The organism is Piscibacillus halophilus, assembly GCF_900110685.1.
GTDB lineage: Bacteria > Bacillota > Bacilli > Bacillales > Alkalibacillaceae > Piscibacillus > Piscibacillus halophilus.
The window spans coordinates 1-42,668 of sequence record NZ_FOES01000022.1 but is presented as its reverse complement, the minus strand read 5'-3'; the positions used below and the strand labels follow the sequence as shown (position 1 = coordinate 42,668).

40 protein-coding genes and 1 riboswitch are annotated in these 42,668 nt (G+C 36.7%); of the genes, 30 read left to right on the top strand and 10 right to left on the bottom strand.

The genetic code is table 11. The annotated features are described in order from the left end of the window. The 4 genes from BMY57_RS10315 to BMY57_RS10300 all read left to right on the top strand — a co-directional run. Nucleotides 1-303, top strand: a 303-nt coding sequence (locus BMY57_RS10315; RefSeq protein WP_256205286.1) for a hypothetical protein, incomplete at its 5' end; no start/stop codon positions are given. Between the two features lie 197 nt (nt 304-500). Continuing rightward, on the top strand, nt 501-1,295 hold the full coding sequence (proC, locus tag BMY57_RS10310) for a pyrroline-5-carboxylate reductase (protein ID WP_091774008.1): 795 nt from the start codon (nt 501-503) through the stop codon (nt 1,293-1,295). A 234-nt stretch (nt 1,296-1,529) separates the two neighbouring features. Beyond that, nucleotides 1,530-2,495: a GNAT family N-acetyltransferase gene (locus BMY57_RS10305; RefSeq protein WP_256205292.1), complete on the top strand. Its 966-nt coding sequence runs from the start codon at nt 1,530-1,532 to the stop codon at nt 2,493-2,495. After that, complete coding sequence (locus tag BMY57_RS10300) at nt 2,488-3,204, top strand: PIG-L deacetylase family protein (RefSeq protein WP_091774004.1); 717 nt, start codon at nt 2,488-2,490, stop codon at nt 3,202-3,204. The genes BMY57_RS10305 and BMY57_RS10300 overlap by 8 nt, the downstream gene beginning before the upstream one ends. A 147-nt stretch (nt 3,205-3,351) precedes the next feature. On the opposite strand, the gene BMY57_RS10295 is transcribed toward BMY57_RS10300, so the two are convergent. Beyond that, entirely contained in the window at nt 3,352-4,914 is a 1,563-nt protein-coding gene (locus BMY57_RS10295; protein WP_091774002.1) for a SpoIID/LytB domain-containing protein, read from the bottom strand. 211 nt (nt 4,915-5,125) lie between these two features. On the opposite strand from BMY57_RS10295, the gene BMY57_RS10290 reads away from it, so the two are divergent. From BMY57_RS10290 to BMY57_RS10210, 17 genes are all read left to right on the top strand, one after another. Beyond that, nucleotides 5,126-6,121: an N-acetylglucosamine kinase gene (locus BMY57_RS10290; protein ID WP_091774000.1), complete on the top strand. Its 996-nt coding sequence runs from the start codon at nt 5,126-5,128 to the stop codon at nt 6,119-6,121. After that, complete coding sequence (locus tag BMY57_RS10285) at nt 6,108-7,064, top strand: GNAT family N-acetyltransferase (protein ID WP_091773998.1); 957 nt, start codon at nt 6,108-6,110, stop codon at nt 7,062-7,064. The genes BMY57_RS10290 and BMY57_RS10285 overlap by 14 nt, the downstream gene beginning before the upstream one ends. Further along, nucleotides 7,061-8,107, top strand: a complete 1,047-nt coding sequence (locus BMY57_RS10280; protein ID WP_091773996.1) for a serine hydrolase domain-containing protein — start codon at nt 7,061-7,063, stop codon at nt 8,105-8,107. The genes BMY57_RS10285 and BMY57_RS10280 overlap by 4 nt, the downstream gene beginning before the upstream one ends. 12 nt (nt 8,108-8,119) lie before the next feature. Then, entirely contained in the window at nt 8,120-9,691 is a 1,572-nt protein-coding gene (gene nagZ, locus BMY57_RS10275; protein WP_091773994.1) for a beta-N-acetylhexosaminidase, read from the top strand. A gap of 104 nt (nt 9,692-9,795) precedes the next feature. Further along, the gene (locus tag BMY57_RS10270; RefSeq protein ID WP_091773993.1) at nt 9,796-10,959 is read left to right on the top strand and encodes an anhydro-N-acetylmuramic acid kinase; all 1,164 of its coding nucleotides are present in this window, start codon (nt 9,796-9,798) and stop codon (nt 10,957-10,959) included. 21 nt (nt 10,960-10,980) lie between these two features. Further along, nucleotides 10,981-12,309 (top strand): extracellular solute-binding protein, encoded by a 1,329-nt coding sequence (locus BMY57_RS10265; protein ID WP_091773991.1) that lies wholly within the window; start codon nt 10,981-10,983, stop codon nt 12,307-12,309. A gap of 54 nt (nt 12,310-12,363) precedes the next feature. Further along, nucleotides 12,364-13,320: a carbohydrate ABC transporter permease gene (locus tag BMY57_RS10260; protein ID WP_256205291.1), complete on the top strand. Its 957-nt coding sequence runs from the start codon at nt 12,364-12,366 to the stop codon at nt 13,318-13,320. A gap of 12 nt (nt 13,321-13,332) precedes the next feature. Next, complete coding sequence (locus BMY57_RS10255; protein ID WP_091773989.1) at nt 13,333-14,307, top strand: carbohydrate ABC transporter permease; 975 nt, start codon at nt 13,333-13,335, stop codon at nt 14,305-14,307. 2 nt (nt 14,308-14,309) lie between these two features. Next, a complete protein-coding gene (locus BMY57_RS10250; RefSeq protein WP_091773987.1) occupies nt 14,310-15,455 on the top strand; it encodes an exo-beta-N-acetylmuramidase NamZ family protein in 1,146 nt (381 codons plus the stop codon). 9 nt (nt 15,456-15,464) lie between these two features. After that, nucleotides 15,465-16,370: an N-acetylmuramic acid 6-phosphate etherase gene (murQ, locus tag BMY57_RS10245; RefSeq protein ID WP_091773985.1), complete on the top strand. Its 906-nt coding sequence runs from the start codon at nt 15,465-15,467 to the stop codon at nt 16,368-16,370. A gap of 79 nt (nt 16,371-16,449) precedes the next feature. Beyond that, on the top strand, nt 16,450-17,322 hold the full coding sequence (locus BMY57_RS10240; RefSeq protein ID WP_091773984.1) for a MurR/RpiR family transcriptional regulator: 873 nt from the start codon (nt 16,450-16,452) through the stop codon (nt 17,320-17,322). Nucleotides 17,323-17,750: 428 nt separating this feature from the next. Further along, nucleotides 17,751-18,653 (top strand): N-acetylmuramic acid 6-phosphate etherase, encoded by a 903-nt coding sequence (gene murQ, locus BMY57_RS10235; RefSeq protein ID WP_091773982.1) that lies wholly within the window; start codon nt 17,751-17,753, stop codon nt 18,651-18,653. A 222-nt stretch (nt 18,654-18,875) separates the two neighbouring features. Beyond that, complete coding sequence (locus BMY57_RS10230; protein WP_091773980.1) at nt 18,876-20,447, top strand: ABC transporter substrate-binding protein; 1,572 nt, start codon at nt 18,876-18,878, stop codon at nt 20,445-20,447. 53 nt (nt 20,448-20,500) lie between these two features. Beyond that, nucleotides 20,501-21,445 carry an ABC transporter permease gene (locus tag BMY57_RS10225; protein ID WP_091773978.1) on the top strand — a complete coding sequence of 315 codons (945 nt, stop codon included), beginning with the start codon at nt 20,501-20,503 and terminating at the stop codon, nt 21,443-21,445. A gap of 35 nt (nt 21,446-21,480) precedes the next feature. Then, nucleotides 21,481-22,311 carry an ABC transporter permease gene (locus BMY57_RS10220; RefSeq protein WP_091773976.1) on the top strand — a complete coding sequence of 277 codons (831 nt, stop codon included), beginning with the start codon at nt 21,481-21,483 and terminating at the stop codon, nt 22,309-22,311. A 44-nt stretch (nt 22,312-22,355) separates the two neighbouring features. Further along, a complete protein-coding gene (locus tag BMY57_RS10215) occupies nt 22,356-23,375 on the top strand; it encodes an ABC transporter ATP-binding protein (RefSeq protein WP_091773974.1) in 1,020 nt (339 codons plus the stop codon). Then, nucleotides 23,344-24,321 (top strand): ABC transporter ATP-binding protein, encoded by a 978-nt coding sequence (locus BMY57_RS10210; RefSeq protein WP_091773972.1) that lies wholly within the window; start codon nt 23,344-23,346, stop codon nt 24,319-24,321. Before BMY57_RS10215 ends, BMY57_RS10210 begins: the two co-directional genes overlap by 32 nt. Nucleotides 24,322-24,496: 175 nt before the next feature. Here BMY57_RS10210 and BMY57_RS10205 read toward each other — a convergent pair whose 3' ends face one another. After that, nucleotides 24,497-25,795: a (Fe-S)-binding protein gene (locus BMY57_RS10205; RefSeq protein ID WP_091773970.1), complete on the bottom strand. Its 1,299-nt coding sequence runs from the start codon at nt 25,793-25,795 to the stop codon at nt 24,497-24,499. Nucleotides 25,796-25,807: 12 nt separating this feature from the next. Continuing rightward, entirely contained in the window at nt 25,808-27,214 is a 1,407-nt protein-coding gene (gene glcD / locus BMY57_RS10200) for a glycolate oxidase subunit GlcD (protein WP_091773968.1), read from the bottom strand. Nucleotides 27,215-27,329: 115 nt separating this feature from the next. Between glcD and nagA the strand changes: the two genes are divergently transcribed. Then, complete coding sequence (nagA, locus tag BMY57_RS10195; RefSeq protein ID WP_091773966.1) at nt 27,330-28,466, top strand: N-acetylglucosamine-6-phosphate deacetylase; 1,137 nt, start codon at nt 27,330-27,332, stop codon at nt 28,464-28,466. A 10-nt stretch (nt 28,467-28,476) separates the two neighbouring features. After that, nucleotides 28,477-29,181: a glucosamine-6-phosphate deaminase gene (gene nagB, locus BMY57_RS10190; protein ID WP_091774010.1), complete on the top strand. Its 705-nt coding sequence runs from the start codon at nt 28,477-28,479 to the stop codon at nt 29,179-29,181. 214 nt (nt 29,182-29,395) lie between these two features. On the opposite strand, the gene BMY57_RS10185 is transcribed toward nagB, so the two are convergent. Beyond that, nucleotides 29,396-30,529, bottom strand: a complete 1,134-nt coding sequence (locus BMY57_RS10185) for an ABC transporter ATP-binding protein (RefSeq protein WP_091773964.1) — start codon at nt 30,527-30,529, stop codon at nt 29,396-29,398. A gap of 100 nt (nt 30,530-30,629) precedes the next feature. Then, nucleotides 30,630-31,490, bottom strand: a complete 861-nt coding sequence (locus tag BMY57_RS10180) for a PucR family transcriptional regulator (RefSeq protein ID WP_091773962.1) — start codon at nt 31,488-31,490, stop codon at nt 30,630-30,632. A gap of 149 nt (nt 31,491-31,639) precedes the next feature. Here BMY57_RS10180 and BMY57_RS10175 point away from each other — a divergent pair, with 149 nt between their 5' ends. The 4 genes from BMY57_RS10175 to BMY57_RS10160 all read left to right on the top strand — a co-directional run bounded on the left by BMY57_RS10175 (nt 31,640) and on the right by BMY57_RS10160 (nt 34,136). Next, nucleotides 31,640-32,029, top strand: a complete 390-nt coding sequence (locus tag BMY57_RS10175) for a GntR family transcriptional regulator (protein ID WP_091773960.1) — start codon at nt 31,640-31,642, stop codon at nt 32,027-32,029. Further along, nucleotides 32,026-32,904, top strand: coding sequence for an ABC transporter ATP-binding protein (locus tag BMY57_RS10170; RefSeq protein ID WP_091773958.1), 879 nt, complete (start codon nt 32,026-32,028; stop codon nt 32,902-32,904). The genes BMY57_RS10175 and BMY57_RS10170 overlap by 4 nt, the downstream gene beginning before the upstream one ends. Then, nucleotides 32,894-33,871: an ABC transporter permease gene (locus BMY57_RS10165; protein ID WP_091773955.1), complete on the top strand. Its 978-nt coding sequence runs from the start codon at nt 32,894-32,896 to the stop codon at nt 33,869-33,871. Before BMY57_RS10170 ends, BMY57_RS10165 begins: the two co-directional genes overlap by 11 nt. Before the next feature lie 109 nt (nt 33,872-33,980). Beyond that, nucleotides 33,981-34,136, top strand: a complete 156-nt coding sequence (locus tag BMY57_RS10160; RefSeq protein WP_091773953.1) for a YegP family protein — start codon at nt 33,981-33,983, stop codon at nt 34,134-34,136. Between the two features lie 107 nt (nt 34,137-34,243). Here the strand turns inward: BMY57_RS10160 and BMY57_RS10155 are convergent, their stop codons facing one another. The 5 genes from BMY57_RS10155 to BMY57_RS10135 form a co-directional block, all read right to left on the bottom strand. Continuing rightward, entirely contained in the window at nt 34,244-35,329 is a 1,086-nt protein-coding gene (locus BMY57_RS10155) for an AI-2E family transporter (RefSeq protein WP_175614600.1), read from the bottom strand. A gap of 160 nt (nt 35,330-35,489) precedes the next feature. Next, nucleotides 35,490-35,636 (bottom strand): anti-repressor SinI family protein, encoded by a 147-nt coding sequence (locus BMY57_RS10150; RefSeq protein WP_091773949.1) that lies wholly within the window; start codon nt 35,634-35,636, stop codon nt 35,490-35,492. An 18-nt stretch (nt 35,637-35,654) separates the two neighbouring features. Then, a riboswitch (cyclic di-GMP riboswitch) is annotated at nt 35,655-35,739 on the bottom strand. Nucleotides 35,740-35,872: 133 nt separating this feature from the next. Beyond that, a complete protein-coding gene (locus tag BMY57_RS10145) occupies nt 35,873-36,430 on the bottom strand; it encodes a hypothetical protein (protein WP_091773947.1) in 558 nt (185 codons plus the stop codon). Between the two features lie 628 nt (nt 36,431-37,058). Continuing rightward, the gene (locus tag BMY57_RS10140) at nt 37,059-38,519 is read right to left on the bottom strand and encodes a S8 family peptidase (protein ID WP_091773946.1); all 1,461 of its coding nucleotides are present in this window, start codon (nt 38,517-38,519) and stop codon (nt 37,059-37,061) included. Between the two features lie 366 nt (nt 38,520-38,885). After that, nucleotides 38,886-39,524 carry a YigZ family protein gene (locus BMY57_RS10135; protein ID WP_091773944.1) on the bottom strand — a complete coding sequence of 213 codons (639 nt, stop codon included), beginning with the start codon at nt 39,522-39,524 and terminating at the stop codon, nt 38,886-38,888. A 153-nt stretch (nt 39,525-39,677) separates the two neighbouring features. Here BMY57_RS10135 and BMY57_RS10130 point away from each other — a divergent pair, with 153 nt between their 5' ends. From BMY57_RS10130 to BMY57_RS10120, 3 genes are all read left to right on the top strand, one after another. Beyond that, complete coding sequence (locus tag BMY57_RS10130) at nt 39,678-40,826, top strand: sensor histidine kinase (protein ID WP_091773942.1); 1,149 nt, start codon at nt 39,678-39,680, stop codon at nt 40,824-40,826. Between the two features lie 57 nt (nt 40,827-40,883). Beyond that, complete coding sequence (locus tag BMY57_RS10125) at nt 40,884-41,582, top strand: response regulator transcription factor (RefSeq protein WP_091773940.1); 699 nt, start codon at nt 40,884-40,886, stop codon at nt 41,580-41,582. Between the two features lie 139 nt (nt 41,583-41,721). Then, nucleotides 41,722-42,567, top strand: a complete 846-nt coding sequence (locus tag BMY57_RS10120; protein WP_091773939.1) for a DegV family protein — start codon at nt 41,722-41,724, stop codon at nt 42,565-42,567. Nucleotides 42,568-42,668: the final 101 nt, after the last annotated feature.

Sequence of the window (42,668 nt, the reverse complement as noted above, 5' to 3'; positions counted from 1 at the left end):
ATCATTACATGGAAGATGTTGAATCAGTTAATAAATGGAGGAGGTATGAGTTTGTCCCAGAAAAAAGATCAGGATAATTTGTTCGGAGACATCGATGAATGGTTAGAAGATGATCCTTTCGGATTGGATGAAGAAATCAAAATAGTTATATTTAAATGTCTTGACTGTAATGGAACTGATGAAGTACCTGATTATATCATCGGAGAGTTTAGTGTGGATAAAAATAATGATGAAGAGGTTGAGCTTCATTGCCCTCACTGTAATGGCACTATGATTAGAGCGAAGAATGTCCCAAGTGATTAGCACTCACTTGGGACGTAGTAAGTCGCGTTAGCGATTTTGTTCTTTATTTTAAAGTTTAGAGTTCGTAAAAATGCTTGGAAAATCCCTTAAATAGCGTTATGATATCAATCAACAACGATTACACAAGGTATAACTCATGCGAACTTAGGCATGATAAAAACCTAGAAAAGATGATTAAAAAGAAAGGGGTGTGTGGCATGGCAATCCGGACTATAGGTTTTATCGGTTGTGGCAAAATGGCCCAATCTATTATTAATGGCATGATTACTTACGGTGGTTATTCACCCGATCAAATTCAAGCAACAGCTGTTACGGATAAGACCATTAATTATGTGACAGATAAGTTTGGAATTCAAATGGGGCACGACAATAAAAAAGTAGCAGCGGAGAGTGATGTCCTGTATTTAGCAGTAAAACCTTATGTCTACCCTGACGTGATTGAAGAAGTACGTTCACACGTCCGTGAAGACACCATTATTATTACGATTGCTGTCGGGGTTACATTAAAAGAAATGGCGAGTTTATTCTCTCCAAATACGAAAGTGGTGCGAACCATGCCCAACACCCCCTCCTTCGTTGGGGAAGGTATGACAGCGTATAGCCCAAATGAAAATTTAACAGATGAAGAATTGGAAGACTTACAACACCTATTTTCTAGCTATGGTAAAGCTGAAATGGTCAAAGAAGAATTAATGAACGCCGTCACGGCTGTAAGTGGTTCCTCACCGGCGTATGTATATATTTTCATTGAAGCGATGGCAGATGGTGCCGTTAAGCAAGGGATTCCTCGTGAATTAGCCTATCAATTAGCCACCCAAGCAGTCTATGGGGCAGCGAAAATGGTGATGGATACTGGAATACACCCAGGTGAGTTAAAGGATCACGTTACCACTCCAAACGGAACGACGATTAGAGCATTAGCATCACTTGAAGAAGACGGTTTTCGTGGATCTGTGATTAAAGCAATTGATTCATGCTTTAAGGATAAATGATTCCTACTATTTTAAATGTAAGTCTCGCCAAATTGAGCGAATCTTTCGCTAGAATATTAAAACCCTAAGGTGTAAGCCTTAGGGTTTTAATTTGTTGAGTATAACACTCAACGAACGGTGTTTTAATAAAGGGTGAATTTGTGCAAGTATAAGATTACAAAAAACTGAATTGTAACAATATTTCAATAAATGTATAATGGAATTAAAATAAAAATTCGATTATGGGGTGAGAAAGTGAACATTACTTATCGTAAATACCAATCGGGTGATGAATCTCAGATAGTAAAACTATGGAACAAGACACTTTTAGCAGATCCAATATCTCAGGAACGTTTTCGACATTTAGTATTATTAGATGCAAATTTTAATCCAAATGGAATGATTTTAGCATTTGATCGGGAAAAACTAGTCGGAGTCACATATGGGGTCATTCGTCAATTACCACTTTATCAAGACGATTTAGAACCAAACAATGGTTGGATCTCTTTTTTCTTTGTCGATTCGGATTATGAATCTCAAGGGATTGGGCAACAACTTTTGAATCGTCTAGAAGATTTCTTCATAAAACATCAACGTCAACAAATATTCTTCTCAGCATATGCTCCGAATTACATACTGCCAGGAATTGATACAGAACAATACCCTAAAGGACATAAGCTTCTAATAAATCAAGGATTTGAAAAACAATATACAGCAGCTGCAATGGATTATTCATTATTAGATTACAATGTTGATTCATCAATTGATGCACTCATCCAACAAAGACAACAAGAAGGTTATGTTATTCGAAGGGCACAAGACGGTGATTTGTTTGAGTTAATCCAGTTTGCTAATGAAGAATTTAATCCGGATTGGGGACGTGCTATTCGAGAAGGTTTGATTCATGGTATGCCAATGAATCAAATCTTTATTACTCGTAATCCAGATGGGGATATGGTTGGTTTTGGTTTATATGGAGCTTATGAAGGAATGAAGGAACGATTTGGCCCCTTTGGAGTCGACCCTAATGAGAGGGGGAAGGGGTTAGGGAAAATCATTCTTAACCTATGTCTTAACCAAATGAAGTCAGAGGGATGCCATAATGCTTGGTTTTTATGGACAGGTGAAAAAACAGCAGCAGGTTATTTATATTTAAAAACTGGATTTGAAGTGACTCGTCGGTTTGATGTCATGAAAAAGGAGTTGCAAAAGAATGACTGATTCTTATCATATACTTGCCGTTGGTGCACATTGTGGTGATTTAGAACTTCAAGTGGGAGCCATTGCTCACAAATATGCTAAAGCTGGACATCGAGTGACATTTCTACATATGACAGCAGGTGAAAAAGGAACTCCACCCGATATGGGGGTGGAAACTTATCGCCAGCAAAAGATTAAAGAATCAAAAGAGGCGGCGAAAATATTAGGAGTTGAGACGATCACATTAGATTATAAGGATGCTGAATTAAAGGCTAATGATGAAACCATTACCCATGTAGCTAAAATTATTAGGGAATTAAAGCCTGATTTTGCATTAACACATTGGGTGCATTCTATGCATCCAGATCATGAAGCTTGTCCTCAAATCGTTGAAGCAGCATGGCTGAAAGCTGCGTTACCAGGGTTTGAAATAAATGGACTAGAACCTCATGGTATGAAGGCGATGTATCATAGTGAAAATTGGGAAGATATGCACGGATATGAACCAGATCTATACATTGATGTTTCTGAGGAATTCGATATTTATTTAGAAGCATTATCTAAGTATTGGTTTATCATGAATTCATCTTCGTTTAGATACTATGATTATTACCGAGCTTTAGGGACGACGCGTGGTTGTTTGGCAAGGGTTAAATATGCACAAACGTTAAAATATCCGACAGGTATGAATGTTATAAAAGGACCAGAATTACCAAAGTTTCCAATTTAAAGACTCAAACCAAAAAAATCCATTAAAAGAAACCCGAATTACAAATGACCTAATGTTCATTTATAATTCGGGTTTGCTTATAGGGTCACGAGATTCCTGCTACTCCCACGACGTTCTAGACTGCTAGTGTCGGCGTTGGGCCACTACCTAGTAAAGTGTTTCTAGATCAATACCTTGGTAATAGTGTTTTAGAATTTCTTCATAATTCTTTCCTTTCTCAGCCATTCCAACTGCACCCGTTTGTGCTAAACCTACCCCGTGGCCCCAGCCACCGCCGTAGGCTTTAAATCCAACTGAACCATCATCGTATTCTACAGGTTCGATAAAGAATAAAGTGCTTAATAAAACACTTTCGTTACCGTCCGCATTTATATATGGTAATGACCAACGAATTCGGTCTTTATATTCATAAAAAGTACCGTTCTCAGTTACATATTCTATTTCGTATACTCTACCAGAGCTAGAGCGTTCTAGAACATTAATTTCATAGACTTCACCTACGTCAGTGTCATAATATCCGCTTAATACTTGAGAGATTTCTTCTGGTGACCACTCGAAATTCCAGCGATGGTATCTTGACCAATCAGATTCAAAGTCACCGTTTTTAGATGCTCTTAATGAAGTCGGGTTTGCGGAATTCTTAAAAACTTCTAAAGTAGGAACATGCTCAAACGCTTTTCCTCTTTGAGAATCCGGTACACCTCTTAGGTAGGGGACGGGATCAGAATTCCAAACATCTTCGTTATTAGCTGTATGACCACCACTAGTAGAGTGATAGACTGCCGTAATTAATTCACCATCATGAGTAGCGACGACACCCTTTGTCTCGTCAACAGCCTGAGAAGATATCGGATGCTCAGCATCGTAACCACCGTATACTTGATCTGAAGTAGTCGGAAGTAAATCATAGCCGTCCGAACTACGTTTTCCTAGGTTTGCGAAACTATAGGTGCGAGCTGCTACAGCTTGTGATTTTTGAGCTTCCATTTCCCCATATGGAACAGGAGGGAGTTCATGAGGGACAACACCTTTTAAATACTCTTCAATCGGTAACTCATTAATCCCCGCGAGAGTATTACTAGAGTTAAAACCAATTTCAGCAACTCCACGGTAACGTTCGCCATCAATAGAAACGATTCCTTGATCTGATTCTAAAACAACATGGTCTTCAGTAGTTACAGTTTCTCCATTGTAGTCGAGTTGGATGGCAGATGCTCCTTCATTAATGGTTACAATCTTCCAAAAGGAATCACTTCCTGCTAATCCTTTCTCAATGACTTCGGTACGAAAGGCATCTCGTTCACCCCAAGGGGCATCAACAGAAAATTCGCCGATGTAAAGTCTCCAACCGCCATTATATTCTTCGGTATAAGTAGCATATCCTTCGCTTTCAGCAAGTTCTACCCACTCATTTTTGGCTGTTTCTGAAGTAGTCCAAGCGGTTTGTAGTCTATAATTTGTTTGGACTTCTCCGGTGGATACTAATGTTGCTTCGACAGATGAATTAGTTCCTGTGAACAACACTTCACCTGTTTCTTTGTTATAAACGGTGAAATCTCCTTCACTTCCAACATTAATAGATTCTGAAGTAGGGACTACACCAATTCGGATGTTTGTTTCTTGTTGATCAGCTGATACGGTCAACAAACTAATTGTTAATAAAGCGCTTACAATTGATAGGAAAATCATACTTTTAAGTAAGGCTTTCATCAATCTACATCCTTTCGAAAAGATTTTATTCTTTGACAATATTCGAGAATAATTTGAAAATTCCTTTTAAATAATATAGATTAATAATAAAATAATATTTTAGAATGATATATTTGCAAAGTTTTCCAAATAGGTAGAACTAAAATAAGATAGTCTTTCATAAGAAGAACTTTATAATGAAAACTAATATCTTTTACATGGAGTGATTAACATGAGTCTGGTGATTGGAATAGATGGTGGTGGAACTAAAACGAAGGCTGTTATGGCTGATCAAAAAGGACATATTTACGCGGTAGCTACAAGTGGAGCAACTAACCCTAATTCAGTTTCTCACAGTCAATTGAAGAAAAATATTCAAAGTTTATTTAATTGTCTACAAGACGTACATCCTGATGAGTTTGAACAGGTTGATTTTTGTTTTGCAGGAATGGCTGGGGTTGGAGAAGCGTCATCAAAAAATCAGCTACATGACATTTTTACAGAAATTGTTCAAGCTTATAAATTTGAATATAAGCTATATAATGATGGCATTAATGCCTTATTTGCAGGAACATTGGGGGAACCTGGTATTGTTCAAATTGCAGGGACTGGGACTATAACCTATGGGTTAAACAGTCTAGGTGAATTTCATCGTGTCGGAGGTTGGGGTTATTTATTCGATGATCAAGCAAGTGGGTATGACTTAGGAAAACAAGCTCTAAGTTATGTATTTCAAGCTTATGATGGTCGAGGTTCACAAACTATTTTGGAACATATTTTACTCAATCATTTTCAAGTACGAGCCGTTCCCGATTTAATACCGACTATTTATGCTCATGAAAAACCTAGGGAACTAATTGCCTCTATCAGCCAATTAGTATTTGAAGCTTATGATTCAGGAGATTTTGTAGCTGGAAAAATCATTTTGGAGGCTTCTGAACAATACATCAAAAACATTAATACACTTCTTAAACGTGCTTTTCAAGATGAATTACCTTCCTTAATTTCTTTAGCCGGTGGATTATTCAACCGAAGTGATGTTTTTATTCCGTTAATTCAAAAAAAGATCAATCGTTCCATACCTATTCAGAAAGTCCGTCTAGAACCTGTTGCTGGTGCAGTCATTGCGGCCTTAAAAGAAATTGGACAATTAATAGATTCTGAATTTGAACAGAACTTTAAAGAAGGGTTGTGTTTATTTGAAGGTTCAACGAATGAGTCGTCATGATCTTCAAGGTGTTGTGTCCTGTTGGAATGAGAACATTGGTGAAAGATTCCCAATGCCAGATGAACTATTCTATCAAAATAGTTTGGCGGATCAAAATGTAGCTTGTAATGCCTCACTAGTTGTTAAAGATAAAGAAAAAGTAATCGGATTTATTGTTGGTAAATATTATCAAGAAGATATTAACGTGGGATTTAATGAAGATACGGCCAATATTCAAGTACTTTTAGTTGATAAAAGTTATCGAGAGCAAGGGCTTGGTACTAAGTTACTCAACCAATGCATTAAAGCATTAGATGAAGAAGGGAAAAACTTAATACGTTTAGGACGTGATCCATGGCATTACTTTCCGGGGATACCATTAGAGGATACATATACGCAACAATGGTTTAAAAAAAGAGGGTTTCAACAAGGACCTTATGTTGATACCGACATGATTAGAAGTTTCAGAGATGATGAACCATTCGAATCCCTTAAAAATGCAAATGCTCAATTTGAGTTATTAAATGCAAGTGAAAAAGAAAATCTTATATCTTTTATTCATCAAAACTTTCCTGGCCGATGGGAATATGAAGCATATAAGTACTTTGAATTAGGTGGAACAGGAAGGGATTTTATTATTTTAAAAGTGAATGATGAAATACAAGGTTTCTGCAGAATGAACGATCAAGATACACCTATGATTGGTTGCAATGTCAATTGGTCGGAATTATACGATGAAAGAGTTGGAGGCATTGGTCCATTAGGAGTCTCCTCGAATGTTAGAGGTACTGGTTTAGGTTTAGATATTGTAAAAGTTGCGATCAATACATTACGTGCACGTGAAGCGAAACATATTATCATAGATTGGACTGGTTTAATAGAGTTTTATCAAAAAGTAGGTTTTGAAGAATTTAAGAAGTATCGAACGTACTTCAAAAAATTAAATAAAGGAGAAGATGAATGAGAAAACAAGTGCTCAAATTTTTAGAGAATGAAATTGAACAACAACATATTCCAGGTGCTGTGATTCATGTTTCAAGAAAAGATGAGACATTAGTCGATGAAGTGATTGGTTATCGAACAATCTATCCTGAGCGGACACCTATGATGTATGACCAAGTATTTGATGTAGCTTCTTTAACAAAAGTTATCGCAACACTTCCGTCGTTCCTAATTTTACTAGAAAGAGGTATTCTTCGCTTACACGACCGGGTTTCTTATTTTATCCCGGAGTTTGGTGCTAGAGGAAAAGAAGATATTACTCTATTTCATTTGCTCACGCACACGTCGGGTTTGCCAGCTCATCGTCCTTATTTTTTAGAAAAACTTAATCGCGAGCAAGTTTTATTCCGTATTTGTGATGAACACTTAATTCACCCCGTTGGCGAAAAGGTCGTTTATTGTGATTTGGGGTATATTTTGTTGTTTGAAATTATGGAACGTGTGACAGGTGAGAAATTTGAAGAGTTTACGAAAAGAGAAGTTTTTACCCCATTAGACATGACCGAGACAACCTTCTTACCAAAATTCCCAAAAGAACGATATGCCCCTACCGAATACAATCAGGCACTTGGAGAGTATAAACATGAGGTCGTTCATGATGATAACACTGAATTTATGGGTGGGGTTAGTGGGCATGCAGGTCTATATTCCACCATGTCAGACATTATTAACTTCACAGATATGTTGCTGAATGATGGAATCTATCAAGGCCGACCATTTCTGTCAAAAGCATCATTAGACTTAACTCGAATGAACCATACACCTTTTGATTCGTTAGGACGGGGTTTAGGCTGGCAGTTAAATACAGATTTAGCTTCTCCTTGTGGAAGTTTATTTTCAAAAGAGACATATGGTCACACAGGGTATACTGGAACAAGTTTTTATATTGATCCAGGACATCAGTTGAGGGTTATCTTATTAACCAATCGAGTTCATTTTGGTCGAAAGGACCCAATTATAAGACTTCGTCCGAGATTGCATAACGTGATTAAAGCGAATATCTAAGGGGGATATGTGATGAATTTACACAAAAAGGTCGGGCAAATGATGATTTTTGGCTTCAAAGGTATTCAGCCTTCTGAAGAAATAAAATTTATGATACGAGAATATCACATTGGTGGTGTGATTTTATTTGGCCGAAATATCGGAACACCACAAGAAATCCTTCATTTAACTAGTGAGTTACAAGAAGAAGCTCGTCGTTCAGGATATGAACGTCCATTATTAATATGTATTGATCAAGAGAATGGAGCTGTTCGGCGATTGGGTGAAGGTGCGACGATTATGCCTGGTTCTATGTTGTTAGGAGCGACTCAGCAACCCGAACTTGCTTATGAAACGGGGAAAATCACCGGAAAAGAATTAAGAGCTCTAGGTATTAATTGGAATCTAGCACCTGTGGTTGACGTTAATAATAATCCGTTGAATCCGGTTATTGGTGTACGATCTTTTGGAGAAGACCCTAAAAAAGTAGCGGAATTTTCAAAGGAAGCTGTTCGAGGAATGCAAGATGCAGGTGTTATGACGACGATTAAACATTTTCCTGGCCATGGAGACACTCAGGTTGATTCTCATTTAGATTTACCTGTTATTGATCATGATATGGATCGGTTACAACAAGTAGAACTCGTTCCTTTTAAAGAATGCATTAACCATGGTGCTGATACAGTTATGTCTGCACATGTTTATTTTCCAACAATCGAACCTGAACTCAACCGTCCTGCCACTTTATCTAAACGAGTGATTACCGGTTTGTTGAGAGAGGAGCTTGGTTTTGAAGGCGTGGTTACCACCGACTGTATGGAAATGGATGCTATCTCTAAAGGGATCGGTACCCCCAAAGGTGGAGTGGAAGCGGTTAAAGCAGGTATAGATTTAGTGATGGTGTCCCATCTTCATGATCGCCAAGAAGAAACGATTAAACAGATTGTTAAGGCTGTCAAAGAAGATGACATTTCAATGGAACATATAGAGGATTCGATTAGGAGAATTAATAAATTAAAAGATCGCTATTTAAGTTGGGCTGAAATTGCATCTAACAAAGAAGTCCCATCTTTTGTTGGTAGTGATGAACATCAAAAAGTATCTATGGATATCTATCAACAAGGTGTGACCCTTGCCCAAGGTCAATTACCATTACCATTAAATAAGGATGATCGTGTATTAGTCGTTTATCCAAAGAATGAATATGCTGCTTTAGTTGAAGATAAACGTTACTCCACGATGACGTTAGGTAAACATTTTAAGTCAATACATGAAAAAACCGATGTACTAGAGTTACAAAATCCTATTGGGGACAACCAAATCAAAGGACTAATTGAGAAAACAAAAGAATATGATTATATTATCCTAGGAACTTTAAATGCATCATTGGATCACCCACAACAAGGTTTATTGAAAGAACTTGCGAAGATGGATGTTCCAGTAGTGGCTATAGCTATACGAAGTCCGTATGATGTTAGATTACTAGATTTTGCGCAAGCGACTATTTGTACTTATGAATTCTCACAACCGGCCTTACAATTAGCAGTCGAGGCAATCGTTGGAAGTAAAGTCATTCGTGGAAATTTGCCGGTCACTATTAATTAAGATGAAAAAATATTTTAATTTTCAAAATAAAATATTGATATATTATTTCGCTTTCATTAAAATATAGTTAAGCGCTTTCAAAAGCGCTCAAAAGGATGTTTGAAATGAAAAAAGAAATGACAGTTGTAGGACTTATGTCAGGCACATCACTAGATGGGGTTGATGTAGCTATTACAAAGTTTCAAATGGTAGATCAAAAAATAGATTTTGAGAGTCTCTTTTTTGAAACTTATCCATTTGAACTTGAGCTTAAGAATCGATTACAACGTTTAGTACTGCCCACTGCTCAATCACCAGACATATCATCTATGAACTTTTTATTAGGTGAAGTTTTTGGTGAGGCAGTCAACAAAGCCATTATTGATTCAGGCTTACGATTTGAAGATATAGATTTAGTAAGCAGTCATGGCCAAACCATTTTTCATAATGTAACGGAACAAAATGATGATCCATATCATCGTCTAAACACACTACAAATTGGTGATATAAGTGTCATTGCTGAGAGAACAGGAATAACAACAATAGGTGATTTTCGTACACGTGATGTAGCGGTCGGGGGTCAAGGTGCACCTTTAGTTCCATTTGCTGATTACACCTTATTTCGAAGTGAAAACTTTGGTAGGGTATTGGTAAATGTTGGAGGAATCACTAATTTAACGGTTTTACCTAAAGGTTGTAAAAGTGATGATGTCATTGCTTATGATTCTGGACCAGGTAATATGCTTATAGATGCTTTTGTCTACTTTTATACAAATGGTGAAAAGAGTTTTGATGAGAATGGAAAATTAGCCAGCGAAGGAGAAATTGATTACGACTGGTTAAATCAATTATTAAAAAATCCTTATTACTACAAGAGTCCACCCAAAAGTACTGGGCGTGAAGAATTTGGATATGATTATGCCAAAACGCTATGGACAGAAGCTGAGGCTTTAAATGTCAAACCAATTAATCGAATTACGACCATTACGGCATTAACTTCACATACGTTAGCTAAAGCCATCGTGGACCATTTAGAGCAAGGTCAGATACAAGAAATTTATTTAAGTGGTGGAGGATGGCACAATCCTACTTTAGTTCAATTTGTTGAAGATTTATTACCTAGTGGTTTAACTATTAAATCTACTGAAGAATTAGGGATCCATAGTGATGCTAAAGAAGCGATTGTGTTTGCTTTATTAGGTTTTCTTGGGTTCAATAAACATTTTAATAATTTGCCAGCTGCCACTGGCGCCACCAAGAATGTCATCATGGGAAAAATATCTTGGTAACTAAAAAGGGGGATTTTTTAGATGAAATGGGTAAAAAGATCATTTCTTTCTATCTTAAGTGTCGTCTTACTTGCAGGTTTGTTAGTAGCTTGTACTGATGACGAAGGTAGTAGTGATGATGATGGTAACTGGACTGGAACGATTACCATTTGGGATGGTCCACGTTGGCCGGATGAAGACGACAACAAGTATCACTGGCTAGAAGCGAAAGCAGCAGAATATGAGGAAGAAAATGAAGGCATCGAAATTGAGATTGTTCAAGTTCCTTGGGCAGAAATGGGAGATAAGTTAGGTGTTTCGATTGCTGGACAGTCTTGGCCTGATATCGCACCTGTCGATATTTCGGGTAGTGCCGTAAGTATCGATCATATTGAGCAGGGGGTTATTGAATCAGTTGATGATTTATTTACGGATGAAGAATTAGATGACTTTTATGAGAACTCATTAGAAGCTTATACATTTAATGATCAACTTTACGGAATTCCAAACTCGATTACCGTTCACTCTATGTTATTAAATTTAGACCTTTTTGAAGAGCAAGGTGTTGAACCTCCAGCAGACGGAAAATGGACTTGGGATGAATTCTTAAATACTGCTCAAGAGTTGACATTTGACCGTGATGGTGATGGGGAAACAGATGTTTATGGATTTTCTACTTATATTTTAGAAGGGTATTATGAAGCTTGGCCTTTCTTCTATAAAGATGGAGGTCAGCCGTTAAGTGATGATTTATCTGAGTTTACATTTAATTCACCTGAAGCTGTAAAAGCTATACAAGATTTAGCTGATCTGAAGCATGAACATGATGCAGCACCAGAAACATTAGGTGGAAATGATGTTGGTGGTACATTCCAGGCATGGGCAAATGAAGAGCAACGCACTGTCGCGATGCAGCCTTGGGCTACGTGGGCCATTCAATCTGCACAGTCGGAATATCCTACTAACTTTATGGTTGCAGAGTACCCAATTGGTGAAAGAAGCGAACATGTCACAATTGGTGGTGTAGGTGGCTGGATTATGTTCAGTCAAGATAGTGATGGCAAGAGAGAAGCTGTTGGTGACTTTATGAAGTATTTATCAACAACTGAAGAGCAATATACTATGGCAACTGAATATGGTATTTTCCCTGCACGTAAGAGTTCGGCAGATATGGATCCATATGCAGAAAATGAACAAATGGCACGTGCGCAAGAAATGACTTCAGATGTTGTGATGTTACCTCGCCACCCTGAGTGGAAGAAAATAGATGAGATTATTCAAGGTAAATTACAGACAGTATTTAATGGTGAGAAAACAGCACAAGAAGCAATGGATGAGGCACAAGAACTCGTTAATGATTTATTAGAGTAATTCATTAGCAGGCTTCTTTTAGGAGCCTGCTTCGATTTTAAGGAGGTGGAATGATTGGAAGGTAATAAAACATTAGCCTCAACAACTGTAAGTAATCGTGATTTAAAACCACCTAATAAACCTATATATCAAATGAAAAGAAACATATGGAAGGAAATGAAGAAGAATTACTCGTCTTATCTGTTTTTACTTCCGAAATTAGTGTTATTTTCATTATTTATTGCATTTCCTGTTGTTTGGGCTTTAGTGTTATCATTCCAAGAATATCGAGTAAATGGAAGTATATTCATTGGATTGGATAATTACATAAGTGTGTTTAAAAGTGAAGCTTTCATGATTGCTTTAAAGAATACGGCGTTATTCACTGCCGTAACCGTTCCTTTTAATATTATCAGTGCATTAGTTGTGGCGTCACTCATTTTTCCATTAGGAAAGATATCACAAAACTTCTTCCGATCAGCCTTTTATCTACCAACTGTTACGTCCATGGTTATTATCGCAATGGTATGGCGTTGGATGTATAACTATGATTTTGGTCTTTTTAATCATATATTAGGATGGTTTGGTATTGAATCTATTAACTGGTTAGGGCAGTCTAGTACAGCATTATGGGCCTTAATTATCATGCAATGTTTAATCCCATTTGGTGTTGGAATCATTATGTACTTAGCTTCTATGGGAGCTATTTCAAATACGTTATACGAAGCTGCAACGATAGATGGTGCTGGTGCTATTAAAAAATGGTTTTATATTACGATTCCATTATTAAAACCAACCACATTATATTTAGTTTTATTAAGTACGATTGGTTCTTTTCAGGTTTTTACACAAATTATTATGATGACAGGTGGAGGACCTGATAATGCTACTGAGACACTGGTTCACTTAATTTATAAAACTGGTTTCCGTGATTTTGAATTTGGATTAGCTGCTGCGCAATCAGTTGTTTTATTTTTGATTATCCTAGTGTTCTCTGTGATTCAATTTAGAATGCTACGCCATGATGAATAGGAGGGGGATTTTATGAATCAGCAAAAACGTTTCGATAAGTTAAATAAAGCGTTAATTTATGTTATTTTATTCTTTTTTTCTATTGTCTCCCTTCTACCATTATATTGGGTCTTTTCAACATCCATGCAACTGAGCAGTTATGAAAGTCCAGAAATGGAACGACCCATATCTTACGTTGATTCCAATCCACCGAAAATGTATCCAATGGGATTTAAGTTATACTTTGAGCATTGGGGAGAAGCGAGAGAAGCTGAGAAAGCTGGTAACACAGAGGAAGCTCAATATCATCGTGACCAAATGAGTCACATTATGAATAACACATTCTCAAGCTTTGTGACTTTATTTAAGAAACACGATATAGGTAAGTGGTTTATTAATAGTTTTTACATAGCCGTGGTTGTGACATTGGGGATCTTACTTCTGGACTCGATGGCTGGTTATGTACTGGCCAAGAAGCGGTTCCCCGGGAGGAATGTGATATTCTGGGTTATTATTTCGACTATGATGATTCCTGGTCAAGTCACTTTAGTTCCAATGTTTATTATGATTCGAGATTTAGGAATCATGGATACACACTGGGCACTCATTTTACCTGATTTATCAATGGTGTTTGGGGTATTCTTAATGAGACAATACATGTATTCGATTCCAGATGAATTACTTGAGGCATCAAAAATCGATGGTGCTAGTGAATGGAAAACTTTCTGGACAGTTGTATTACCTTTAGCAAAACCAGGATTAGCTGCGTTAGGAATATTTACGTTTATGAATGTGTGGAATTCATTCTTATGGCCGATTATCGTTTTAAATAATGCTGATTTATATACACTACCAGTAGGCTTAAAAACTTTACAAGATGCTAACTTAGCAAGCTTTAAACTATTGATGAGTGGGGCAGCCATTGCTGCGATTCCAATGATTATTGTATTCTTAATCTTCCAGCGTTACTTTGTTAAAGGGTTAACGTTAGGAGGAGTTAAGGAATAAATATGAAGCTAGGTCTAGAAGTTTTTTTAGAAAAATACTTGGATGACTATAAGGAAAAGCGAGTCGGGCTTGTGACAAATCCGACAGGTGTGAATCAGAGATTAGAATCGAATATTGATTTGTTTTTTAAACATTTAAACTTAACTGCTTTATTTTCACCTGAACATGGTATACGGGCTGATGCGAAAGAGGGCGAGAAAGTGAGTAGCAGCGTGGATGAGGTGACGGGTTTACCTGTATATAGCCTGTATGGTAAAACGAGTCGCCCTAGTGCTGACATGTTAGAGAATGTTGATGTCATGATTTTTGATATTCAGGACATTGGCTCTCGATACTATACTTTTATATATACATTGGCTTATGTGATGGCAGCATGTAAAGAACATCAAAAAGAAGTCATCGTTCTTGATCGTCCGAATCCAATTGGTGGGGTCAAGGTTGAAGGGAATTTAGTTCATCAGGATTTTACTTCCTTTGTTGGACTGTATCCCATTCCTAATAGACATGGTATGACAATAGGTGAATTAGCTCATTTATTTAATGAAGAGTATAGCATATTTTGTTCATTAAAAGTTATCCCTATGGAGGGGTGGGAACGATCAAAGTTATATGATGAATTAGGTTTACCTTGGGTTCCTCCTTCTCCAAATGTGACAGGGTTATCCATGCAATTACTTTATCCTGGAACTTGTTTGATTGAAGGGACTAATTTGTCAGAAGCGAGAGGAACTGTACGTCCATTTGAAATGGTGGGTGCACCTTTTATCAATGCTCGTGAATTATCAAATCACTTCAATACTTTGGAATTAGAAGGTGTTATAGCACGACCTGTTACCTTTACCCCGACCTATCAAAAATATCAGGGCGAGAAGTGTTATGGTGTTCAACTTCATGTCATGAATCGTCATAATATACGTCCTGTTCAAGTAGGAGTACATTTATTACACCTTATTTATCAAATGTATTCAGATGAAATGGAATTTATTAGGAATGAACAGTTGGAGCATCCATTCTTTGATTTATTAGCTGGGTCGAGTGAACTAAGAGAAGCTATTATTCATTCACAAATTGACCGATGCTTAAAAAATATGAGAAATGGGCTTGAAAGTTTTTTACCGATTCGTGAAAAGTATTTAATCTATAATTAGGATGATCGTATGGATAAACTAACGAAATTAATAACAGAGTCTTATAATGAAAAATCAACGAACTTAGATCAGATGTCAATACGAGAAGTGTTAGAGTTGATGAATGAAGAGGATCGTTTAGTACCAGAAGCTGTGCAACAGGTACTTCCGACAGTCGAAAAAGTAGTGGTGGTGGTAAAAAAAGCGCTACAAAATGGTGGGCGTTTATTTTATGTTGGAGCAGGGACCAGTGGACGTATTGGTTTACTAGATTCTGTTGAGTGCCCACCGACTTTTAGTTCAGATCCAGAACAAGTGCAAGCCGTATTAGCTGGAGGAGAAAAAGCATTAATGGTGGCTGTTGAAGGTGCTGAGGATGATATGGATTTGGGTGAAAGAGACCTTGTCCAACGTCGAGTCAATCAGCGAGATGTTGTCATCGGGATCGCAGCGAGTGGAAGGACGCCTTATGTAAAAGGTGCTTTAAAATATGCTAAAAAAATAGGTGCTGTAACCGTTAGTTTAACTAGTAATAGAAATTCAGATATTAGTCAATATGCTACTTACCCAATTGAGGTTATAACAGGTCCAGAAATTTTAACAGGGTCGACTCGATTAAAAGCTGCAACAGCCCATAAGTTGATTTTAAATATGATTTCAACGGCTTCCATGGTTCAAGTGGGTAAGGTTTATCAGAATTTGATGATAGATGTGAATGCGACTAATTACAAACTAAAAGAACGAGCTAAAAATATTGTTTGTGAAGCCACAGGTGTGAGCTATGAAAAAGCCACTCAGGTTTTAGACGAAACGGGATATGTAGTGAAACCTGCTATTGTGATGTTGTTAGGGCAAGTGAGTTATGAGAAAGCTAACAAGTTATTAGAAGAATCTAATGGGTTAGTGCGTGAAGCGATCAAACAGTCAGAAAGGTAAGCATTATTCGCTTACCTTTTTTCTAATTAATTGCTGTAGCGGCTGTGATTTGGGTAAAATGTAGTAGGGAGGTATTGAGATGGGACGGACCAATGCAGGCATTTTTATGTTAAATGAAATGAAAAATAAACTTCCACCTTCTGAGAGGAAGATCGCACAATATATTTTGGAGTATCCTGAAAAAGCTATTAATATGACAGCGACTGAGCTTGGACGTGAGAGTGAAACGAGTAGTGCCGCTGTTATTCGGTTGTGTAAATCGTTAAATTTGAAAGGTTTTCAAGAGTTAAAGCTTCGAGTGGCTGGAGATCTTCAACGGAATGAAGTATTGGAATTCCGTGATATTGAGCCAAATGAACCCATTACATCAACCATTGAAAAGGTGACATTAAATAGCGTTCAAACGATTCAAGAGACAGCGAATTTATTAGATACCGATAATTTAAATGAAGCCTTAGAAGCACTCTTAAAGGGGAGACGTATTTACTTTTTTGGAGTGGGGGCATCAAGCATTCCTGCTATTGATGCTTATCAAAAGTTTTTAAGAATTAACCGTGCAACATCTGCATTGACTGATTTACATATGGCAGCAACAGCAGTAGCTAATGCATCTGATGAAGATGTCGTATTTGGAATTTCTTTTTCAGGTGAAACACATGAAGTGGCAAAGATTTTAGAAATTGCGAATGCTAGAGGGGCTAAAACGATTAGTTTAACGAAATATGGAAGGTCGACGGTTTCGGATCAGGCAGATATTAATTTGTATACTTCTGCTACAAAAGAAGCCACATTTAGAAGTGGCGCCACTTCATCCCGAATCGCCCAGCTACATGTTATTGATATTCTATTTATGTGTTTAGCTTCAAGGTCTTATGAACAAACGGTTGATTATTTAGACTCAACTCGAGTTGCGATTAACAATTTGAATGAAAAAGTGAAAAAGAAGAAATAATACAGCAATAGTTTATGACACTCGATATTGGGGGGCAAGTACCATTTCGGGTGTTTTTTCATTTCGTTCAGAAAAGGGGTATAGGGGCATTTATGTTAGTATGAAAATAGGGAGTAAAGAAATACCAGTCCTTAAAAAGTGCTGTCTCAAAGTCAAAATGTGACGATATGAGACAGCATTTTTTATAATGGTACATATTAAAAAAATATTTTATAAAATTAGTCAAAATATTGATATATTATTTTAATTAGATTATCATTATAGTTATAGCGCTTTCATAAATTTTAATATATCCATTACCTATTTAGCATGTTAGTTATACAAGTTACGGAGTAAAGTGCAAACTCACAATCTACTATCAGTAAGTGATTCATAAAAGATGGAGAACACCTGTTGGTAGCAATATTATTAACTAGGAAGGTTTAATGATGGAGAGACTAACAAAACTAATGACAGAGACTTATAATCCAAAATCAAAAGAATTAGACCAATTGACAACGGACAGAATATTACAACTTATGAATGAAGAGGACATGTTAATTCCAAAAGCCATTAGCAAAGTTTTACCAGAAATTGAGGAAACAGTTGAGGTAGTCTACCAATCTTTTATAAATAACGGTAGGTTGTTCTACGTAGGAGCAGGAACTAGTGGTCGAATCGGATTATTGGATGCAGTAGAATGTCCTCCGACTTTTAGTACTTCATCTGAAATGATTCAGGCTGTTATAGCTGGAGGTTCGGATGCAATGATGGTCGCGGTAGAAGGGGCAGAGGATAATGAAGATCTAGCCGTAAGGGACCTGAAAGAACGTCAATTAAGTGAAGATGATGTCGTGATCGGTATTGCTGCTAGTGGACGAACGCCATATGTCAAAGGAGCTTTAAAATATGCCCAAATGGTTGGGGCTAAAGCTGTTAGTTTATCTAGTAATGAAGAGTCAGAGATCAGTCATTATGCAGATATTGCAATTGAGGTCATCACGGGTCCTGAAGTATTGACAGGATCAACTAGACTCAAAGCCGCGACTGCTCACAAAATGATTTTAAATATGATATCAACAGCTTCCATGGTTAAGTGTGGCAAAGTTTATCAAAATTTGATGGTAGATGTGAATGCCACTAACTATAAGTTAAAAGAACGTTGTAAAAAGATTGTACGTGAAGCTACTCAAGTTAGTTATGATGAGGCTGAAAAAGTGTTACAAGAAACAGATTATAAAGTAAAGCCAGCTATTGTGATGATTCTAGCGAATGTAGATTATGAACAAGCCAACCTTTTATTAGAACAATCTAAAGGATTTGTTAGAGAAGCCATCAGAAAGTCTGATTGATGAATGAAATTAATTTTTTAAGTTGAGTTTTCAGAATAATGATAATAATTAAATAGGTTTTCACTTAAAACTTTCTATTGTAAGAAGGGAGGAATAAATCGTTAGCAGGATTTCAATCGAGTACTTGAAGAAAATACTAGGGGATTGGGGTAACACTCGGTTTAACGTCAAGGAATTAAACGTATAATGAACGAATTTTTTATAATTATAGGGGGATGAAACATGTTTAAGCGAAAAGGCTTTCTAGTTAGTTTACTGATTCTATTAGGTATTTTATTAGCTGCTTGTACGAGTGAGGGGGAAAATGATAATTCTGATTCTCAAAATGAGGGAGCAGATGATCAAGAAGCGGCAGAGGATGTAGAACAGGTTTTAAAAATAGCAAATGACCAAGAACCTGCAGGACTGGACCCGCATAAGACACCTGCACACTCTTCGGTAAGAATTTATTCTCAAGTGTATAGTGGACTGGTAACTTTTGATGAAAATATGGAAGTCGTCCCTGACCTTGCTGAAGAGTGGAATCAACCAGATGATTCTACTTATGTTTTTACTTTGCGTGAAGGTGTACAGTTCCATAATGGAAATGAAGTAACAGCAGAAGATGTGAAATATAGTTTTGAAAGGATTTTAGATGAAGAAACGGCTTCTCATATTGCTTCTTACTTTTCAAATGTAGAAAGTATTGAAGTTGTAGGAGATTATGAAGTTCAGTTTAATCTTAGTAATCCAGACGCAACCTTTTTATCAAACCTAACGAATGCAAGTGCTGCTATTGTTGACCAAGAGGTTGTTGAAGAAAACGGTGACTTACAACAGGTAGCAGTCGGAACTGGACCATTTAAATTTGAAGAATGGGTTGCGGACAACAGAGTTAATCTTGTTAAAAATGAAGATTATTTTATTGAAGGACAACCTAAGTTAGATGAAGTCATTTATTACACAATGAAAGAAGAATCAGCTAGATTATCTGCTATCCGTACTGGTGAGGTCGATTTAACAACATTAACTGCTCAATCTGCAGATTTAATAAGTAATGAAGAAGAAATTGATGTAAAAGACTATCAATCTTTGGAATATAGCTATGTTGGTTTCAATGTGAATTCAGAACCACTTGATGATCCAAAAGTTAGACAGGCACTAAGCTTAGCAACAGATCGACAAGCTATCACAGATATTGTATGGAATGGTGATGCCGTCGTCTCTGGACCAGTAGCACCTTCGATGGGTGATTGGTCGATAGATGTAGAAAGTCATGAGCTTTATCAAAATGATATTGAACAAGCGAAAGCATTATTAGAAGAAGCGGGTTATGCAGATGGGTTCGATATTACCATTACGACAGCTTCAACCTATGATGACATGGTAGATACAGCTCAGTTATTACAGCAACAATGGGAAGAAATTGGTGTAAGTGCTGAGATTAAGCAAATTGAGTGGGGAGAGTATATCGATACTTGGTCAAACACTTCTGCTGATGTTCTGATTGGACGTAACGGTTCAGGCACAGACCCAGACCGAGCATTAAATTATTTCTTTCACACGGATGGCTCGGCAAACGTGTGGGGATTCACTAACTCGGAATATGACTCTTTAGTTGAGGAAGGTAAGGTTACAGTTGATCAAGGTGAGCGTCAAGAAATTTATAATGAAGCTCAAAATCTATTATTAGATCTATCACCTAATTTATTCTTGGTATCACCAATGAAATATGTAGCTGTTAGAGACTCAGTCGTTGACTTTGTTCCTTATCCTCATGATGGAGAAGATATTGTAGAAGTATCAAAACAATAATTAAGAATGAGGCTGCTTATACTAAGCAGCCTCTCATATTAAGGGTGAGTACGATGTATGCATATATTATAAGACGTTTATTGATGTTAGTACCTGTACTTTTTGGTGTTTCTGTCGTGATTTTCTTTACGTTGCGAATTATACCAGGGGATGTAGCCCAAACCATATTGGGTACAGATGCAACAAAAGAATCATTAGCTCAATTAAGAAAAGATTTTGGCTTAGATCGTCCAGTAATTGAACAATACATAACATGGATGAGTGGGGTATTAATGGGTGATTTCGGTGAATCCATGACCACTGGAAGAGAAGTTTTACCAGATATTTTGAATCGTTTTAAGATTACTTTTGAATTAACGATTTTATCAGCTATTCTATCATGGATTATAGCGATTCCTTTAGGGGTTATAGCTGGGATTAAAAGAAATACCAAAACAGATTTCACAGTAAGAATTGTGTCGTTATTAGGTGTATCGATTCCTAACTTTGCTTTAGCTACCGTTCTTATACTCATTCTAGCTTTAACTTTTTCATATAGTCCACCCGTAGGTTATGTTGGTTTCTTCGAAGATCCTATTCGAAACCTGCAAATCATGTTATTACCTTCAATCGTATTAGGTACGGCTATGGCAGGGGCAGTTATGAGGATGACGCGTTCATCTATTCTGGAAATATTAAGACAAGATTTTATTAGAACGATCCGAGCTAAAGGAGCAAAAGAACGTTTAGTCATTTTTAATCATGCACTTAGAAATGCCATGATACCCATACTCACAATCATAGGTATGCAAATTGGTGTTTTATTAGGTGGCACTGTTATTATTGAACAGATTTTTTCATTGCCAGGTTTAGGTCAGCTAGTATTGACAAGCATTAATCAAAGAGATTTTACAGTTATTCAAGGTGCAATTTTATTTATCGCGTTCGTGTTCGTTTTGGTTAATTTACTAGTTGATATACTTTATTCCTATTTAGATCCAAGAATTACTTACAAATAAACGTATTATTTTTTGAAGGAAGTGTGTGATGCTCCATGAAAGTATTTGTACAAAGGTTAATAGATGACAAAGTAGGACTATTCGGGTTAATAGGTATATTACTTGTTGTACTTTTAGCTCTGTTAGCACCGCTAATCGCTCCTTATAAGCCAGATACAATGTTCACAGAACATGTACTGGAAGGGCCAAGTAGTCAATTTTTATTCGGGACAGATGAGTTTGGTAGAGATATATTTTCTAGAATCATTTACGGTGCTCAAGTCTCGTTACAAGTTGGATTAATAGCAGTTGGTATAGGGGCGATTGGAGGTTTAATACTTGGGTTAATCAGTGGTTATTTCCAAGGTAAAGTTGATCAGGTGATCATGAGGGTTATGGATGTATTCTTTGCTTTTCCAGATATTTTGCTCGCATTAACCATTATAGCTGTATTGGGTCCAAATCTAACAAACACAATGATCGCCATAGGTATTGTGTTTATGCCTGTTTTTACTAGGCTAGTTCGCTCAGCGGTCATGACGGTAAAAGAAAATGAATATATTACGAATGCTCAAGCTATCGGAGTAAGGCCATCCCTAATCATTGTTAGGCATATTACACCGAATATTATGGCACCTTTTATCGTTCAAATTACATTAGCATTATCTGGTGCAATTTTAACTGAAGCAGCATTAAGTTTTCTTGGTTTAGGTGTTCAGCCTCCAAATCCATCTTGGGGAGTTATGTTGAATGATGCACGAACTTATATGGAATTTGCGCCATGGACCATATTATTTCCTGCTGTAGCCATTGTGATGACGATTTTCTGTTTTAATTTGCTAGGAGATAGTTTAAGAGATTTATTAGATCCGAAATTAAAACAGTGATTTGGTTCGCTGACTTAATGATCAATAAGCCTAGGAGGTTAATCATGAAGCCTTTATTAAATATTGAAAACTTATCTATTAACTATATGACGAATAAAAAAGATTTTAATATTGTTAAAGATGTAAATATAAAAATAGATGAGAGAATGAAATATGGGATTGTTGGGGAATCGGGAAGTGGGAAAAGTTTAACGTCGTTAGCCATCATGAATTTATTGCCTGAAGTACTAAAAATTCAAGAAGGCAGTATTGAGTTAAATACCGATTCTACAAAAGATCTAGCCAATATATCAAAAAAAGAAATGAGAAAAGTTCGTGGCAGAGAAATTTCAATGATTTTCCAAGAGCCAATGACGGCATTAGATCCTTTATACACTATAGAATATCAACTATTAGAAGTATTAAAGATACATAAAACTTATAGTAAAAAAGAGATGTATAAAATAGGTGTAGACATGTTGAAAAAAGTAGGAATCGCACGTCCTGATCAAGTCATGAAGGATTACCCTCATCAGCTATCTGGCGGGATGAGACAGCGTGTGATGATTGCGATGGCTTTAATTTGTCAACCTAAGCTATTAATAGCAGATGAACCGACAACCGCTCTAGATGTAACTATACAAGCTCAGATTTTAGATTTGATGAACGAACTTTCGGATTTGCATAACACAGCAATCTTAATGATTACGCATGATCTAGGTGTCATTTTAGAAACGTGCGAAAGGGTCGCTGTGATGTATGCGGGGCAAATTGTTGAGGAATCAACGGTAGAAAAAATATTTGAAGAGCCAGCACACCCTTATACTAAAGGGTTACTATCATCTATACGTTCTTTAGGTAATAAATCTGAAGAATTATATTCTATTCCAGGAAATGTACCAACACCAGACCAGTATCAAGAATTAGGATGTCGATTTGCAACTCGATGCCCTTATGCTATGGATCAATGTTTTAATCAAGAACCTCTAATGTATCAAGTTCAAGATGATCATTTGAGTAAATGTTGGTTACATGTAGAGGAGGGGAGAGCTAATGAGAGAAGTTCAGAACGTACTAGAAGTTAAAAATTTAAAGAAACATTTTCCGATTAAGGGTGGAGTTTTAAAGCGAACTCAAGGTTACGTGAAGGCCGTGGATGATATTAGTTTTGCTGTAAAAGAAAATGAGACATTCTCCTTGGTAGGAGAGAGTGGTTGTGGGAAATCCACTACAGGACGTGCAATCTTACGCTTACACGAACCAACTGAGGGAGAAGTTTTATTTAAAGGTGACAATTTGCTGGATGTAGGAAAGCGTTCTTTTCGTCTCATGCGTAAGGATATGCAGTTAATCTTCCAGGATCCTTTTAGTTCCTTAAATCCGAGAATGACAGTGAAAAAATTATTAATGGAACCTTTATTAACGCATAAACTTGCTACTAAAAAAGAGGCTGAGCAAAAAGCAGCTAACATGATTGAGAAAGTAGGTTTATCTAAAGAACAACTAGATTGTTATCCTCATGAATTTAGTGGTGGTCAAAGACAACGAATCAGTATCGCGCGAGCGTTAATTGTTAATCCTAAACTGGTGATCTTAGATGAAGCTGTTTCTGCATTAGATGTTTCTATTCAATCTCAAATCCTTAACCTTTTAATTAAGTTACAACAAGAGTTTCACCTTACTTATATTTTTATTTCACATGATTTAAATGTCGTCAAACATTTAAGTGACCGTGTAGGAGTAATGTATTTAGGACAAATGATGGAGCTTGCTACAACAGATAAACTTTATGAAAACCCATTACATCCTTATACACAAGCTTTATTATCTGCTATACCCAGTATTGATCCAAAAGAAAAGAAAGAACGTGTAATCTTGCAAGGGGATGTTCCAGATCCAAGTGACCCTCCCACGGGTTGTCCATTTCAATTAAGATGTCCAATGGCTCATGAACGTTGTGCGGAAGAGAAGCCTAGATTTATTGAGAAGGAAGAAGACCATTGGGTAGCGTGTCATTTATATGAGGAATAATAAAAACTGAAGACAAAAAAAGTTACTTCAGAAGAAAAGGCTGAGACCAATCAACTTATATAATAGAAGCCGAACTTAAGGTTATATTTAACACCTAAGAGTTCGGCTTCTTTCTTCTACGTATATAAATAACTGTCATTCTACTTTTTAGTGTTTAGCTAGCCTTCTTAATAATTTAATTCACTAATGCTTCTAATAAATAGTCAGCCAAATGAACAGCTCTCATAGAGTCTGACTTACCTTCTCGTTCAATTCCCAGTCTCATTTGAATCAAGCAACCTGGATTTGAAGTAATAATAGTTTGAGCATAAGTCTTTTCGACATGCTTCATTTTGTGATCTAAAATTTGCATCGACATATCAGGCTGGGTAATGTTATAAATCCCAGCTGACCCGCAACAAGAGTCGGCCTTTTCCATTTCAACCAAACTTCCCCCTTGAACAGCTTGAATCAAAGCGCGAGGCTCCTTGTAGACTCCCATAACATTTCGAAGGTGGCAAGAGTCTTGATAGGTCACATATTGTGGTGAGACTTGAAGGTTATGTTGATCTATAAACCCGAGCTTGATTAATATGGATGAAAAATCAACAATCTTATCCACGAATTCTTTGGCGCGTTCTGACCAAATGGAATCATGGCGAAGTAGGTAATGATAATCATGTAAAAAGGCTCCGCAGCCTCCTGCATTCGTAATAATGTAATCACATTCCACATCTTCAAATGCTTGAATATTTTTCTTCGCTAGATCTAAAGCTCCTTCTTTTTCTCCACTATGTCCGTGCAAGGCGCCACAGCAATTTTGCGTATTAGGTACGACGACATCACACCCAGCCTTATTCAGTAATTTAATGGTTGACTGATTCGTTTCATGGAACATCGTATCCATTAAACAGCCTCTAAACATAGCAACAGTTGCTTTCGTATCTCCTTCAGCTTTAAAGACAGTATCAGCTGAACGTTCTGCTTTACTCACTTGTGGGAGTGCTTTTTCCATTTGCTGCATATGTTTTGGAAAGAGTTTTAAAATCCCTAGTTTACGGCTTGTTTTTTGTAACCCAGATTTTTGATAAAAACTAAGTAAGCTCGTGGCTTGCTCCATACGCTTTTGATTAGGGAAAAGTTGTTTGAAAACCGTTTTCCGAACTGTTTTTTCCTTTATAGAAGGTTTGTTATGTTCTTGAAAAATGGCACGTGCTTCTTCTAACATGTGTCCGTAATTAACCCCTGCTGGGCACGCGGGCTCACAGGCACGACACCCTAAGCAAACATTCAGAGATTCCTCTACTTGTTCATAGGAATCAATGTCACCGTCACGTACTGCTTTCATCAGTGCGATTCGACCACGAGGGGAATGGATTTCGCTTTTCGTTTCAATATAAGTGGGACATGCAGGTAAGCAAAAACCACATCGCATACAATTTAGGAGTTCGTTCTCTTCAATTCGCTCCTCAAAGTCTTTTTGAATCGTGCTCATGGATTCACCACCTTAAAGTGCAATTCTTTTTCGAGTTTCTTTGGCGAACATCTTTCTAGGATTCATAATGTTGTGAGGGTCAAACGCAGCTTTAATATTTTTCATTATTTCTAATCCTGCATCGCCGACTTTCCAAGCTAAATAAGGTGACTTCATTTCACCAACCCCGTGCTCACCTGTAATGGTACCTCCGAACTCAATTGCATAAGCAAAAATTTCTTCGAATGCTTTTTCTACACGTTCCATTTCCTCTTGATTTCGAGCATCTGTCATGCAAGTAGGATGGAGGTTGCCGTCTCCAGCATGGCCAAACGTTGCAATTCTAACATTATACTTTTCTGCAATTCGATTGATTTGCCGAACCATAGGGGCGATTTCTGACCTTGGGACGGTTGCATCTTCTAAGATCGTCGTTGGACTCAATCTAGCAATCGCAGATAATGCAGCTCGCCGCCCTTCACGTAAACGATTCGCTTCTTCTTCGGTGTTAGCAATTTTTACATCAATCGCTCCTTCTTTTCTGCAAAGTAAAGCGATTTGTTCAATATCCTCGGATACAACTGAGTGAGGCCCATCTTGCTCAATTAATAGAACGGCTTCTGCTTGTGTCGGTAATCCGAGATGTGAGTATTCCTCAACCGCATGGATGGTAGGTTGATCCATAAACTCTAGCGTGGCGGGTGTCATTTTATTGGCTATAATACTAGAAACCGTCTGAGATGCTTGGTCGATGGATTCATAGATGGCTAATAGTGTTTGTTTTGTTTCTGGTTTCGGAATTAACTTTAACGTTGCCTCTGTAACAATCCCTAATGTTCCTTCAGATCCCACCAATAGTTTTGTTAAATCATAACCTGCTACATCTTTAGCGAGTTTACCGCCCGTTCGAATGACTTCACCATTCGGTAAGACGACTTCAAGAGCTAGTATATAATCTTTCGTAACACCGTATTTCAGACCACGTAGGCCGCCTGAGTTCTCGTTAATATTCCCGCCAATAGTAGATATTTTCATAGAACTTGGATCAGGTGGGTAAAATAACCCTTTAGCTTCAACCGTATCACAAATGGTTTTCGTGATAACACCTGGTTGAACGGTAATCGTCAAATTTTCTTCATCTATTTCTATAATTTGATCCAATCTATTAAATAAGATGACGACGCCTCCTTGGGTCGGTGTCGTTCCAGCTGCAAGATTAGTTCCCGAACCACGAGGGACGATTGGTACTTGATGTTTTTCACAAAGTTTAACGATCTGAGAAATCTCTTCAGTGTTAGCAGGACTTACGACGACGTCTGGTTTGCTTTGAAAGTTAGGTGTCGCATCAAAGGAGTAGGCCATAAGCCCTGCTTCACTACATTCCACATGTGATTCTCCGACAATTTCTATTAAACTTTTAATAAAAGAATCACGAACCATGCACAACTCTCCCTTTAATATTCTTATGTTTTATTATAATATGAATGTGAAGGTATTGAAATAATATTACGAAATTATTTAATTTTATATAAAATATTAATTCAAAGGTGATGACATGAAAACCTTATTTAAAAATGTGAATGTGTATACTGAGTACCATGTATTAAGAAACAGTTCGCTACTAATCGAAAAAGGAATCATAAAAAGGATTGGTCATCAACATACTAGTGATGGTGAAGTGGTCGATGGTGAAGGGCTTAACTTAATTCCAGGCTTTATCGATGGTCATATTCATGGAGCAGGTGGAGCAGATGTCATGGATGGAACACCTGAAGCGATTAAGCAAATCGCCCAAACTGTTCTAGAAGAGGGAGTCACTTCTTTTGTACCGACTACGATCACCAGTGAACATCAAGAGATTGAACGGGTATTAGATATAGTGGGTGAGCTAAACTTAAAACAAGGTGCTGAAGTTTTAGGGTTGCATATTGAAGGGCCTTTTGTAGAAATTAAAAAGGCCGGTGCACAACCAAAAGAGTATATCGTTAAACCAAATGTAAACATGATGAAACGCTGGGTTGGAAAATCAAAGGGCATGATTAAAACAGTCACGATGGCTCCTGAGTTAGACATGGATGGAGAGCTCATCCAGTACTTAGTTGATAAAGGGATCATCGCCTCAGCTGGTCATACCGATGCGGGTTCAAGGGAGATCAAACTTGCTGTTGAACGTGGGGTCAGACAAATGACACATTTATGTAATGCGATGAATGGAATACATCACCGAGATGTCGGGGCAGTAGGAGCAGCGATGCTATTACCAGACTTAAAAAGTGAAATCATTGCTGATCGGATTCATGTTACAGATGATATGTTACGTTTGATTTACCAAACAATCGGTCCAGATCGAATTTTATTAATCACCGATGCGATGCGAGCAAAAGGACAGCCAGATGGAACATATAAGCTAGGTGGTCAAGATGTGACTGTTAAACAAGGCAAGGCCACCCTTAGTGATGGTACTTTAGCTGGTAGTTTATTAACGATGGATCAAGCGGCGAGAAATATGGTCAAAGTAACGGGAGCAAGTTTTAGAGATATCATTCAAATGGCTTCGGTGAATCCAGCTAAGCAATTAGGTGTGTTTAATCGAAAAGGAAGTATTGAAGTTGGAAAAGATGCTGATTTATTGTTAGTTGATTCCAATTTTCATATACAGAAAACCATTTGTCGAGGTGTTGTTTATGATTGAGGTGAAAGGGATGAAAACTTATAAAGTTCAAAGCTATGAGGACTTGAGTAAAATGGCTGCTGGGGTCGTTGTAGAAGAGATTAAGGAGAACCCTCAGGCAGTATTAGGGTTAGCAACAGGCAGTACACCTATCGGACTTTATGAGCAGTTAATTCGTGATTATCAACAAGGGAAGGTTAGCTTTAAGAATGTAAAAACGTTTAATTTAGATGAGTACGTCGGGATCCATCGTTCTCACCCCCAAAGTTACTATCAGTTCATGAGAAAGCATTTATTTCAGTCAGTGGATTTAAGTAAGAACCATATTCATATTCCGAATGGTCAGGCAGAAGATCCTAAAAAAGAATGTGAAAGATATGAGCAGTTATTACAGTCTCAAGGTCCCGTTGATTTACAGGTCCTAGGTTTAGGTGTCAATGGTCATATAGGTTTTAACGAACCAGGAACGAGCTTTCATTCACGCACACATGTCGTTCAGTTAGCGGATTCAACACGAGAAGCAAATGCTCGATTCTTTAATTCGAAAGAAGAAGTGCCTAAACAAGCGATTACAGTGGGGATTGAAAACATCATGGAAAGCCGTCAAATAGTTCTATTAGCATATGGAGAAAATAAACAAGAGGCAATCAATCGTTTGTTGGAAGGGGAAGTGAGTGAAAGCTTTCCGGCAAGTATTTTAACTCAACATCCTAATGTAACCGTCATATATGGATAAATTTAGCTGTGTCATTAGCGGAACATCCTTAAATCTTTGAACAGAAGTGAGTTTGGGGGAGTTGAAGCCGTGCCTGCGGAAAGCGAAGCATTTTGACGTAACTACCATAAAGAAGGCGAACCTTGGATGTTTAATACAGTCTAAGGTTCGCCTTCTTTTATTTAATCATTATTTTTGTCTCAGCCATCTTTAAATATTTTTATAGGTTAAAAAATTATACTTCTTGAGTTTCTTCTTTTACTTGTGCTTGATAATCAATTCTTTCTTCAGTATCGACGTCGAAAAAGTGTGCTTTATTCATATCAACTGCAAGCGTGATATCTTGACCAGCTTCGACGTTTGAACGAGCATCAACACGTGCTGTAAAGTCTTGTTCTCCAATTTTGGAATACAAGTAAGATTCCGATCCCATAAGTTCTGCTACATCAATCATTGCAGTAAATGAAGAACCTTCCGCGCTTTGAAGAAAGGCAGGCTCATCGTGAAGGTCTTCTGGACGAATGCCTAATACGATTTCTTTTCCGACATAGTCTAATTCGCGAAGAGTTTTCATTCGGCCTTCTGGAATAGCAATGTCGTGACCTTCAATTGTAATGGAGTTATCATTGAGTGTCCCTTTTAAGAAGTTCATAGCAGGTGAGCCGATAAAGCCACCGACGAACATATTATTCGGCTGATCATAAACTTCTTTCGGTGAACCAACTTGTTGAATGACTCCATCTTTCATAACCACAAGACGTGTTGCCATAGTCATCGCTTCCGTTTGGTCGTGAGTTACATAGATGGTGGTCGTTTGTAGACGTTGGTGTAGCTTTTGAATTTCTGCACGCATTTGTACACGAAGCTTTGCATCTAAGTTCGATAGTGGCTCATCCATCAAGAATACTTTGGCATCACGTACAATTGCGCGTCCTAATGCGACACGCTGACGCTGACCTCCAGAAAGAGCTTTTGGCTTACGGTCTAGAAGCTCTTCTAACCCTAAGATTTCCGCAGCTTTTTGAACGCGTTCTTTAATTTCCTTTTTATTGACTTTACGCAATTTTAAGCTAAAAGCCATATTGTCATAAACATTCATATGAGGGTATAGAGCATAGTTTTGGAATACCATCGCAATATCACGATTCTTAGGTGCAACATCATTCATAAGTTGATCATCAATATAAAACTCACCCGCAGTAATTTCTTCTAGTCCAGCAATCATTCTTAGTGTAGTAGATTTACCACAGCCAGACGGACCAACAAAGACGATAAATTCTTTATCTTTAATATGTAAGTTGAAATCTTGTACAGCATGAACATCTTTGTCATAGATTTTATTAATGTTTTCGAGACGTAACTCAGCCATTAGAACCCCTCCAAATTTTTTTGTTAATTCTAGTTTAATAAAAGATAAAACGGTTTCATATGGACCATTTGCATAAAAATTTTGACTATTTTTGTGCAGGTTAGGAATCTATTAATTGAATGGCTAAATAAACTTGAATCATGTTTTTAAAGTTTTTCATATCTTGTCCCGTTTGTTCTTGGAATTTATCAATACGATATTGCACACTATTTCGATGCATATATAATGCTTTTGCTGTAGCTGTAACATTCCCATGATGCTCGATAACCGTTTGAATCGTTTTTAGAAGTTCTGAATCATGGATGGTGTTTTTTAATATGGATTCAGTATAAAAGAGTCGATCTTCCTTAGAATATTTCATAGGAAGAAGTTCTAATAACGAATTCTCTTGCTTAACGATTCGTTGGTGAGTAACTTCAAATATTTGTTCGGCCGTTTTAATAAACCAATGATAAATCAACGGGGCTTTGTCAATGTCATTATAAGTATCACTTACGAAAAATCTTAACTTTAAGTCCAAATCATCACTCAATACATCCATAATTTCTTCGAATTCAATAGGTTCTTCTTTTTCTGATATTTCCTCTATTAGCACTAATTGAAGATCAGGTTTCCAAATAAATAAAAATGGTTTATTTAGCGCCATCGATACGGATTGTCTCAAATTCGATGGATCGGTAGCTCTTTCAGGGAGATGGATCACTATAAAACGGTATTGATTTAAGTCATGTGGTGGTCGGTCAGTTTTCTGAGTAAGGTAGTGAATCCATTCTGTTTCTTCTTTTGTATGTAAAGGTTCTTGATCAGAGAAGGCTTCAATTAATTGCTTTTGTTCATTTGTGAGATCGTCATTTGGAATAGCATATAACTGCCCTTGAACTCGAAAAGAATAATAACCATCTTCATTCATATGAACTCGTTTTATATTGGGAAACAGTTGTTTTAACTTCTCTAGATTCATATTATTACTCCTTTAAGATGGGATTCCTTTAAAACCTATTATATCAGACAGCTTAAAATTTTTAGGCAAATGAATTAATTCTGATAAAAAGTGTTGTAAGTGTACTACTTCATATAGTACACTTAATACAGCATAGTGAGGTGATGAGTTTGCACATTCAACTAAACCCAACTAGCCCCAAGCCAATTTATGAGCAGATTATTGAACAAGTGCGCCATAGAATATTACAGAGGATTGTCCTTCCAGGTGATCAAGTACCTTCGGTGCGAGAGTTATCATCACAACTGATGATTAATCCCAACACCGTTAGTAAAGCTTATAAAGAGCTTGAGCGCGAAGGAATTTTTGTGACCTATAGAGGTAAAGGGACCTTTATTAGTGAAGATGTCGAACATTTAGTTAGAGAAAAAGAACTCGAAAAGATAAAAAGACAGGTTCATCATATAGTGATATCTGCTCATCAAATAGGGATTACGTCAGATAAACTTAAAAGTTGGGTGGATGAAGGATATATGAAGCAAGAGGGGGAGAGTCAATGATCAGAGTGAGCGGAGTTTCTAAAAAAATCCATAACAAAATGATTTTAGAAGATATTCGTTTTTCCGTACAAAAAGGAACCGTAACGGGTGTTATTGGACGTAATGGAGCAGGAAAAACGACGTTGCTTCGATTAATCGCTGGGATACTGCAACCATCAAAAGGTGAGATCACAGTTGATGACCAGGATGTTTTTATTCAACCTCAAATCAAGCAACAGGTCGTGTTTGTTCCAGATTCAACAGATGCTTTAAAAACATATACCATAAAAGAAATTATTAGATTTTATCAACAAATCTATCATACATTTGACCAAGATTATTTTTATGAACTACTTGAACGGTTTAATTTTCATAAAGATGGGAAAATCAAATCGTTTTCAAAAGGGCAAAAGGCTTTATTTTCCCTGATATTAGCCTTTTCAACTAAATCTCAATATATCTTACTTGACGAACCAACAGACGGATTAGATGTCATCGTTAAAAAGCAAATTTTACAACTCATAGCGGAAGTTGTATCTGAACGTGAGGTATCAGTTTTGATTTCCTCGCACCGTCTGGATGAATTAGAAAAATTAGCGGATCATATTGTTGTCTTAAAAGGTGGAAAAGTCGATTCTGAATTTGATATGGAGCATTTAAAGGATCAATATCGTAAACTACAGGTTGCATTTCAAGATGGAATGCCTAGCTCATTAAGAGAACATGTTCATATTTTAAGTGAAACAGGAAGAGTCGCAGTTGTTTTAGTTCCTCAAGATGATCAAGATTCTATTGATATGATTCATCAGGCTAATCCAATCTTATTTGAAGATCTTGCATTAACGTTAGAAGATATTTTTGTCGCGAAGCTTGGGGGTGATTTATATGTTTCCTAAAGCACTATGGATGAAAGAATGGAAGCATACGAAAATAATCAGTTTTGCTCTGTTAGTTGTTTATATTTTGGCATATCCAGTAGCTGCTGGATTATCAATTGATAGTTGGAAAGCTCGACAAAATAGTCTGCATTGGTCTGAACAATCCATCTATGAAATTCAGAGTCTGTTTTCTGGGGAACTTTATGCCGTGATTGGAGTCATTGTGATTGTTTTATTAGCAGGTTTTTTAATAGGTTTAGAGAAAAATACGAAGCGATATGACTTTATGATGGCATTGCCTTTTTCTCGAACCCAGATGTTTTTAACGAAATATTTTTATGGCCTGATAGTGATTGGATCAACTTATGCGATATCATTTTTGTCAGGATATTTAGTCATTGTTCAGTCTGAGTTTTCGTATTTGTTGTCGGAAATAAATATGTTATATGCTTTCTTCTCACCGTTGGCTATGTATTTTGTTATTTTTTCTTTAGCGATGTTGGTAGGAACGATTACAGGAGAGGTTAAGTCCCAAACTGTTTTAAGCTTTATTTTTCTAATTTATCCTCAAGCACTATTTGTTTTGATCGCGAGTATGGTGGACCTTCATGGAGGGGACCCCGGATCTGTTTATAATGATAATTTTATAATGGAAGATATGTTTTGGTTCAGTTATTTAAACATCGGTACTGATCAAAATGTTTTAATACCTCTGATCTTTGGTTTAATCTTCACGGGCTTGGCATGGTTCGCGTTTATCCGTTCGTCTTCAGAGTATTGTGGAGAGTTTTTAATGTTTAGCCAATTACATCCTCTATTTGCCATTCTGATTCCTATATCAGGTGCGTTATTAGGCAGTTTTATTGTTGGCGGCGTTGTACCATATGATGCAGGTCAAGGGTTAAAAATGATGGTTTATTGGATTGGGTTTATCATTGCATTGTTTTTTGCATTTAAGATTACGAAACGGTTATTAAATAGATGATATGAAGAGGCTGCTCTTTAATTAGGGTAGCCTTTTTAGATTTAGAACTAATTTCATATAGGAATTTCAACCTTGCTGTAGAAATAAGCTTAAACAGGAGGTGATGGTCATGTACTTTGAAATAACAAAATCAGCGAATGATCAGTATTATTTTGTTATTAAAGCAAATAACCATGAAGTTGTAGCGACTAGTGAAACGTATGTAACCAAGCAAAGTGCCAAAAAGACTATTGACTCAATCAAAAATGGGATTAATTCAAATTAAAAAGTAATTGACCAATCGTAACGTAATAACAAAGCATGAAAAATCCCCTTATAGCAACCAAGTGAGTATGCTATAAGGGGATTAAAGTTAGAGAATTTATGATGATCTTAATCAAACATCTCTTTATTTCTAAGCTTAATAATTCTGTAAATATGGCTGACAATGACTTTTATAACAGCATAGGTTGGTACAGCAATGATCATGGCCACGATTCCACCAAATTTTCCAGCAAATAATAATAAGAAAATAATCGTAATCGGGTGGATATTGAGTTTTTTACCCATGACTTGTGGTGAGATTAAGTTGCTTTCAATTTGTTGTACGACAACCGCTACCACGACGACGAGTAAAGCTTGAAAAGGTGACTCAAATAATCCGACAATAACCCCTGGGGCTGTCCCAATCCAAGGTCCAATAAACGGTATAAAATTGGTGATTAACGCAATAAACGCCAAGATCAATGCGAAGCGTAAGTCGATAATTAAATAACCGATATAAATTAAAACACCGACACAAATACTAACGATAATTTGACCTTGAATATAGTTGCTCAAGGCATCATCCATCTCATCTAAAATATCGCCAACTTCATGTTGATACTTTTTAGGTAAAAAACCTAATATCCTTTTTGGAAGACGTTCACCATCTTTTAATAGATAAAACAATACGAAAGGAACGACGATTAAGACAATGATAATGTTCGCTAGCAAACCGATGTAAGTTGTAATATGACCTGCAATATTAGTAGCTATTTCTGTGATCCGTCCTTCAATACCTTCTAACCATTCTGTTATAGCTTGTTGATCTGGAGATATTCTAGCAAACCAATCACTGTTTTGGACAGTTATTAGAAATTGATTCGCTTCATTTATAAAATTAGGAACTTGTTCTGCAAAATTTTCGATCTGTCTTTGAAGTTCAGGGTAAATTAACATAGTTAACCCTATGATTAAACCGATCCCAGTTAAAAAAACAATTAATACCGCTACTGAGCGGGGCATTTTCTTATCAAGCAAATCAACGATTGGTCTTGTTAAATAATATAAAATTCCGGCGATGATTAATGGGGTAAATATAGTTTGAAATAGGACAAATAGCGGTTCAAATATAAACTGAATCTTAGTTGAAAGAAAAATAATAATCATGATGATAATTATGGCATATCCAAACCGAAACCACTTTCCATGGGGCACGTTTTTCACCAACTCTCTTAAACTTATAGTCATATTGTAATATAGTAAAATTTGCTAGTCTACTTAAAGTTATGTTTCTATTATTTCCAAATCAAAAATAAGTAAACATAAAGAAACCGTGAACGAAATCATCCACGGTATCAAAGCGGAATTTGAAGTATTAGTATCCAGGTCGTTGAAATTCGAGAAATTCCCGAATTTCTCTTTTGCTAATTCCCATTTCTTTTGCTTTTTTTATAAGTAAAACCCATTCTCGATCCAGTTGCTTCTCTGTACCCTTCTGATAATGTGTCATCATGACCAACATTAACCTCCCCCAACAAGATGAGGCAGCTGTGCTGTCTTAGGTTCAATCCCTTAGACCACTCGCTTTGCGTCCCTTTTTTTCAAAAGGTTTGCCTTTAAACTGCATCGAAATAATCACCTTAACTCAATTGTATAAGCTTTTTAGGAAATTGTTACCCCTATTTCATCCAAAAATTATGCTACTGTTTTACTAAATTTTCAATAAACTTTAATTTTAAACAATAAATTTGTCGATTCTTAGAAGTTCTTTTGTTCTTCAATCCATGTGTTAGCTTCCTTCACAAGTTCGTTTTTAAGCTGAGACTTTGTTCTTTTATACTGACGTTCTAATTTGGAAACAGAATTTGTGGAATAGCCATGCCGATTTAGCTCAGATTTATACGAATCAAAGAATTCCGTAAATTTTTGATCAATATCTTCTTCAAGTTGAGTCGCTTTTTGTTCATATTTCAAAACTAAGGCGCCCATTTTAAGTGGGTTAGTATCTTCATCTAACTCAGATAATACTTCTTCTTTCATTTCACCAATTTCATTGACCGTTTCTTCTTTTAAATCTTCAAAAGTGGTTTCATACTTTCGAATGATTTGTTCTTCATCTGGTTTTTGATTTTCTTCTGAAGGTTCTATGTATAAAATGTCATCGCCCCATCTATTAGTTGTAGGTTGAGCTTCTGATTCTTCAGTTGTTTCGATTTCTTCTTTGTCTAATTGATTAAGACTGCGTTCAACCCAACTGATTCCATTAGATACTAAATAAATCATGATGATAGCTATAACCAATAATAATTTTCGCATTGTTTACCAATCAGCCTTTCTCAGCTTCGATGATGCCGTATTCTTTCAATTTCATCTTCGTCAAAAATAGTGTGATTTATACTGGGAAAATAGGAGAAAATAAACATCGTATCGACATATTGGGACAAAATAATTCAAAAACAGTATTGTATAGCTCTATGAGTTAAACAAGTCTTTCGTAGGGCTACTTTCTTCCGATTAATCGTAAGACCTCCAAAGTTATGACCGCGAAGACCTTGCCTATTTAATCTTAGTAAGGAAAAATTCAAGTTAACAGATAAAGAAGATTAAAAATCAAGAGCTGTTCTAAAGGTTATGTTTACCTTTGGGGCAGCTTTTTTACATCATATAGATGAGATATTGTCCGTGGAATTCGGTTTATAATCTCTCAGAAATTATTATCCAATTTTTATGATTTATTATCTATTTTTCAGAATTTATTATCTAATTTTAGGGTTTTATTATCCATTCTGGAAAGTTTAATATCTAATTCACGAAATTTATTATCTAATTCACGAAATTTATTATCTAATTTATGTATTTTATTCTCTAATTCACAGACTTTATTATCTAATAAAAAACGATCCCGTTGGAATGTCAACGGGATCGTTCATATTATAAAAACGAACTATTGAACTGCTTTAAGCGCATTTAAGTGGCCATTACCGAAAAGTTTTCTTTCTTGACCTTTGACTTCATCAACTGCATCTTTTAATAGTTCACGCTTAACTTGTGCTGGTGATAGATCACCGTTATTTTGGTCGATGATGAGACCTGCAACAGCTGATACTTTTGGTGTAGCCATTGAAGTACCAATGCTGAAGTAATATTCAGTAGGTGATTCATTACCAGTACTTAGAGCGAACTCATTATAGTAAAGAAGGTTATCATAGTATTCGTCTTCTTTACCTTCATCGATATACTGTTGAAGTAATGCTCGATCTCCACCTGGAGCAGTGATGTCAATCTGACCAGCTCCATAGTTTGAATAAATTGCTAAAACATCATTGGGGCCAGTTGCTGAAACGTTGATCACGTTAGAAAGCTGAGCTGGAACTGTTTTAGCTGTACCGCGAAACTCAATATTTTCATCCCCGTATTCAGCATTTAAATAGTCCATTACTTCATTGTTATTACTTAAGTCAAGTCCATCGTTACCAGCTGCAACAACGACGACAGCACCTTTATCTTCTGCATATTTCGCTGCACGCTTGTAAGCGACATAATCAGCTACATCATTACCAGCGTTGACCCATTTACCATTTTCATCTTTAACAAATGTTTGTCCAAATAGATCCCATCCACCAAGGCTCATAGATAAAACATCAGAGCCATCGTCTGCAGCTGCAATCATAGCTTTATAAATCCATGCAGATTCCGCTGATCCTGTACCGAACACACGATAAGCACGGAGACCTAAGTCAGGAGCTACACCTGCAATACCCGTTCCTGCCCCAGCAATTGAACCAGAAACGTGACTTCCGTGTCCATGTAAGTCAATATAATTGTCAGGATCTCCAGTTTCAGAAGGCTCAGTACCTTGGAAACCACCAGCTGGTACAAAGTTTTTAGAGCCAGGTAATAAATTTGGTGCTAGATCAACATGGTTAGGGTTAATACCCGTATCAATAACTGCAACTACGGTATCATGAGAACCAGTATGTTCTTCATAACTAGCACCATTTTCTGTAATTCGTTGAATGTCCCACTGAATATCCCAATAGGCAGGAGTCGATTCTAATCCAGATTCATCTAATAAGTCACCAGAAAGATCTCCATCGAATTCAATTTCTTGTAATTCAGGTAACTCCCAAGATAGAGATGAACTAGCTGCTTGAACGGATTTAAATCCTTTAATTTGATTTAAGTCTTCAGCTACGCCTTTTACTTGGTAATAACCAATTTCAGGTACCTCATAGACAATCTCAGCATTCGTTAATGCTAAATCACCTTTAAATTGTTCTACTTTAGCGTTGTTTTTAAGTACGACTGAGTAATATTGATCCTCTGAATCTGCACCAACGCCTAAAGCAGAGAAAGAGAATAGTGCGATTGCAACAGCTGCAATCAATGTTAAGACTTTCTTCATTCTTTAATTTCCCCCCTAGAATAATTTTTAATACTCTAACTATTTTCTTAGTGACTTTTGGATTATCCTTCTATAAAATCATAAATAATTCCATAGACCTAGTATAATTATAATAATTATTATTAAATATTTATTACAATTTTATGAAAAAAATCGACTCATACATCAAATTTTTAGGGCTAAAAACAAAAATATTTATCAACTTATTAACTATTGAAGTCATTATATAAAAATAATAAAATAGTAATTGACCTCGATCATAAAGGGTTATTTAGACGCTATCTTTTTATTTATCCTCCAAACTATTTGGGGGATCTTTTTTTGTAAAAAAAGCTGTTTGCATATGACTGCAAACGGCTTAAATGATTAGATTGATAGGTCTTTTTCAATATATCGTTCTTGAGACACTGAGATTTCAGCTTGGTCTGATGTTAAATTGATGATCCATGTTTTAAACTCTTTGTCTTGTGATACTGGAACTAATACATGGAAAGTAACCTGATCTAGATAATCAATATCTCCCATTACAAAAGAACTATTACGTAATTCATTTTCTAATTTACCTATTAATCCATAATCTACTTTAACTAAAAATTCTTTCATTAATGAACGTTCAACGACACCAATTTGTTTAATCGCTTCGGATGTCGCATTTGAATAAGCTCGGATTAGACCACCAGCACCAAGCTTGATACCACCAAAATATCGAGTAACAACAACAGTAGTGTCTTTTAGATTCATTTTTTTAAGTACGTCTAACATAGGTACACCAGCTGTTCCACTTGGCTCGCCATCGTCATGGGCTTTTTGAATAAGATTTTGTTCACCAATCATATAGGCAGAACAGTTATGGGTAGCGTCTTTATGCTTCTTTTTAATTGCATCTATAAAATTTTGTGCTTCTTCTTCTGTTTCAGTTCGTCTAACATGTCCAATAAAACGAGATTTTTGAATCGTTATTTCGTGTGATCCTTGCTCTTTGATGGTTAAGTAGTTTTCTAGCATAATATTAATCTCCTCTCGTTCATATATTATAAAGTTATTACAAATTTCGAGCAAAGGGTGTGCAGTTTCCTTTTTAATGATAAAATGTGACTAAAACCCACGCGAATATTTGAAATCTTTCGAATGGTTATAGACATGATGGAGGAATTGGTAATGTCGGTAGTTAAGGATAACGAAAAAGCTCTAGACTCCGTTATAGAAGAGATGATCAATGTTGTGACCAATAGCAAACGGGAAGTGTTTGAGATTGGAGAGGAATCTAGAAAACAACAAGAAGCCCTAAACAAAGAAGTGAAGGAAATTAAGCGTGAGGTAGAGAATATAATTAGTGAGAGTGACGAATTGGAAAGGCGACTTAAAGCTTCTAGGGCAAGATTGTCAGAAGTGAGTAAGAACTTTGAGCTATATTCTGAAGAAGAAGTGCGTAAAGTTTATAATAGTACGCATGAGCTACAAACACAGCTGGTTGTTCAACGACAAAAGGAAGTCGCGTTAATTAAACGGCGCGATGAGTTAGAGCAGAGGATTAAGGCACTAGCCACGAATGTTGACAGGGCTGAAAAATTAATGAGTAAAATTAACGTGATCTTGACTTATTTACAAGAAGACTTTAAAGGAGTCAATGAAGCGTTAGAAACGGCCAAGCAAAAGCATGAATTTGGATTAAGAATTATCGAAGCTCAAGAAGAAGAGCGCAGGAATTTATCAAGAGAAATTCATGATGGCCCAGCTCAAATGCTTGCTAATGTTTTAATTCGCTCAGATATTGTCGATAAAACAATGAAACAGCGTGGAATGGACGAAGCCTTAAAAGAGATAAAAGAGATGAAAGAGATGGCGCGAAATGCGCTATACGAAGTGCGTCGCATTATTTATGATTTGCGACCGATGGCATTGGACGACTTAGGACTAGTTCCGACATTGCGGAAGTATCTATCCACAATAGAGGAATACCATGAACTCAAAATCAATTTTGAGTTTAAAGGTAAGGAAATGCGATACGGACATAAGTTTGAAGCGGCTGTTTTTAGAATGATTCAAGAAGCTGTACAAAATGCAGTTAAACATGCTCAAGCTAAATTGATACGTGTTCAATTTGAAGCCAGTCATGACCAGTTGAATATTCGTGTGATTGATGATGGTATTGGTTTTGACCAAGAAGAGAAGAGAAACCAATCATTTGGATTGATTGGAATGCGTGAACGAATAGAAATGTTGGACGGCAAACTAGAGGTTGAGTCAGAGTTAGGACATGGCACAAAGGTTAAAATTTCTTTACCGAATGTTTACGATGAACAATAATGAGACGGTATTCGATATACTTTGGGATAGAAACGTTAAACATAGGAGGTCAAATGTATGGGAACTAGAATCGTGTTAATTGATGATCATAAACTATTTCGTGAAGGTGTAAAACGCATATTAGAATTTGAGGATAGTTTTGAAGTTGTCGCTGAAGGTGGCGATGGAACCGATGCTATGGAGATTGTTGAACAAACAAGACCTGACATCGTGATTATGGATATTAACATGCCGAATGTTAATGGAGTTGAAGCGACTAGAAAGCTGATTAAAAGATTTGAAGACTTAAGAGTGATTATTTTATCCATTCATGATGATGAATCATATGTCACACATGCTCTTAAATCAGGAGCATTAGGTTATATGTTAAAAGAGATGGACACTGATGAGCTAGTCAATGCTATTAAAATTGTGAGTAACGGAGGTTCTTATGTTCATCCGAAAGTCACTCACAACCTAATTAAAGATTACCACCGTTTAGCACTGGCAGGCACAGGTTCTAGCTCAAACGGTTCAAGCGCGGCATTCCAACCTGTGGAATACCGCAAACCATTACATTTATTAACAAGACGTGAATGTGAAGTGCTTCAATTGATGACGGATGGTCAAAGCAACCGTGGAATTTCTGAGACACTTTATATTAGTGAAAAAACGGTTAAAAATCATGTATCTAATATCTTACAAAAAATGAACGTAAATGACAGAACTCAAGCTGTTGTCACAGCGATTAAAAATGGCTGGGTAGAAGTAAAATAAATTAGTCCGCTGGGGAATGTTCCTCGGCGGTTTTTATTTGATTAAAGGATTCGTCATTGTTTACTTTTTTATTTATTCTATATCGCAATTATTTGGGATATATAGTAAAATTTATAGTAGAAAAAGGGAGGTAGAGGTAATGAAAACGGTTGTCGTAACAGATAGTACGGCCTACATACCGGAAGAACGATTAAAAGAAATGAAGATCCATGTTGTACCTCTTTCTGTGAACTTTGGTCAAGAAACCTACCGAGAGTTATATGACATAACGACTAAGGAATTCTACGATAAGGTACGTACTTCGGACGAGCTTCCTAAAACATCGCAGCCCTCAATCGGAGAAGTGTTGAATAAATATGAAGAGCTGTCGAATGAGTATGATGCTATTATTTCTATTCATTTATCTAGTGGAATTAGTGGTACTTATCAAGCTGCTGTGTCAGCTGGACAATCAGTTGATGGAGTAAGAGTTTATCCTTATGATTCAGAAATAAGCTGTATGGCGCAAGGATTCTACGTACTCCGTGCAGCTGAAATGGCTCAACAAGGTGTAGCACCTGAAGACATTGTTAAGGAACTTGATGAAATGAAAGAAAATATGCGTGCCTACTTTATGGTGGACGATTTAAGCCATTTAGCACGAGGTGGTCGTTTGAGTGGTGCTCAAGCCATGGTAGGGAGCTTACTTCAAGTAAAACCACTGCTTCACTTTGAAGATAAAAAGATCGTTCCGTTTGAAAAAATCCGTACGAGTAAAAAGGCTTTTAAACGAATGGAACAATTATTAAACGAATCAGCGAGTCAATCTGAAAAAGTGAAAGCGTGTATTATTCATGCTGAGCGCGAGGAAATTGCTCAAAAATGGAAAGAAGAATTGGAAGAGAAATATCCTAATGTAGAATTTGTTCTCAGTTACTTTGGTCCTGTCATTGGTACTCATTTAGGTGAGGGCGGGATTGGCCTTTGCTGGTATAAAGTGAGTTAAAAAATATTGATTTTAAAAAGGGCAGGCTAAAGCTTGCCTTTTTTTTGATAGGCTCTATAATATTTGTTGGGGTAAAGGTTATTTTCTGATAATTCACTATA

Excerpts from the sequence above, each read along its gene's own strand:
- BMY57_RS10125 (WP_091773940.1), top strand. The coding sequence starts at position 40,884 with ATGGGAACTAGAATCGTGTTAATTGATGATCATAAACTATTTCGTGAA.
- murQ (WP_091773982.1), top strand. The coding sequence starts at position 17,751 with ATGGAGAGACTAACAAAACTAATGACAGAGACTTATAATCCAAAATCA.
- nagB (WP_091774010.1), top strand. The coding sequence starts at position 28,477 with ATGAAAACTTATAAAGTTCAAAGCTATGAGGACTTGAGTAAAATGGCT.
- BMY57_RS10210 (WP_091773972.1), top strand. The coding sequence starts at position 23,344 with ATGAGAGAAGTTCAGAACGTACTAGAAGTTAAAAATTTAAAGAAACAT.
- BMY57_RS10295 (WP_091774002.1), bottom strand. The coding sequence starts at position 4,914 with ATGAAAGCCTTACTTAAAAGTATGATTTTCCTATCAATTGTAAGCGCT.
- BMY57_RS10270 (WP_091773993.1), top strand. The coding sequence starts at position 9,796 with ATGAAAAAAGAAATGACAGTTGTAGGACTTATGTCAGGCACATCACTA.
- BMY57_RS10170 (WP_091773958.1), top strand. The coding sequence starts at position 32,026 with ATGATCAGAGTGAGCGGAGTTTCTAAAAAAATCCATAACAAAATGATT.
- BMY57_RS10185 (WP_091773964.1), bottom strand. The coding sequence starts at position 30,529 with ATGGCTGAGTTACGTCTCGAAAACATTAATAAAATCTATGACAAAGAT.
- BMY57_RS10145 (WP_091773947.1), bottom strand. The coding sequence starts at position 36,430 with ATGCGAAAATTATTATTGGTTATAGCTATCATCATGATTTATTTAGTA.
- BMY57_RS10130 (WP_091773942.1), top strand. The coding sequence starts at position 39,678 with ATGTCGGTAGTTAAGGATAACGAAAAAGCTCTAGACTCCGTTATAGAA.
- nagZ (WP_091773994.1), top strand. The coding sequence starts at position 8,120 with ATGAATTTACACAAAAAGGTCGGGCAAATGATGATTTTTGGCTTCAAA.
- BMY57_RS10165 (WP_091773955.1), top strand. The coding sequence starts at position 32,894 with ATGTTTCCTAAAGCACTATGGATGAAAGAATGGAAGCATACGAAAATA.
- BMY57_RS10160 (WP_091773953.1), top strand. The coding sequence starts at position 33,981 with ATGTACTTTGAAATAACAAAATCAGCGAATGATCAGTATTATTTTGTT.
- BMY57_RS10180 (WP_091773962.1), bottom strand. The coding sequence starts at position 31,490 with ATGAATCTAGAGAAGTTAAAACAACTGTTTCCCAATATAAAACGAGTT.
- BMY57_RS10205 (WP_091773970.1), bottom strand. The coding sequence starts at position 25,795 with ATGAGCACGATTCAAAAAGACTTTGAGGAGCGAATTGAAGAGAACGAA.
- proC (WP_091774008.1), top strand. The coding sequence starts at position 501 with ATGGCAATCCGGACTATAGGTTTTATCGGTTGTGGCAAAATGGCCCAA.
- BMY57_RS10140 (WP_091773946.1), bottom strand. The coding sequence starts at position 38,519 with ATGAAGAAAGTCTTAACATTGATTGCAGCTGTTGCAATCGCACTATTC.
- glcD (WP_091773968.1), bottom strand. The coding sequence starts at position 27,214 with ATGGTTCGTGATTCTTTTATTAAAAGTTTAATAGAAATTGTCGGAGAA.
- BMY57_RS10250 (WP_091773987.1), top strand. The coding sequence starts at position 14,310 with ATGAAGCTAGGTCTAGAAGTTTTTTTAGAAAAATACTTGGATGACTAT.
- BMY57_RS10120 (WP_091773939.1), top strand. The coding sequence starts at position 41,722 with ATGAAAACGGTTGTCGTAACAGATAGTACGGCCTACATACCGGAAGAA.
- BMY57_RS10150 (WP_091773949.1), bottom strand. The coding sequence starts at position 35,636 with ATGTTGGTCATGATGACACATTATCAGAAGGGTACAGAGAAGCAACTG.
- BMY57_RS10300 (WP_091774004.1), top strand. The coding sequence starts at position 2,488 with ATGACTGATTCTTATCATATACTTGCCGTTGGTGCACATTGTGGTGAT.
- BMY57_RS10240 (WP_091773984.1), top strand. The coding sequence starts at position 16,450 with ATGGGACGGACCAATGCAGGCATTTTTATGTTAAATGAAATGAAAAAT.
- BMY57_RS10230 (WP_091773980.1), top strand. The coding sequence starts at position 18,876 with ATGTTTAAGCGAAAAGGCTTTCTAGTTAGTTTACTGATTCTATTAGGT.
- BMY57_RS10265 (WP_091773991.1), top strand. The coding sequence starts at position 10,981 with ATGAAATGGGTAAAAAGATCATTTCTTTCTATCTTAAGTGTCGTCTTA.
- nagA (WP_091773966.1), top strand. The coding sequence starts at position 27,330 with ATGAAAACCTTATTTAAAAATGTGAATGTGTATACTGAGTACCATGTA.
- BMY57_RS10280 (WP_091773996.1), top strand. The coding sequence starts at position 7,061 with ATGAGAAAACAAGTGCTCAAATTTTTAGAGAATGAAATTGAACAACAA.
- BMY57_RS10225 (WP_091773978.1), top strand. The coding sequence starts at position 20,501 with ATGTATGCATATATTATAAGACGTTTATTGATGTTAGTACCTGTACTT.
- BMY57_RS10255 (WP_091773989.1), top strand. The coding sequence starts at position 13,333 with ATGAATCAGCAAAAACGTTTCGATAAGTTAAATAAAGCGTTAATTTAT.
- BMY57_RS10215 (WP_091773974.1), top strand. The coding sequence starts at position 22,356 with ATGAAGCCTTTATTAAATATTGAAAACTTATCTATTAACTATATGACG.
- murQ (WP_091773985.1), top strand. The coding sequence starts at position 15,465 with ATGGATAAACTAACGAAATTAATAACAGAGTCTTATAATGAAAAATCA.
- BMY57_RS10290 (WP_091774000.1), top strand. The coding sequence starts at position 5,126 with ATGAGTCTGGTGATTGGAATAGATGGTGGTGGAACTAAAACGAAGGCT.
- BMY57_RS10220 (WP_091773976.1), top strand. The coding sequence starts at position 21,481 with ATGAAAGTATTTGTACAAAGGTTAATAGATGACAAAGTAGGACTATTC.
- BMY57_RS10285 (WP_091773998.1), top strand. The coding sequence starts at position 6,108 with ATGAGTCGTCATGATCTTCAAGGTGTTGTGTCCTGTTGGAATGAGAAC.
- BMY57_RS10135 (WP_091773944.1), bottom strand. The coding sequence starts at position 39,524 with ATGCTAGAAAACTACTTAACCATCAAAGAGCAAGGATCACACGAAATA.